The 45,117-nt window shown below is 64.5% G+C and carries 41 protein-coding genes and 1 pseudogene (1 of these 42 cut by a window edge); 19 read left to right on the forward strand and 23 right to left on the reverse strand.

The genetic code is table 11. The features are described 5' to 3' along the window. From ACTHQS_RS00475 to ACTHQS_RS00510, 8 genes and pseudogenes are all read left to right on the forward strand, one after another. A protein-coding gene (locus ACTHQS_RS00475) for a Z1 domain-containing protein (RefSeq protein WP_440165096.1) crosses the window boundary here: on the forward strand, positions 1–610 show its 3' end. 2,213 nt of this gene lie to the left of the window's left edge; 610 of the gene's 2,823 nt are visible here — the last part of the coding sequence; its start codon lies off the left edge, out of view; the stop codon is at positions 608–610. Further along, complete coding sequence (locus tag ACTHQS_RS00480; protein WP_440165098.1) at positions 567–1,616, forward strand: PD-(D/E)XK motif protein; 1,050 nt, start codon at positions 567–569, stop codon at positions 1,614–1,616. The genes ACTHQS_RS00475 and ACTHQS_RS00480 overlap by 44 nt, the downstream gene beginning before the upstream one ends. After that, positions 1,613–3,658, forward strand: a complete 2,046-nt coding sequence (locus ACTHQS_RS00485) for an AIPR family protein (protein WP_440165099.1) — start codon at positions 1,613–1,615, stop codon at positions 3,656–3,658. Before ACTHQS_RS00480 ends, ACTHQS_RS00485 begins: the two co-directional genes overlap by 4 nt. A gap of 480 nt (positions 3,659–4,138) precedes the next feature. After that, a complete protein-coding gene (locus ACTHQS_RS00490; RefSeq protein ID WP_440165101.1) occupies positions 4,139–5,668 on the forward strand; it encodes a hypothetical protein in 1,530 nt (509 codons plus the stop codon). Then, positions 5,668–6,444: a hypothetical protein gene (locus ACTHQS_RS00495; protein ID WP_440165103.1), complete on the forward strand. Its 777-nt coding sequence runs from the start codon at positions 5,668–5,670 to the stop codon at positions 6,442–6,444. Before ACTHQS_RS00490 ends, ACTHQS_RS00495 begins: the two co-directional genes overlap by 1 nt. Beyond that, positions 6,437–7,171, forward strand: coding sequence for a hypothetical protein (locus ACTHQS_RS00500; RefSeq protein WP_440165105.1), 735 nt, complete (start codon positions 6,437–6,439; stop codon positions 7,169–7,171). The genes ACTHQS_RS00495 and ACTHQS_RS00500 overlap by 8 nt, the downstream gene beginning before the upstream one ends. A 19-nt stretch (positions 7,172–7,190) precedes the next feature. Next, positions 7,191–7,598, forward strand: a pseudogene (locus ACTHQS_RS00505) (nucleoside hydrolase); the annotation flags it as partial. Between the two features lie 101 nt (positions 7,599–7,699). Continuing rightward, positions 7,700–8,044, forward strand: coding sequence for a hypothetical protein (locus ACTHQS_RS00510; RefSeq protein ID WP_440165107.1), 345 nt, complete (start codon positions 7,700–7,702; stop codon positions 8,042–8,044). 39 nt (positions 8,045–8,083) lie between these two features. Here the strand turns inward: ACTHQS_RS00510 and ACTHQS_RS00515 are convergent, their stop codons facing one another. The 7 genes from ACTHQS_RS00515 to ACTHQS_RS00545 form a co-directional block, all read right to left on the reverse strand. Next, on the reverse strand, positions 8,084–8,887 hold the full coding sequence (locus ACTHQS_RS00515) for an alpha/beta fold hydrolase (protein ID WP_440165109.1): 804 nt from the start codon (positions 8,885–8,887) through the stop codon (positions 8,084–8,086). A gap of 490 nt (positions 8,888–9,377) precedes the next feature. Next, positions 9,378–9,683, reverse strand: coding sequence for a hypothetical protein (locus ACTHQS_RS00520; RefSeq protein ID WP_440165111.1), 306 nt, complete (start codon positions 9,681–9,683; stop codon positions 9,378–9,380). A gap of 277 nt (positions 9,684–9,960) precedes the next feature. Continuing rightward, on the reverse strand, positions 9,961–11,172 hold the full coding sequence (locus tag ACTHQS_RS00525; protein ID WP_440165113.1) for an MFS transporter: 1,212 nt from the start codon (positions 11,170–11,172) through the stop codon (positions 9,961–9,963). Beyond that, positions 11,169–13,202 carry an aconitate hydratase gene (locus ACTHQS_RS00530; protein ID WP_440165115.1) on the reverse strand — a complete coding sequence of 678 codons (2,034 nt, stop codon included), beginning with the start codon at positions 13,200–13,202 and terminating at the stop codon, positions 11,169–11,171. The genes ACTHQS_RS00525 and ACTHQS_RS00530 overlap by 4 nt, the downstream gene beginning before the upstream one ends. Before the next feature lie 78 nt (positions 13,203–13,280). After that, complete coding sequence (locus ACTHQS_RS00535) at positions 13,281–14,360, reverse strand: ABC transporter substrate-binding protein (RefSeq protein WP_440165117.1); 1,080 nt, start codon at positions 14,358–14,360, stop codon at positions 13,281–13,283. Positions 14,361–14,392: 32 nt separating this feature from the next. Then, positions 14,393–15,256, reverse strand: a complete 864-nt coding sequence (locus ACTHQS_RS00540; RefSeq protein ID WP_440165119.1) for an ABC transporter permease — start codon at positions 15,254–15,256, stop codon at positions 14,393–14,395. Then, positions 15,253–16,098 (reverse strand): ABC transporter ATP-binding protein, encoded by an 846-nt coding sequence (locus ACTHQS_RS00545; protein ID WP_440165121.1) that lies wholly within the window; start codon positions 16,096–16,098, stop codon positions 15,253–15,255. Before ACTHQS_RS00545 ends, ACTHQS_RS00540 begins: the two co-directional genes overlap by 4 nt. Positions 16,099–16,237: 139 nt before the next feature. Here ACTHQS_RS00545 and ACTHQS_RS00550 point away from each other — a divergent pair, with 139 nt between their 5' ends. The 3 genes from ACTHQS_RS00550 to ACTHQS_RS00560 all read left to right on the forward strand — a co-directional run bounded on the left by ACTHQS_RS00550 (position 16,238) and on the right by ACTHQS_RS00560 (position 19,371). After that, complete coding sequence (locus tag ACTHQS_RS00550; RefSeq protein WP_440165123.1) at positions 16,238–17,026, forward strand: IclR family transcriptional regulator; 789 nt, start codon at positions 16,238–16,240, stop codon at positions 17,024–17,026. 120 nt (positions 17,027–17,146) lie between these two features. Beyond that, entirely contained in the window at positions 17,147–18,454 is a 1,308-nt protein-coding gene (locus tag ACTHQS_RS00555; RefSeq protein WP_440165124.1) for a CaiB/BaiF CoA transferase family protein, read from the forward strand. Next, positions 18,454–19,371 carry a hydroxymethylglutaryl-CoA lyase gene (locus ACTHQS_RS00560; RefSeq protein WP_440165126.1) on the forward strand — a complete coding sequence of 306 codons (918 nt, stop codon included), beginning with the start codon at positions 18,454–18,456 and terminating at the stop codon, positions 19,369–19,371. The genes ACTHQS_RS00555 and ACTHQS_RS00560 overlap by 1 nt, the downstream gene beginning before the upstream one ends. A gap of 72 nt (positions 19,372–19,443) precedes the next feature. Here the strand turns inward: ACTHQS_RS00560 and ACTHQS_RS00565 are convergent, their stop codons facing one another. Beyond that, positions 19,444–20,190: a haloacid dehalogenase type II gene (locus ACTHQS_RS00565; RefSeq protein WP_440165128.1), complete on the reverse strand. Its 747-nt coding sequence runs from the start codon at positions 20,188–20,190 to the stop codon at positions 19,444–19,446. A gap of 41 nt (positions 20,191–20,231) precedes the next feature. Here ACTHQS_RS00565 and ACTHQS_RS00570 point away from each other — a divergent pair, with 41 nt between their 5' ends. Both ACTHQS_RS00570 and ACTHQS_RS00575 read left to right on the forward strand, forming a co-directional pair. Then, positions 20,232–20,852, forward strand: coding sequence for a flavin reductase family protein (locus ACTHQS_RS00570; RefSeq protein WP_440165130.1), 621 nt, complete (start codon positions 20,232–20,234; stop codon positions 20,850–20,852). Positions 20,853–20,901: 49 nt separating this feature from the next. Next, on the forward strand, positions 20,902–21,045 hold the full coding sequence (locus tag ACTHQS_RS00575) for a hypothetical protein (protein WP_440165132.1): 144 nt from the start codon (positions 20,902–20,904) through the stop codon (positions 21,043–21,045). Here ACTHQS_RS00575 and ACTHQS_RS00580 read toward each other — a convergent pair. Beyond that, the gene (locus ACTHQS_RS00580) at positions 21,042–21,824 is read right to left on the reverse strand and encodes a GntR family transcriptional regulator (RefSeq protein ID WP_440165827.1); all 783 of its coding nucleotides are present in this window, start codon (positions 21,822–21,824) and stop codon (positions 21,042–21,044) included. The two genes, ACTHQS_RS00575 and ACTHQS_RS00580, sit on opposite strands and share 4 nt — an antisense overlap. Positions 21,825–21,963: 139 nt before the next feature. Between ACTHQS_RS00580 and ACTHQS_RS00585 the strand changes: the two genes are divergently transcribed. Next, the gene (locus ACTHQS_RS00585; RefSeq protein WP_440165134.1) at positions 21,964–22,800 is read left to right on the forward strand and encodes a class I SAM-dependent methyltransferase; all 837 of its coding nucleotides are present in this window, start codon (positions 21,964–21,966) and stop codon (positions 22,798–22,800) included. 51 nt (positions 22,801–22,851) lie between these two features. Here the strand turns inward: ACTHQS_RS00585 and ACTHQS_RS00590 are convergent, their stop codons facing one another. From ACTHQS_RS00590 to ACTHQS_RS00620, 7 genes are all read right to left on the reverse strand, one after another. Beyond that, the gene (locus tag ACTHQS_RS00590; protein WP_440165829.1) at positions 22,852–23,154 is read right to left on the reverse strand and encodes a YciI-like protein; all 303 of its coding nucleotides are present in this window, start codon (positions 23,152–23,154) and stop codon (positions 22,852–22,854) included. Between the two features lie 56 nt (positions 23,155–23,210). Beyond that, on the reverse strand, positions 23,211–23,603 hold the full coding sequence (locus ACTHQS_RS00595; protein ID WP_440165136.1) for a type II toxin-antitoxin system VapC family toxin: 393 nt from the start codon (positions 23,601–23,603) through the stop codon (positions 23,211–23,213). Further along, the gene (locus ACTHQS_RS00600; protein ID WP_440165138.1) at positions 23,600–23,866 is read right to left on the reverse strand and encodes a type II toxin-antitoxin system Phd/YefM family antitoxin; all 267 of its coding nucleotides are present in this window, start codon (positions 23,864–23,866) and stop codon (positions 23,600–23,602) included. The genes ACTHQS_RS00595 and ACTHQS_RS00600 overlap by 4 nt, the downstream gene beginning before the upstream one ends. Positions 23,867–23,959: 93 nt before the next feature. Continuing rightward, positions 23,960–24,733: a DeoR/GlpR family DNA-binding transcription regulator gene (locus ACTHQS_RS00605; RefSeq protein ID WP_440165140.1), complete on the reverse strand. Its 774-nt coding sequence runs from the start codon at positions 24,731–24,733 to the stop codon at positions 23,960–23,962. A 120-nt stretch (positions 24,734–24,853) separates the two neighbouring features. Continuing rightward, positions 24,854–25,858 (reverse strand): 4-hydroxythreonine-4-phosphate dehydrogenase PdxA, encoded by a 1,005-nt coding sequence (gene pdxA, locus ACTHQS_RS00610; RefSeq protein ID WP_440165142.1) that lies wholly within the window; start codon positions 25,856–25,858, stop codon positions 24,854–24,856. Then, on the reverse strand, positions 25,858–27,063 hold the full coding sequence (locus ACTHQS_RS00615; RefSeq protein ID WP_440165144.1) for a four-carbon acid sugar kinase family protein: 1,206 nt from the start codon (positions 27,061–27,063) through the stop codon (positions 25,858–25,860). Before ACTHQS_RS00615 ends, pdxA begins: the two co-directional genes overlap by 1 nt. Then, positions 27,060–28,049 (reverse strand): 2-keto-3-deoxygluconate permease, encoded by a 990-nt coding sequence (locus ACTHQS_RS00620; RefSeq protein WP_440165146.1) that lies wholly within the window; start codon positions 28,047–28,049, stop codon positions 27,060–27,062. Before ACTHQS_RS00620 ends, ACTHQS_RS00615 begins: the two co-directional genes overlap by 4 nt. A gap of 185 nt (positions 28,050–28,234) precedes the next feature. Here ACTHQS_RS00620 and ACTHQS_RS00625 point away from each other — a divergent pair, with 185 nt between their 5' ends. Next, positions 28,235–28,900, forward strand: coding sequence for a DUF3841 domain-containing protein (locus ACTHQS_RS00625; RefSeq protein ID WP_440165148.1), 666 nt, complete (start codon positions 28,235–28,237; stop codon positions 28,898–28,900). Between the two features lie 238 nt (positions 28,901–29,138). Here the strand turns inward: ACTHQS_RS00625 and ACTHQS_RS00630 are convergent, their stop codons facing one another. The 5 genes from ACTHQS_RS00630 to ACTHQS_RS00650 form a co-directional block, all read right to left on the reverse strand. Continuing rightward, a complete protein-coding gene (locus ACTHQS_RS00630) occupies positions 29,139–30,425 on the reverse strand; it encodes a Wadjet anti-phage system protein JetD domain-containing protein (RefSeq protein ID WP_440165150.1) in 1,287 nt (428 codons plus the stop codon). Continuing rightward, a complete protein-coding gene (locus tag ACTHQS_RS00635) occupies positions 30,415–33,822 on the reverse strand; it encodes an ATP-binding protein (RefSeq protein ID WP_440165152.1) in 3,408 nt (1,135 codons plus the stop codon). The genes ACTHQS_RS00630 and ACTHQS_RS00635 overlap by 11 nt, the downstream gene beginning before the upstream one ends. Continuing rightward, complete coding sequence (locus ACTHQS_RS00640) at positions 33,819–34,445, reverse strand: DUF4194 domain-containing protein (RefSeq protein ID WP_440165154.1); 627 nt, start codon at positions 34,443–34,445, stop codon at positions 33,819–33,821. Before ACTHQS_RS00640 ends, ACTHQS_RS00635 begins: the two co-directional genes overlap by 4 nt. Continuing rightward, positions 34,442–35,884 carry a DUF3375 domain-containing protein gene (locus ACTHQS_RS00645; protein WP_440165156.1) on the reverse strand — a complete coding sequence of 481 codons (1,443 nt, stop codon included), beginning with the start codon at positions 35,882–35,884 and terminating at the stop codon, positions 34,442–34,444. The genes ACTHQS_RS00640 and ACTHQS_RS00645 overlap by 4 nt, the downstream gene beginning before the upstream one ends. 109 nt (positions 35,885–35,993) lie before the next feature. Beyond that, positions 35,994–36,719, reverse strand: coding sequence for a hemerythrin domain-containing protein (locus tag ACTHQS_RS00650; protein ID WP_440165158.1), 726 nt, complete (start codon positions 36,717–36,719; stop codon positions 35,994–35,996). A 442-nt stretch (positions 36,720–37,161) separates the two neighbouring features. Here ACTHQS_RS00650 and ACTHQS_RS00655 point away from each other — a divergent pair, with 442 nt between their 5' ends. After that, positions 37,162–38,004: an esterase/lipase family protein gene (locus ACTHQS_RS00655; protein ID WP_440165159.1), complete on the forward strand. Its 843-nt coding sequence runs from the start codon at positions 37,162–37,164 to the stop codon at positions 38,002–38,004. 94 nt (positions 38,005–38,098) lie between these two features. On the opposite strand, the gene ACTHQS_RS00660 is transcribed toward ACTHQS_RS00655, so the two are convergent. Beyond that, positions 38,099–39,319: an MFS transporter gene (locus tag ACTHQS_RS00660; protein WP_440165161.1), complete on the reverse strand. Its 1,221-nt coding sequence runs from the start codon at positions 39,317–39,319 to the stop codon at positions 38,099–38,101. 218 nt (positions 39,320–39,537) lie between these two features. Here ACTHQS_RS00660 and ACTHQS_RS00665 point away from each other — a divergent pair, with 218 nt between their 5' ends. The 3 genes from ACTHQS_RS00665 (at position 39,538) to ACTHQS_RS00675 (ending at position 43,261) form a co-directional block, all read left to right on the forward strand. Further along, positions 39,538–40,803, forward strand: coding sequence for a S8 family serine peptidase (locus tag ACTHQS_RS00665; RefSeq protein ID WP_440165163.1), 1,266 nt, complete (start codon positions 39,538–39,540; stop codon positions 40,801–40,803). A 269-nt stretch (positions 40,804–41,072) separates the two neighbouring features. Next, complete coding sequence (locus tag ACTHQS_RS00670) at positions 41,073–41,918, forward strand: metallophosphoesterase family protein (RefSeq protein WP_440165165.1); 846 nt, start codon at positions 41,073–41,075, stop codon at positions 41,916–41,918. Between the two features lie 83 nt (positions 41,919–42,001). Continuing rightward, positions 42,002–43,261 (forward strand): S8 family serine peptidase, encoded by a 1,260-nt coding sequence (locus ACTHQS_RS00675; protein WP_440165166.1) that lies wholly within the window; start codon positions 42,002–42,004, stop codon positions 43,259–43,261. A gap of 2 nt (positions 43,262–43,263) precedes the next feature. Here the strand turns inward: ACTHQS_RS00675 and ACTHQS_RS00680 are convergent, their stop codons facing one another. Next, the gene (locus ACTHQS_RS00680; protein ID WP_440165168.1) at positions 43,264–44,853 is read right to left on the reverse strand and encodes an alkaline phosphatase D family protein; all 1,590 of its coding nucleotides are present in this window, start codon (positions 44,851–44,853) and stop codon (positions 43,264–43,266) included. Between the last annotated feature and the right edge of the window lie 264 nt (positions 44,854–45,117).

Genomic DNA, 45,117 nt, shown 5'->3' on the forward strand with positions numbered 1-45,117 from the left:
GGCTGATCGCGTTCTTAATTTTCTCCGAAGCTATTCCGGTCACCGTGATTCAGGCCGAGGGTTGCCGCAACCCTTGATCGAATACATCGAGAAGTGCCTCGAACCGAGGACTTCCGAGCTTACCAATTGGACAGTCATGCTAGGCGATAAGGACGCGTCAAAGGCAGTTCCACTGGGGGAAGGTGAAATCGGCCTCTTCTCACGTACTCCGTTCCCGCAGGAACAGGCAGACGGAAAACGGTCAATCAAGCGTCTGGTAAGCCCGGGGGACGTTCTTCTCCCGCTGGATGCTGATTCTCCCGCTTGGGAAGAAGCGCTGCAGTGGGCCGTGGATCGATACATGTCTGGGGCAGCAAAACCTGGAACTAAGAAGCCGGAAAGACCGACTGCGGCTGCTGAACGGCAGGTAAGAGACAAGAGTCACGGTTTTCTTATGGTTTATCCCATCGATCCAGAATCTTTTGGCTATGAGCAGGATTCCACCCCGTTTGTAGGTTTTGCTGTATCATTTCCAGCCAGTAACAATGGGCTTTCTGTGGATTATCAAGTGAATTCAGTGTTTTGGGATGAGCTCTTTGACGACGAGGTGTCCAGTGCCGCGGCAAAGTGATCACGAAGACTTCAAGCTTGACTTCCTGTGGTCGTCCCTTGAGGCCGAAGCGGAGTATCCAGGGCTTCTAACAAGACGCCTGCCCTCTGCTCCAGACCATGATGTGTTTCTGTTTTGGGAAGGGGGCAAACAGGGCAGGAAGGGGCTCAGTGTCAGTGCCGCCGGGGTTCTGAACGATGTTGCTGCGAGACTTCCGGATGTCCTTGGGCTGGATACAGCAGTTTCAATCACCCGTTCCGGGTGGGTTGAACTGCGGATAGCAGAATCGCGCGGCGGAGCCGCGTCAGTCTTCGAGACGCTGATCGAGGACGTGCTGAGGACAGTTGGCAAAATCGAGGGACACCATTTGCTGGCGGCCGTCTGCCGACGCCTCGACTTATGGAAAGACTTTTTTGCTGTCAGTCGGGACGGCCTTAGCCTCAATCAACAGTCTGGACTCTTTGCGGAACTCACCGTTCTAGTAGATGCCATACGCCCGGCCATTGGGGAAGAAGCTGCCGCGAATGCCTGGTTCGGGCCCGAAAAGGCATTACAGGATTTCGCTGACGACCGCATTGGCATCGAAGTCAAGTCCGTCTCGTCAACCGGCCCAGCCAATGTCACAATCGCCAATGAGCGCCAGCTCGATGAACGCTTGGTTGGGGAGCTTCTCTTAGCGGTCTACAAGATGGACATCCGTGAGGCGGGGGAGGGTTTGACGCTACCGCAGAAGGTCCAATTAGTGCGTGATCAGTTCGCCGACTGGGAGTCGGCTTCGGCAGTGTTCGAAGCCAAGCTAATTCGATCCGGATACTCGGATGCCCACACGGCTAAATATCAGCATCGGCTGACAGTCAGGGGTTCATCTTGGTATCGAGTAACTGGATCCTTTCCGAGACTTACAGAGCAACATCTCCCTACTGGGGTTAGCCATGTTTCATACAAAGTGAATACCGAAGCGTGTCAGGAGTGGGCTCTAACTGCGGAAGAGGCAGTGGAAACGATAAAGAGGACTCACGAAGTATGAATCAACTTGCTGCGTTCCATGAAGATCTTCTTCAGTCGGTGAGATTGGCGGCAGAGGAAGAGGGCAATGCCGAGACTCTCGCGCACGGCTTCACGCAATACGTGACGGATTTGCTGAACGAGGCGGGAGAAGCCACAGATCCCGTAGTGGCGATGTATGGCCTCCCGAAGATGCACACCTCGGGATATGACTGGGAAGAAGAGCGGGGGCTTCTTAGTGTGTTTGGAACCCACTTTTCCGCCCTCCCGGAGGTCACGTCACTGACTAAGGCCGAGCTCACTCCGCTGATCAAGCGGCTCGTCGAATTCACCACCCGCGCAAGTATGGATCTCGCCTCCAAGGTCGACGAGTCGACCGTGCTCCATGATGTTGTTACAGAAATCAAGACAGTATGGCCGAAAGTCCGACGGCTCCGACTAATCATCTTGAGTAACTCCCGGCTGAGAACGACCCTGCCCTCGGTAGACCCAGTACGCGACAAAGAGACGATCGTCGAAATTTGGGACGTCGAGCGAATCCAAAAGTTGGCAACTTCAGGCAACACCCAAGAGCCCGTGTCGGTGAACCTTCCGGATTTCGGCATGGAAGGACTTCCATTCCTCGGTCCCAACGGATCCCGCGAATACCAGTCCTACTTGGCCATAGTTCCAGGCCGGGTATTGGCTGATATCTACAGCGAGTACGGACCGAGGCTCTTGGAACTTAATGTGCGATCTTTCCTTCAGACCAGAGGAAAGATCAATAAAGGAATTCAGGCGACGATCAGCCAAGAGCCCAGTCGATTTCTGGCCTACAACAACGGTTTGTCCATGACCGCCTCCAGCGTTGACATGAAGACAGTCAGCGGTCAACGAGTCATCACGCGACTTCATGACATTCAGATCGTCAATGGTGGACAGACAACTGCGTCGTTGTACCACGCCTTGGCCGGGGGTAATACTGACCTAGACAAAATCGAGGTCCAAGTGAAACTTACTGTGGTGGACCACGCGGTTCGTGAAGACTTGGCTCCAAAAATCTCGGAATACTCCAACTCCCAAAACCCGGTGAGAATGGCTGACTTCACAGCCAATGACGTTTTCCACGTTGAGCTGGAGAAGCACTCACGGGTTACGTGGGCGCCGAGCGCTGAGGGCACAAACATCATGACGCGCTGGTTCTTTGAGCGGGCCCGGGGACAATATGCCGACGCGGTCGCCCGGGAGCGAACACCTGCAGCACAGAGGAAGTTCAAGAGTGAACATCCGGTAAGCCAGAAGCTGCTTAAAACAGATATCGCCAAGTATGAGAACACCTGGTCACAGTTGCCGTACTTGGTGAGTCTGGGAGCCGAAAAGAACTTCAATGAGTTCCTGCAGCGCCGAAGGGAAACCAACGCCAACCTGATACCGGACGAGGAGTATTTCCGTCGAGTAGTCGGTAAGGCAATCCTTTGGAGGAGGACTGAGGCGGCCGTGACCAAGCTTCAGTTGGGCGGGTATCGTGCTGCCACAGTTGCCTACACCTTGGCTCTCCTTTCCAATAAGACGGCCCAAAGGATCGACCTGGCCAAGCTCTGGCAACGGCAGGACCTTCCAGAGGACCTGTTGCAGGCTGTTCTCGACTTAGCTCCTTTGGTTTACGAGCGAATCCTGGGCACCGCAGGAACGCGTAACGTCACAGAGTGGGCGAAGAAAAAGGAATGCTGGGAGGCGGTCCAAAGCATCGACTGGACAGCCCCCGCAACACTCGTCACACTCCCCATTAGACAAACAGGATCCAAAGCGACGGCGGAAACTCCTGATGATGTTGGTCCCAAATCGGTGGAAGAGAATGAAGCGATGAAGGTTGTATGCGCGGTAAGGGGCGAGGCATGGAAGAGCCTTTCTACTTGGGCCAAGCAAACTGACAATCTAGCCTCGTGGCAGCGAAGCATCGCATTCAGCATCGGTCGAGTCTTGGACTCGGATCGAAAACCCTCAGTCAAACAAGCCGTGCAAGGACAAAAAATCTTGATCGAGGCAACCCGCCTCGGCTTCGACCTTGAAACCGCGGGTGGATGATGCAACAGTGCGGAACCGCTGTAGTTCTAAGTCGAAAACTAAATAGTGATTCACCGCTCGCGGGCTTCACGTCGCGTATGGGAAAAGAAATCAAGGATGTATAGCGCAGGTACCTTTCCTCAGTGGAGATTCGTCGAGCATCACCCCGAAGCCAAGTCACGGGACCCGCTGCAATCTGAACTGCTCAACCAAGAGTCGTTTCGGCCAGCCGACGCACTAGTACGGGAGAGCATTCAGAATTCGCTTGATGCGAGCGTCCCTGGCGTGGAAAAGGTCCGGGTACGGATTTACGTGTCGGGAGCCACCGGAGCGCTCAGCAAAGATGAGGCCGCCCCCTACTTTCAAGGATTCTGGCCTCACGTCCAAGAATGCGAAAATGGCGGCCAAGTTGCTTCGGATCTCGCTGAAGGACCTTGCCGGTTTGTCGTCATCGAAGATTTTGGGACCATTGGCCTAACTGGGGACCCCGCGGCGACGCGGGTGCCTGAAGGAGCATCCAATAACTACTATTACTTTCTCCGTGCGGAGGGAATCTCACAAAAGCAGTCAGCCAGTCTTGGCAGGTGGGGAGTCGGCAAGTACGTCTTCCCCAAGTCAAGTGGAGTAAACGCATTCCTTGCCTACACCAAGCGTTTCGACGACGACGGACCTGGGCTGCTGGTGGGGCAGGCAGTGCTGATGAACCACAGCTTGGGCGACAAGGACTACGATCCGGATGGTTGGTGGGCGAAGCCTGGCCCTGGCGTGCAAATGCCGATTACAGATGCAAACGTTGTCGAGGCTGCGACACGGAGATGGAACGTGTCTAGGGGCAACGAGTCTGGCGTAAGCATCGTCATCCCTTATGTTGACGCGAAGCTCACAGCCAAGGATTTTGTGACCTCGGTCATCCGTGCCTATTTCGGTGCCATACTCGCGGACCGGCTTGAAGTTGAGGTGGAAGCACCTGACGACACAGCCTCCATCCTGCTTACTGCTGCGAATGTTCTCCAATTGGCAGAGACCTTCTTTGACGGCGACGAACGCGAAAAGGTTGTCAGTGAGATTCAGCTTATGGCGGCTAGGGCGAGCATCCCGGAAGGGCGCCGGTTTACGGTAAAAAGAGTTGCCGCCCGAGCAGGTGAAGGCTGGTCGGGCGCGACCATCGATGGCGAAACTGCCGCGGTCATGCACAAGGAGCTCGAAGCAGGACATGCCGTGCAGGTGACAGTTCCTGTCGAGCTGCGAATCAAGGGCGCTAACGGAGAAACTCTGGCGGATTCCTACCTACAGGTGCTTTTGCAACAGAACGAATCGTTGAGGCAGAAGCCGCTCTTCATGCGCGGAGGCATCATTGTGTCCGAGGCCTCGCGTTTTCCAATTGCTGGTGTGCGGGCCATCTGCATTGTTGAAGAAAGCGCTCTCACAAAGATGTTAGGTGACGCGGAGAATCCCGCCCACACGACGTGGACGGCGAATGACAAGATCCGTTCACGGTACGTTCGCGGCGGTGATCTGCTGGCCATAGTGAAAACCGCGCCACACAAGATATATGAACTTGTGATGGATTTCGCTGCGGAAGAGCAGCGTATTGTTTTTGCTGATATTTTCGCCGTGCCCTTGGCAGACGCCGGACGCAAAAAGAAAAAGACCGTGGCATCTGGAGGTAGGAAGCCAGGTGGCAGGCAGGGGCCTGGTGGCCCCAGAACCCAACCGCTAACACATGTGGAACGCGAAGAACAGGGAGGGTTCTCAATCGTCCCGACTGCGATCGCCGCGGCTGGAGGCCTGAAACGAGTCGAGGTCGCGCTGGGTTACGAAACTAGACGTGGCGACGCATTGGCCAAATGGAGGAAGGAAGACTTTGATTTGGCCACATTCACTCCCACAATCGTAGGTGGGAAAATTGAGAAGCAGCTTGGGAATTTGCTGACAGCAGTCGTTGAAGATCCCGTGGAATTCAAACTTACAGTCTTGGGGTTCGATATGAATAGGGATCTTAACATCAGGGCAAGGGGGCTCTCCAAGTAATGACGACACTGAATTTTACTGGCAGGCGTGAGCTGGACAGGTCTCGGATTCAGCTGCGAGTCCGTCAGGATGAAGGCAAAGTCCTCCTCGACGTCATATCGCTAGGACTCGAAGGCCTAGACCTCCCGGGGGCAGCTGAAGTTACTGTCGAGGCTTATCGGCAAACAACGAAAGAACGCATACGTTGCGGTACCGTTGACCTCATCCAGCCTCGACAAGACGTGCTTCTCGAATCCTTTGATCTAGTGGATAACATCCAACTAAGGGTCCGAATAGTTGGAACCGAGGGAGATACTCGGGGCAAGATTCTCGCCGTTGCTGATCGTCTTCGCGGCGCAACGGAGGACGACCAAGACTCCGCCCCTCTTTTGAAATTGCAGCGCATGGAACTCGGCAATCTTGTGTGGAAATTCGACATAGACAACGGCCCGATCCTGTATGTCAACAAACGCCTGACGGACCACGACTCAGTGGTTAACTCGCTCCACTTCAAGGCATTGGTGCTCCCTGAATTTGTCCGCCGAGTTGCAATTTGGGTCGCTAGGAATATAGATGACTCTGACGATCCCAACTCCACCCTGAGCCATTGGATCAGCTACTTCGACAGCATCGGAGTGGACCTTAGCGCCCTGGATGAATTCGAGGTAGATGACCAGAGCTACAACGACATGGTAGAAACTTGGGCGGCCGAATGCGCATCAACATTTGCAACCTTGGTTGCGTCCTTGGACATGCTGAATGCGGCCGTTCCCGGTGAGGACGACTTTCATGAGTGAGATCCGCCGGTTTACCGAAGCTGGACTTATCGAAGTACGGGAGTTCCTGAACCAGCTGCGTCAAGGAGCGGAGCCAGACATCGAGGAGCTGCTTTTGAGCGAAGCATACAGCGTCCAGATGGTGGCAGACATCGACTACGCGGTAACGGCGTTCGAGGATCGACAGGAAGCAGCGGAGTACTTCCAAACACTTCTCGATCCGCTGACTGCCAGTTACCCGGACCTGGAATTGGATGCAGGATTGTGGACGTGGCTGTCCATCAAATGGCTAAGCTTCCTTGCTCCCGTTGACCCCTCCACAGGCGAACGTGTTGTGCGCCAAACAGAACGCTATGTGCTTACTCCCCATAGTTACCAGACCTATTATCGGCACTATCTATCGGGCCCGTACCGGATCTTGAAGGCGCACCGGGACGATGTTTCGCGGGTGCGGGCTGTTCTTGCAACGCCTGTAACGAGTCCGGGCGAGGTTGTCGAGCAGATTGCGTCCAAGCAAGACATCATCAGTAACCCATCGCTGATGGCAGCCGTCACCGCCCTATATGTTGATCCGGTCACCAACCGTTTGAAGCGGGGGTCAGGCGGCAGCGGCGGAGGCTCTCCCCGCCGGTTGTCAGAAGTCTTGTACCAGTTCGACCAGACATGGGACACCTCGGCTATGGATCCGATCGAAATACTCGCCCTACTGCCTACAGAATTCGATCGGTTTAAGCCAGGCGCTAGCTAGGAATCTGGCTGCTTATCTACATTTGCTGGAGGAGCCGCACCGGCAGGAGCTGCTGGCCTCTGCTGCGCCGGTGCCGCGGGCGCTGGGGGAGATGCTGGGCTACTACTTCCGGTTCTACGAGGGCATCTATGGCCGACCCTGCTCGGCGATGCACGATCCCCTGGCGGCGGCGCTCGCCGTCGATGCTGTTACGCCGGCGCTTGCACCCGTGGTGCGTGCCGCCGTCGACACCTCCGACGGGTCGGGCCGCGGGCAGACTGTGTGCGAAATGCGCGGGCTGTACGCGGGCTACCCGGAGGTGAAGGGGGCGCGGTGCCGCGTGGTCCTCTCGCTGGAGGGAGACTTCGCCCCGCACCTGGTCGACACGCTGCTGGACCACTTCGAAGGCACGACGGCGGCACTCGCAGAGGCAGCTTCGGCCGCCTGAGGCTTGTGGCGCGGGCATGGCGGGACCATGGCCTCTACCCTCCCGGACTCCGCTTCGCGAGACTGGCGGCAGGACCACGGGAAGCAGGGAGGTGGCGGGCGGTGGATCGCTGGGACTTGGGAATCGCCGGACTGGGACTGCTCGCGGCCATGTCATTGGCCTTCGGCCTGGTGGCCCGTTTAATCGTGGGCAGGGGGATGTCACGCTGGCTGTGGCTCTATGCGGCGGCCGGGTACTTCGTGGCGGGCATTCTGGTCAGTGAAGTCTGGTTTGGCTGGGCGACGGGGGAGGAGCTCCAGCCGAATATCGATGGCCTGTCCTTCGACGAGGTGCAGCTGGTAACCCTCGCCGGCCTCATCGCAGCCGTGGCTGCCAGGATCGTGCTGCGGAAGAGGGCACGCGCCAAGGGCGTTCGGCAGGCCGCACCACCGGGCGCCGCACACTGAACCAGCAGCAGCAAACAAGGAGCTTGCGGCGTGCCGGGCCTATAGGCTCTGGGACCCGGAGTGCAGCCGCTGCCCCTCGGGCCGTCCCTCGGCGGATGCCCAGTGCCGGCGCAGCGCCTCCGCCAGCCGTCCGGGTTCCGTCCGGTGCGGCGGGTCGAAGTGGTGGCGCCCGGGGAAGACCTCCAGGTGGAAGTCGGGAAAGAAGACCCGCGCCAGCCGGGCCGCCACCTCGCCAAAATCATCCGGATGGCTGAGGCCGCCGAGGGCGAAGAACACCGGCTTGCTGAAGGCGGCAAGCTTCGACCTGTCCAGGTCGTAGTCCTTGAAGGTCTGCATGAAGGCCCTGATCCCGGCCGGCCGCTTGGCCATCCACGGCGGTGGGGGACCCGCCTCCGGCGGCGGCAGGACGACGTCGGGCCTGACCTGCAGCCTCATGAACGCCGGCATGTACTGCTCCGGCGGGAGGGCGTCCAGCTCCCCGAACTTCTTCCAATGCTCCGCGTAGGCGGGGCTCCAATCCCAGTTCCCTGCCCACGCCGGCTCCAGCAAGGCCAGGCTCTGCAGCCGGTCCGGGTGCTTGGCAGCCAACGCCAAGGCCGCCGCGCCGCCGCCGGAATAGCCCAGGAGATGGAAGGTCTCCCAGCCCAGGGCGTCGGCTTCCCTGAGGACTCCGTCCACCTCGGTGTCCAGGCTCCACCCCGGGGGCACGTTATCGCCCTTGTACAGTTCCAGCTCCTTGGCAACGGCATGCACGCCCGGGCCCAGCGCCTCAATCAGGCGCCCATAGGCAAGCTCCGCGGGGAGCACTGAACCAGGAAGCAGGATGACCCGAATCGGTTCCATGCAAGAACCATACGCCGGTGCGGGCGGGGAAGCTGCTGGCCGTTCGAAGGCACGACGGCGGCGCTCGCCTCAGCAGGTTCCGCCGCCTGATGCCAGGCAACGCTGGCCGGGGACGTGCTGGCGCACGGCGGGGTGAACGCGTGTAAGGCGGTGGGGAGACGTCCCAGTTGATTGTTGAGCGTGGCAAGCAAGGTGGTGCCGCCGTCGTCCTTTATCTCCAGGGGCGCGGAGGCGTCGTCTTGCCGAAGTCGATATGGCTCACTCTTTTGCCGGTGCTGTAGGTTGGCCCACCCCCTAAAGTGCCTACTGGCGGCGGTTGGCCAGCTGGACGAAGGTCCAGGCGAACTTGAAGATCACAGAGGCGACGGCGAACTGGACCAGGGCCGACGCGCGAGGAAGAGCCCCGGCCGGTGGCCAGGGCTCTTCCTATGATCGGAAAGAGGAAAGACAGCTACGTGTGCTGTGGCTCGATCCTTATCGCTCGCGCGTACTAGTTGTTGACGATGCGAACTGGACCGGTGGCGGCGTCGCAGACGGTTACCGCGTTGCCGGTGGCATCCACTGCTTCGCCGAGAACGGCGATCGAGCCAATGTCGGCGACATCGCAGAGATTTGCTGCGACACTGGCGGCGACATTTACGTCAACAGCATCCTCGACGGTGATATCGCCGACAGTGACGTTCACGAGGCCATCATTCAATGTGTTGTTGTTTGCTGCCTGGGAAGGTCCGGCAACGGCGCCCATCAGGAACAGGCTTCCAGCGGCTGCGACGGTGGCTTTCTTCAGAACTGACATAGTTTCGCTCCCTTGATATCGGCCCTTGTACCCCTATCCGGCAGCCCATTGTTAACTCTTGGGCTGCTGAAGGCCGCGCTGATGCATGGCGCAGGGGATCGGGCGTCTCTGTGGTTGCTTCTTTTGGCATCCGCCGCTTCGGCGGGGGAAGGCGGTTCAACCGGCTAGGCGCCCAAATGTCGCTTTGGTTGCGATGGGCTTAGGCCTTGGGAAGGCCCGGGTCAAACATCTGTGTTGCGCTTCCATTAACCACGCTAAAGCTAAGTATGCTTAGCAGTCAAGGGGAGCGCAGCCCCTTTTCCAAACGAAAAGCGACCAGCGACGCGGCCGCCCCGGCTGCCGCGGCCGCCGCGGCGAGGGTCCAGCCAACGGCCGGCGGAAACTGGGAGAACACCACCCCGAACAGCAACGGCCCCAGCGTCCCGCCGATGTACGTTCCGCTCTGCGTGATCCCCGTCGCCTGGACCGTAAACCGATGCGCCGTACGCGAAACCACGTAGTGGGCCAGGCCGTTCCACCCCCAGCCCAGCCCGAACGCCACCACGGCCCCGGCCGCATACGCAACCGTGGACCCGGACGCCATGCCCAGCAACCCCAGGCTCCCGGCCCCCATCATCAGCGCCACCGTGGCCATCGAACCGCCGATCCCACGGTCCGCCGCGATCCCCACCAGCGGGCGGGCCAGGATCCCGGCCACACTCGCCGCGCCCAGCAGCAGGCCCGCGCCGACGGCATCGAACCCCGCCTGCACAGCCATGGTGACAGTAAACGCCCCCACCACATTGGCCTGCCCGGCCCCCAGCGCGCTGGCCACCGCCGTCGCGAACAGGAACTGCTTCAGCCGCCGGGGGAGCGGCTCCCTGCCAGCCCTGCCGGAGCGGCGGGCGACAGGGGCGCCGCGCGGGAGGGTGCGCAGGAGCACCGGCACCAGAGCCGCCGCCAGCAGCGCCGCCAGCGCAAACGTCCAGGCCCACCCCACGGTGAGCGCGAACACCGGAACCGACAGTCCGGCGGTGAGCGTCGCCGTCGGAATGGCCGCCTGCTTGAGGCCGAACGAAAAGGCGCGGTTGCGCACCGCCACCTGGTCCACGATCAGGCCGTTGGACAGCGGATGGATCAGCGCGTTCGCCGCGCCGGCGACACCCAACCAGACGATCAGCCACGCCCAGTGCGGCGTGACAAACGCGATCCCGCCCAGCGCCACAAACCCCAGCCCGACGGCGAGCGGCACCCCGCGGCGGAGTCCCAGCCCGCCCGCCACAAACCCCGCCGGGGCGGACAGCAGTGCCGACACCGCCCAGAACGCGGCCACCGCGGCACCCAGCGCGGACGGCGTCATGCCCAGGTCCTGCTCGAGCTGGACCGCCAGCCCGCCCACCAGGAAGACCGGCAGCACCGCCACCACAGTGGTCAACGCAGCGATGGCCGTGGCCCGGTGCCCCGGCCGGCGCACAGGGTTCCGGACAGGTTCGACGGCGGCCCGACTCACCGGGCGGAGCGGCCCGGCGAGATGCCAGCCGCGTCGTCCTGGACGACGTCGTCACCCGCCAACATCGACCGGCCGCCGGCCCGCACCTGGGCCAGCAGGCCGCCGGCGGTGAGCACGGCACGTTCGGCAGGCGAGAAATCGAGGCCCAGCACCAGCCCCGTGTCACCGTCCACCCGGGCGGTGACGGAACCGGCGCCACTGGCCACTGCGTCGGCAAGCCCCTCGATCACCCACCGCTGCCCGGTTGAACTGTGTACCCCGGTAGAGCTCGGCTGCCCGGTCGAGCTGTCCGAATCGGCAGGCAGGACCAGCGGCACAATCCCGGCCGCGATCAGGTTGCGGCGGTGGATCCGGGCATAGCTGCGGGCGGCGACCACCCGGACGCCCAGGTGCAGCGGGATCAACGCGGCATGCTCCCGCGACGAGCCCTGCCCGTAGTTCTCCCCGCCCACGATGATCCCGCCGCCCCATTTGAGCGCACGGTCGTGGAAGCCGGGGTCCAGGCGGCGGAACATGAACCGGGCGCAGACGGCGATGTTGGACCACACCGACATGGCAATCGCGCCGTCCGGGGCCATGTCACCGGTGGAGATGTCATCCCCGACGGCGGTCAGCACCCGGGCGTCCAGGTCAGCCGGCAGCGGGGTGGGCTGCGGCGGCGGGACCAGGTTGCTGCCCCGCTCAATCTCGATAGCGCGGCGCGTCTCCAGCGGCAGGACGCCGGCGATGTGCAGGTCGTGGACTTCCGGATGCGGAGCAGTGGCAGGGCGAAGCACGCCGCGGCTGACCGTGGAGGCGTCCACGATGGCGCCTTCCAGCGCGCTGGCGGCGGCGGTCGACGGCGAACACAGGTACACAGCGTCCTCCGCCGTGCCGCTGCGGCCGGGGAAGTTGCGGTTGAAGGTGCGCAGCGACGGCGCACCCTCCGTGGGTGCCTGGCCGATGCCCACGCAGGGGCCGCACACCGGCTCGAGCATCCGAGCCCCGGCCTGCATCAAGTCCTCATAAACCCCGGAGGCGATGATGGTCTGCAGGATCTGCCGTGATCCGGGTGTCACCGTGAGCTGGACGGAGGGATGGACAGTGTGTCCCTTAAGGATGGCCGCCACGGTGGCCAGGTCCTCGTAGGAGCTGTTCACGGAGGAACCGACGCAGACCTGCACCACCTCGGTGCGCGGCAGCTCGGACACCGGACGAACGTTGCCCGGGGAATGCGGAAGCGCCACCAGCGGAACCAGGGCCGAGAGATCAAGCCGCTCGTCGTCGTCGTACGTGGCTCCCGCGTCCGCCGCCAGGGGGACGAACTGGTCCCCGCGGCGCTGGGCCCGCAGCCAGGCGCGGGTCTGCTCATCGGAGGGGAAGATGGCCGTGGCGGCACCGGTTTCGATGATCATGTTGCAGATGGTGGCGCGCGCGGAGACGGACAGCGACGCCACGCCCTCGCCGTAGAACTCGAACACCTTCCCGCGGCCGCCGCGCACGCCGTGGCGGCGCAGCAGCTCCAGCACCACGTCCTTGGCTTCGGCATTGGATCCCAGCGTGCCCGTCAGTTCAACGCCCACGACGGCGGGGCACACAAAGTCGAAGCCGTAGCCGGCCATCGCCACGGCCACCTCCAGCCCGCCGGCGCCGAGCGCGAACATGCCCAGGGCACCCGCCGTCGAGGTGTGGGAATCCGCGCCCACCAGCACCTGGCCCGGTTGGGAGAAATGCTCCAGGTGGATGTAGTGGGATATGCCGTGCCCGGCGGGGGAGTAGCGCAGCCCGTGGCGGGCGGAGAAGGTGCGCAGGTAGTGGTGGTCCTGCATGTTCTTGTCGTCGATCTGCAGGACGTTGTGGTCCACATACATGACCGCCAGCGGCACCGCGATGGAATCCACGCCGAGCATCTCGAACTGCATGGCCGTCATGGTTCCGGTGGCGTCCTCGATGAGGATCTGGTCCACGGCGATGGTGATGTCGGCGCCGGGGGTCAACTCGCCGGCGGCGAGGTGGCTGGCCAGGATCTTGTGAGTCAGTGTCTCGGGCATTGCGCGTGGTCTCCTCAATGCGCTGTAACGGACGCAGGCACGCCATCCCGTGCGGATGGCGTGCCTGGCAGTTTGGGGCTACTTTACGAAGTCGTTGGTGTAGGTGTCCCCAAGCTTGATGTCCTTGTCCCCGACCTCCGGGTTGGCCACCCGCTGGGTTTTCAGGACGGCCTCGACGCCGTCCTGGGTAAAGGATCCGTCCTTGCTCAGCGTTTTCTTCAGGTCCTCAATGACCTTGGCGTAGAGCTCTTTGTCCCCGCCGGCGAACTTCTCCGGCATTTCGGCGGCGATCTCTTGGCCGGAATGGCTGTTGATGAACTCCAGCGTGCGCTTGATCGCCTTGGCGAGCTTGCCCGCGGTGTCCTTGTTCTGGTCCAGCCAGTCGGTCTTGGCGTAGAGGGAGGCGGACGGCCATGCGTCGGTGTCGAAGACTTCCTTCAGACCTTCCTCGGTCCGGACGTCCTCCAGGATGACCGGGGCGTGGCCGATCCGCTTGGCGAGCACCGAGATGTCCGGCTCAAGCATCACCGCGGCGTCCACCTGGTTCTGCTCCATGGCCGCCACTGCAGAGGATCCGGCGCCGATGGCCGATACTGCGGCATCGGTCTGCTGCATGCCGTTCTTCGCCAGGAGGAACTTGATGAACATGTCAGTGGACGACCCCGGTGAGGTCACGCCGACGTTCTTGCCCTTGAGGTCCGCGATGGACTTGATCTGGCCCTCGTTCTTGGGCGCCACCAGGAGGGCGAGCCCCGATGACCGGCCCATGTCCACGAACGCCTTGATGGGCTGGTTCTTGGCCTGCATCTGGATGGTGTGTTCGTAGTAGCCGCTGGTGACCTGCGTGCTGCCGCCAATCATGGCCGTCAGCGCCTTGGAGCCGCCCTGCAGGTCCTGCAGTTCGACGTTCACGCCCTCCTCCTCGTAGTAGCCCAGTTCCTGGGCCAGCGTGGTGGGAAGGTAGGTCAGCAGTGTCTGGCCGCCGACGCCGATAATCACCTTGGAGCCGTCCCCGCCGCCGGCGGCACCGGTGCCGCCCTGGCCGGGCGGTGCCGACGCGGGCGCGCCGCAGGCGGAGAGGGCGAGGGTGAGGGAGGCGAGGACGGTCAGCGGGCGGAAGAGGCCCCGGCGCCGGTGCCGGGTTTCGTTCGAAGTCATGGGGATTCCCTTTCAGGCGGTGATGTGTTGGGTTACGAGGAGCGGACCGGGCGCCACCTGAGGAGGTGCCGTTCGAGGCGGTTGACGAGGAGGTCGATGATGAGGACCACGAACATCAGGATGAACATGCCGGCGAAGACCCCCTTGGTATCGAAGACACCCTGGGCCTGGGCGATGGCGTAGCCCACGCCGGCGGACGCCCCGAGGTATTCACCCACCACCGCGCCGGTGATGGCGAAACCCACGCTGATGTGCAGGCTGGAGAAGATCCAGGTCAGGGCGCTGGGGATGAAGACGTGGCGGAGCAGCTGCTTCTCGTTGGCTCCGAGCATTTTGGCGTTGTCCACGAGGACCCGGTCCACGCTTTTGACGCCTTCGAGGGTGTTGAAGAAGACGATGAAGAACACCAGGGTGAAGCCGAAGGCCACCTTGGACCAGATGCCCAGGCCGAACCACAGCAGGAAGATCGGTGCCAGCACCACGCGGGGAAGGGCGTTGAACATCTGCAGGAACGGGTCCAGGAGCCGCTCCAGGAAACGGACCCTGGCCAGCAGGAAGCCCAGGACCAGGCCGGCCGCCGCGCCCGTGAGGAAGGCGAGGATCGATTCCTGCAGGGTGATCCACAGGTGCGGGAAGACGAAGCCGCTGGAGATCCACAGCCATACCGTCATCAGGATGTCGGAGGGGAGGGGGAAGAAGAACGGGTCGATGACGCCGACGCGTCCCAGCAGCTCCCATGCGCCAAGGACGACGGCGGCGAGGGCCAACTGCCCCATCCGGATGGAGACGTTCGAGGCTTCGGGCCGCTTGCGCTTGGGCCGCTGGGCCACCGCCGGATCCCGGTCCTTCCGGAGGGGAAAGCGTTGTGTGTTCTTGGAAGCTGGTGCCACTGTCATGCTGCGTCGCTCTCTTCCTCTTCCCGAGCTGATTCATAGGTTTTGGATACCTCGACCTTGAGGCGACCCCAGATTTCCCTGTGGAGCTCGACGAACTTGGGATCGTCCCGGATGTCCAGGAGGTCGCGGGGGCGGGGGATGTCGATCTCGTAGCTGCCGACGACGGTGCTGCCCGGGCCGGCACCGAGGATGACCACCTCGTCGGACAGGGCAATGGCCTCGTCCAGGTCGTGGGTAATGAAGACGACGGCCTTGTCCGACTCCTGCCAGAGCTGGAGGAGTTCGTTCTCCATGATCTGCCGGGTTTGGACGTCCAGCGCGGAGAACGGCTCGTCCATCAGCAGGATGTCCGGATTCACGATCCAGGCCTGGGCGACGGCGGTGCGCTTGCGCATGCCGCCGGAGAGCTGGTGCGGGTAGCGGTCAGCGAAGTTCTTCAACCCCACCTTCTCCAGCCAGCGGCGTGACTCGTCGTAGGCCTCGGCCTTGGAAACCCCGGCCATGGTGAGCCCGAGGCTGACGTTGTCGATCACCGACTTCCAGGGCAGCAGGGCGTCCTGCTGGAACATGTAGGAGGCGCGGCGGTTCACCCCGTCGACGGGTTCGCCGAAGCTGTGGACGGTTCCTTCGGACGGATTCAGGAGTCCGGCTGCCATGTTGAGGATGGTGGACTTGCCCGATCCCGTCGGCCCGACGATGGAGACAAAGCGCCCGGGCTCCACTTTGAGGTCGATGTCCCGCACAGCGAAGTACGAGCCACCGCCGGGCGTTGCAAACTCCTTGGTGCATCCGTTGAGCTCGACCGCGTAATTCGAAGACTTAGGCTGAAAGGGGTGCGTCATTGCTGTTCTCCCGCTAACCACATTGTGAGTCGTTGGTCATATAGTGGGCACAAGGCTAACAGTAACGTCTGTCACACTACAAGGGGCGGCCATTAGGGGCCCTCCCGTAATGCGAGAAGAAGGAATCCGGAATCCCTCCATGAGCGCAACTGAAAATGCCGCCCCGCTGCTGGTGCTGAAGAAGATCACGGCCATCCTGGACGCCTTCTCGCTGGCGCGGCCTGAGATGAGCCTCGCCGAAATCCGGGCCGAGACGGGGTTGCCGCACTCCACGGTGCAGCGGCTTGTCACCAACCTGGTGCACGAGGGGTTGCTGGACCGGCGCGGTGACCACTTCCGGATCGGCCTGCGGATGACACATTGGGCGGCCCCGGCCCGGCAGGGCCTCGACTTCCTCGAACTGCTCACGCCCGTCATCCGGCGGCTGCGCGATGAACTGGGAGAAACGGTCTGCATCTTCCGGGAGTCCCGGGGCAGCAGGGTCTGCATCGCGGTGGCGGAGACCCGGCGGGTCCTTCGCCGCGCGGTGGAGGTGGGCGACATTATGCCGCTCCACGCCGGCTCCGCGGGCCGGGTACTGCTCGCCTGGAATACCGACCTGGCGGAGAAGGTCTACGGCTCGGGCCTGCAGTCCATGACGGACCGCACCATCACCGACGCGGCAAACCTCGATGCCGCGGTGGCAAAGACCCGCGCGGACGGTTTCGCCATCACTACCGGAGAGCGGGTATCCGGGGCCAGTGGCCTGTCCGCTCCGATCTTCGGACCCCAGGCTGAGCTCTACGGTGCCCTGACTGTCATGGGACCCACCATGCGGATGCCCTATGACGTGTGCGCTTCCTGGATCGAGCCTGTCATCGCCGCAGCCGCCGAAGGCACCCGGCTGATCGGGGGAAGCCTTCCCTCCGAAGAAGTGCCCATATCGTGATTTTCTGTTCACAATATGACGAGGTGCGTGCATACTGGTTCGTGTAGGACGGTGCTCGACCGACCCTCCGGCGTGTACGGCGCCCACGGGTCCGCATCAGGAACCAGGAGTTGAGATTTGATGAAGGTTTTCGAAACCGGCACAGCTGAACGGAATAAGGGCGCCGCCGACGGGGACCGCCCCGGGGCCGTTGCCGACCCGTCGTCGGCCCCTGCAGGCGCGACCCAGACTGCCGGACCCCTCTCCGGGGTACGCGTCCTCGAACTTGGATCCCTGATCGCAGGGCCGTTCGCAGGACGGCAGATGGCGGACTTCGGAGCCGAAGTCATCAAGGTCGAATCCCCGAACCGGCCGGACCCCATGCGCGAGTGGGGCCGGGCACGGGTCAACGACCACACCTTGTGGTGGTCAGTGCAGTCCCGTGGCAAGAAGTGCGTCACCTTGGACCTCAAGGCCCCCCGCGGCCGGGAGCTTTTTTTGGAGCTCTGCAAGGAAACCGACGTCATCCTGGAGAACTTCCGCCCGGGCACCATGGAAAAGCTTGGCCTCGGCCCGGAAGAGCTGTGGAAGGTCAACCCCGGCCTCATCATCGCCCGGGTCTCCGGCTACGGACAGACCGGCCCGGAAGCGTCAAAGCCCGGCTATGCCTCCGTCGCGGAGGCACGGAGCGGGCTGCGGCACCTCAACGGCTACCCCGACCAGCCGCCGCCCCGGACCGGCATTTCCCTGGGGGACAGCCTCGGCTCGCTGTATGCCCTGCAGGGGATCCTGCTGGCGCTGTACTGGCGGGATGCTCGCGGGGGCACCGGCCAGGTGGTCGATGTCTCGCTCGTCGAGGCGTGTTTTTCGCTGCTGGAGAGCGCCGTGCCTGACTACGCCGCTACCGGTATTGTCCCGGGACCCAGCGGTTCGGGACTGAAGGGGATCGCGCCGTCGAACATCTTCCAGTCCAGCGACGGCAAGTGGGTTGTCATCGCGGCCAACCAGGACTCCGTCTTCGTGCGCCTGGCCACCGCGATGGGCATGCCCGGCCTGGCGACTGACCCGAAATACCGCGACCATGCGCAGCGGGGCCACAACCAGGAGGAACTCGAAGGCCTCATCGCCGACTGGGCGGGGCAGTACACCGCCGGGGAGTTGGTCAGCCTGCTCGACGGACACGGTGTTCCAAACAGCACCGTGAGCACTGTGGAAGACATCTTCGAGGACCCGCAGCTCAAGGCCCGGGACATGCTCGTGGAAGTGCCGGACGACGAGTTGGGAGCCGTGGTCCAGCCCGGAATCGTCCCCAAACTCACGCGCTCCGCTGGCCGGATCAGCTGGAACGGGCCCCTGGTGCACGGCTCCCACAACGCCGATGTGTACCAGGGCCTCCTGAACCTCACCGATGAAGACGTGCAGAAAGCGCACAGCGAAGGAGCAATCTGATGGCGTTTGCCCAGGACACCAGGCCGGTCTCGATCGTGGACGTCAGCCCGCGCGACGGCCTGCAGAACGAGAAGACCCCCGTCAGCACCGGGGACAAGGTCCGGCTGATCGAAGAGCTGATCAGGATGGGTGCCAAGCGGATCGAGGCCGTCAGCTTCGTGAATCCCAAGGCAGTTCCCCAGATGGCCGATGCCGACGCGGTGATGGCGGCCGTCCCGCGCACCGACGCCGTCAGTTACATCGGACTGGTGCTCAACACCAGGGGCGCCCACCGCGCTGTCGACGCCGGGGTGGACGAGATGAACTATGTGCTCCCGGTGACCGATGCATTCGCTACGGCCAACCAGAACACCACGGTTGCCGCGGCGCTCGCGGCCTTGGAGGAGGTGTCGGCGATCGCTGCTTCGGCCTCCATCCCGCTCAGCGTCACCGCCGCCGTCGCTTTCGGCTGCCCCTACCAGGGCGACGTCCCGCTCGAACAGACCCTCGACGTCGTCCGCGATGCAATGGGCCGCGCGAACCTGGCGGAGGTGGCGTTGGCGGATACGATCGGCTGCGCGGTGCCGTGGCAGGTGGGCGAGGCTTTCGCCAGGTTGCGCGGAGAGACCGGCCTGCAGTTGAGGGCCCACCTTCACGAGACCCGGCACACCGCGCTGGCCAATACCTATGCGGCGATGGCAGCGGGTGTCGATGTGTTCGACAGCAGCGTCGGGGGCCTCGGCGGCTGCCCCTTTGCTCCGGGGGCGGCGGGAAACAGCTCCACGGAGGACCTTGCGTGGATGCTCGGGCGGGCCGGATTCGATACCGGCATCGACGTGCAGCAGGCAACGGAACTGGGCCGCTGGATCTGCGGCAAGGTCGGCACCGCCCCGCGGTCCGGGCTGGCAGGGGCAGGGGCGTTTCCCGCGGCAGCGTAGCGCGGAGTCCGGCCTCCATGGGGATCATCGGGCACAGGGTGCAATGTCGGCGCGTTCGTCGGACAAACGGTGTCAGGCCCCGAGCAAGTCCGCCAATTCAGTGATGCTGGACGCTACGAGATCCCAGTCGCCTTCAGGGGCCAGGTCCGCCACTTGGCCGGGGCCGTGTTCAGTGGGGCGGGCCACGAACGCTGTGGCCAGCCCGGCCGCCCGGGCAGCCTGCAAATCGCTGTTGTGGGCCGCCGCGAGCATCACCTCTCCGGGCTCGAGGTCCAGGAATTCAGCCGTCCGGAGATACGCCTGGGGCAACGGCTTGTAGGTGCACGTCATGTCCGAACCGATGATCACATCCCACGGCAGCCCGGCGTTCCTGGCCATGTCGAGCAAGAGTGCGGTGTTGCCATTGGAAAGCGGGCCCACGATGTAGTGGCGGCGGATGGTTGCCAGCCCCTCCACGCTGTCCGGCCACGGCGGCAACCGGTGCCAGGATTTGTTCAGCTCCTGCAGGCTCTCCCCGGGCAGCCGGTCCGGATTGATGCCGTAGTGGCGGAGCGCCTGGTCAAGGTTTTCACGGTGGAGCGTATCCAGCTTCGTGAAGCTGCGCCGTCCGGAGCGGATGGCGTTCATGGCCGGCTGGTAGAGGGCCCGCCAGTGGTCAGCGAAGGCCTCCGCGTCGAGCGTGTGCCCGTGCGCCGTGGTGAAAGCTGCCACCTCCCGTGCAACGCCGCTCCGCCAGTCCACCACCGTACCGAAAGTGTCGAAAAGGATGGCGCGCACGGGCCGCCCGGTTGATGGTGATCGGTAGGGCTGGAACGCCATGGCTGTCTCCTTCCTCGCTGCCTGATGGTTAGTCTGGCAGCATGCGAACTGATTTCAGTCCCTCAGCGACGTCCGCCCGTGATTTCTACCGGCTGCTCACCGCCGTGGTGGTTCCCCGGCCCATCGCCTGGGTTTCGAGCGTTTCCCCGGAGGGCGTTGACAACGTGGCTCCGCATTCCTTCTTCACCGTAGCTTCAACCTATCCACCCATCGTGCAGTTCACCTCGGTGGGCGAGAAGGATTCGCTCCGCAACATCACCACGTCCGGGGAATTCGTGGTCAACCTGGCCCCGGCTGCACTCCTCGAAGAGGTCAACGCCACCGGCACCAACTTCCCGCCTGAGATCAGCGAGTTCGACGCCGCCGGCCTGACCCGGGAGCCGGGGCTCACCGTGGCCGCGCCCCGCGTCAAGGAATCGCCGGCGGTGTTGGAATGCCGCCTCCAGTCCATGCTGCCGATGGGGGACTCCACGTTGGTTTTCGGCGAAGTGACCCATGCCGCCGTGAGCGAAGCCGTCCTCGATGGCAGCCACCCGCGCATCGATCTCCTGGAGCCGCTGGCTCGGCTGGGCCTGGACGAGTGGGGCACACTCGGCGAAATCCAGGACCTCGGCCGGATCCGGCTGAAGGACTGGCCGGGCCATTTCCGGCCCAAGGACTAGGGCCACCCGGCCAGCGTTGCCCGGGGAATTCCCTCCGGACGGCATAGCCATGTTTGAGGAAAAGTTCGGTGACAAGGCACCCGAGCAGAGCGCGGACCGCACCCAGCAGGCGCTCCAAGGAATCCCGGTAACGCTCGCCGGGATCAGGCAGATCGCCGAGTCCATCGCTGCGCATCAGGACGGGCGATCCTAGGACTGGAACTGCTGCATCACGGACAGGTGGCCGGCCCGGGCGGACACCAGGCATTTGGCCAGGTAGAAGGGCTGGTTGCCGTGCCGGATGTACTGGGTGAGCACGAGGACCGGGTCCGTCGGACGCAGGTCCAGCAGCTTGGCGCGGCTGGGGCCCACCTGGCTGAGGCTGATCTGGCACTCGCCCGGGCCGGCCAGTCGGCCCAGCTGGTTGTTGAGCGTGGCAAGCAAGGTGGCGCCGCCGTCGTCCTTTATCTCCAGGGGTGCAGCGGCGCCCTTGGAGATACTGACCGGCTGGGCCGTGACGTTTTCCTGCAGCTGGGCGATGGCCTCGCCGTCGCGGATGAGGACGGATTCCCAAAGCCAGCAGTCAGTGCCGGGCTCGACGCCGATGCCGGGGGCGACGAATTCTGAAGCCGCCTGCCGCACCACCTGGGTGCGTTTGACCTCGAGCGTCTGGCCGGGGCCAGCGAGGACTTCCTCAAACGGGCGGATGCATTCGATGCCGATGCGGGGGAGGGTGTCCGAGACGAAACGTCCGACGCCGCACCGCGCCCTGATCAGCCCGTCCTCCTCGAGGAGCATGAGGGCTTCGCGGACCACGGTACGGCTGACTTTCATGTCGGCGCCGAGTTCGGTTTCGGTTGGGATCATGGAGCCGGGGGTGAGGAGGCTGTTGCGGATGGCCTCGGCGATGCGCGAGTACACGGCGACGCGCAGGGGTGAGCCGGGCTGGGCGGCCACCGGCTGGGACAGGAACCGGGCGGCGTCCTGGTGCACATTTGCCTCGCTCTTCGGTGGATTGGTCCGGGAGTTCCAGCGTAGAACAAGTAGCACTTGTTTGTTGGACAAGCGGCAAGGGTTGCTGCCGCCGTCGTTCCTCTTCCCTCGTACTGGAGCGCCGCTGTAGGGTCATCGCGTGATTGTGCCCGATATTTCCCAGGACGCCGTGGCGGTGGCGGATCACTATGACGAGCTTGATCCCATTTATCGCCGGGTATGGGGAGACCATGTCCACCACGGGCTCTGGGCCACAGATCGGGAGACTCCCAGCGCTGCGGTCGAGGCGCTGGTCGACACCGTCGGGGACCGGCTGGGTCTCATGCCCGGCCAGGAGTGCGTGGACATCGGCTGCGGCTACGGCTCCACGGCAGGGCGGCTCGCCGTAACACACGGGGTTCGCGTCACAGGGTTCACGCTTTCCGTTGAGCAGGCAGGCTATGCCGCTGCACATTCGGTACCCGGCGTGGACATCCAGGTCCAGGACTGGCTCGCCAACACCCTGCCCGATGCCTCGGCGGATGCGGCATGGTCAATTGAGTCGAGCGAGCACATGGTGGACAAGCCCAGGTTCTTCGCCGAGGCGCATCGCGTGCTGGCGCCCGGCGGCCACTTCGTCATCTGCGCGTGGCTCGCTGAGACCGGTGCCAGCCCTTGGAAGGTCCGCCACCTGCTCGAGCCAATCTGCCGCGAAGGGCGCCTGCCCTCGATGGGCACGCGCCAGGAGTATGAGGCGATGGCGACGGCAGCCGGCTTTACGGTCACCGGCTATGAGGATGTCAGCCGCCGGGTGGCCCGCACCTGGCGGATCTGCGCCCGGAGGCTCATCAAGGCCATGCTCGTCGATCCGGAGACCCGCAGCCTCGCCCTTGGCGCACGCAACCGCGGCGCCATTCTGAGCATTCCCCGCCTGATCCTGGCCTACCGCACCGGTGCCATGCGCTATGGGATCTTCACGCTGTCGAAGGCAGAGTAGGACAGAGGCGTGAAGCCGTCGTCAAGCCAGCAGAATCCAGGCTGACTGGACCTAGGGGCGCACAGGAGTGGCCGCCTCGTTTCCGAGGACTGTTGTCCACGGGCTGGCGGTCCACGAGGTCACTACGCCGTTGAGGACGTAGGGGTCGGCCGCTGCGAAAGCTTTGGCGGCCTCGAGCGGGTTCTCGCCGGTGAAGATCAGCAACCCTTTGAAGGGCCCGTGGCCAATTGCCCCGCCGAGCAGGAGTTCGCCGCGTTCGACCGCCTCCCACCCCGCCCGGAGGTGGTCTGCGCGGTATTGTCCGCGGGACTCGAGGTAGTTGTCCGAGTAGGTGTATTCGAGCACGGCGTGCATGGAAGTCTCCATTCCGGTTAGGGTTTCAATCGTTGTAGCAGCAGCGTACCCAGCCATCAGCTGGCCGGTGCGACTGTCTTGAGTCCTGCTTGAATTGCTGCCCTCACAAGCTCTTTGTCGAAGGCGACCATAGTTTGGGTTTCAAGTCGGATGGCAGCAGCGAGGTGGATCGCATCGGCGCTGCGCAACCCACCTGGGAGTGCGGCCGCGTACAAGAGGTCTGAACGCGTCAGGTCCACCAGGTTGATTGCGTCCAGCACAGAGTTGACCAACTCCGGCGGCAGGCCACGGCGGTTGGCGGCACAGTGCAGTTCCGTATGAAGGAGCATCGAAGCAACAAGCCGGTCACCCCGCTGTTGGGCCAAAGAGAGGAAGTCCGCGGTGGGACCGGACTCCGGTTCCTCTACCACCAGCTTCAAGGCAGCCGAGGTGTCCACGTAAATGATCACCGGTCACCACGAAGGTCATTGATCATCTCTGCTGTGCCGGCATCAGAAGTCACGCGCTGCAGGAGCCGGAAGTCGACCGGGCCTTCCGATGCCTGCCGCACGCTGCCCGATAGGAGTAGACGTTCGAAGGGGGAGGCAGCAGGCGGGATGAGCGTGGCGGCAACTTCACCGTTGTTCGTCACATCAATCGTCTCGCCGTTCTTGACCCGCTCCAGGATCTTGCTGCTCTGGTTGCGCAGCTCGCGGTGGGGAATGGTTGTCATGGCGCACCTCCGTAGCAATTGTAGCAATCCAGTTCCAATGGGGCTACGAAGTCTTGCAACCGTTTGGTCCCGGCAATGGAGGAGGAAAACGCCTCAGCTGATTACCGCCGCCACCTCAACCTGTACTCCCGCGTCCCGGAACTTCTGCACCTGGGCGGGATCGGCGCCGTCGTCCGTCACCAGTGTCCAGGGCAGCGCCAGCCGGGCCCATGCATGGAAGGGCCGGAGTCCTAGCTTGGACGAGTCCGCCAAAACGTAAACCGCACGGCCGCGCCGGGCCATGAGCTCCTTGAGCCGGGTCTGGGCGTGGTCGGCCTCGCAGATGCCGTCCTCGGCGGTGACGGCGTCAGCGCCCAGGAACACCCGGTCAAAGCTCATCCGCTCCAGCGCCGCCTCGGCCAGCGGCCCCACGAAACTCTGGGAAACGCCCCGGAGCCGGCCGCCCAGGCAGTCCACCTCGATGCCCTCGGAATCGGCCAGCTCCTGCAAGGTGTTGATGCCCGGCGTCGTCACGGACAACGGAGCGAATCCGCGCAGTTGGTGCGCCAGGGCACCTGCGGTGGAGCCGGCGTCGAGCAGGATGTTCTCCCCGGGCTGGATCACCGCCGCCGCCCAGCGGGCGATCGCATGCTTCTGCTCGAACGCTTCACCCGTGCGCTGCCGCAGCGACGCCTCCGGGTGCGCTCCCACGGCCATCGCCCCTCCGTAGGTGCGCGCCAGCCGGCCTTGGGAATTCAGCAAAGCCAGGTCCCGACGGATGGTGGACGCCGTCACCTCGAACCGGGCCGAGAGTTCCTCCACGGAGGCCAGGCCGGTGGTCACGGCAAGGTGGTAGATCTCCTCGCGCCGCGCGTTTGCGCTGAGCATTCCCGGTCTCCTTCCCGTGGGCATGGCGGTGGCAGTGCTACCCATGCTAGTTCCGGCCCCCTGTATAAACGGCAACGGCCGGCCAGCAGTGCTGACCGGCCGCATCAAAGAGGGCTCCAGTTACGCAGCTTCCTCGCGTGACGGGGCCAGGTCCACCGCCTGCCGCAGCGCCTCGAGCAGCGATTCGTGGTCCGCGATGTTCTTGCCCGCGATGTCGAACGCGGTGCCGTGGTCCACAGACGTCCGCACCACAGGCAGGCCAACGGTGATGTTCACGCCGTTCTCCAGGCCCAGGACCTTGACGGGGCCGTGGCCCTGGTCGTGGTACTGGGCCACCACCAGGTCGAAGTCGCCGCGGCCGGCGAGGAAGAACAAGGTGTCCGCCGGGAGCGGGCCGAAGGCGTTGATGCCGTCAGCCTGGGCCTTCTCGATGCCGGGCTGGATCTTCTCCGCCTCCTCGCCGTACCCGAACAGGCCGTTCTCGCCGGCGTGCGGGTTGATGGCGCAGACGGCGATCCGAGGGTTTTCGATCCCGGAAGTGCGCAGCAGCTCGTAGCCGCGCTTGATGGTCCGGTAGACCAGGTCACCGTTGATCTTGGCGATCGCGTCGATGAGGCCGATGTGCGTGGTCACGTGGATGACGCGCATCTTCGGGGCGGTCAGCATCATGGACACTTCCTCGGTGCCCGTCAGCTCGGCGAGGAGTTCGGTGTGGCCGGGGAACTTGTGGCCCGCGGCGTGCAGGGCTGCCTTGTTCAGCGGCCCGGTGCAGATGGCATCCACCTGGCGGTCCATCGCCAGCTCAACGGCCTTCTCGATGAAGAGGTACGAGCCGTGGCCGGCAGCGGCAGACAGTTCGCCCCAGGCGAGGTCCTCGGGGATGCAGTCAATGTCCAGCACGTCGATGGTGCCCTCTTCGAACAGTGCCTCCGAGGGTGCCGCCACCTTTCGCAGGGTCAGCGGGCTGGAAACGATGTCCGCCGCCAGCTGCAGCCTGCGAAGATCGCCGATCACAAGCATCCGGGCCTTAGACCGGAGCTCGCCGTCGGCCAGGGCCTTGACAATGATTTCCGGACCGATGCCGGCGGCATCGCCCATGGTGATCGCAACAATCGGGCGTCCCATTATTTGCTACTCATTTCAGTCGTTGTGCCAGTGAGAAATTGTGTGGTCCGGGCCAGGGTGCCCGCGTCCCCGAACGCGCCGGCCTTGGTGACCAGCAGGGGGAGGGGTACGGGCAGCAGGCTCATGACGACGCCGGGTTCAACCTCGCCGAGGACCGTGAAGCTCCCCACGCCCAGGGCTTTCAGGACGGCCGTTGCGGTCTCCCCGCCGGTCATGACCAGCGCATCGCAGTGGCCGACGCCCGCAGCGGTGGCGCGGGCCAGGGCCTCTGCCACGACAAGCGCCTGCGACTTGTCCACGGCACCCATCGGGTCCGGCGTCAGCACCACATTGGCCCGGGCCATCGCCTCGGCAACCTTGCGCGGAACCTCAGCGCAGTCCAGGCTGGCGTGGTCCAGCGTGATGTGTTCCGCGCCGGCCGCAACCAGCGCCTCGCTCTGCTGCCGGGCGAGGCCCGAGTAGCTGCCGATCACGGTCAGCGTCCGGCTGATCTGCCGCGCCTGGGCGTCACGGGCCTGCTGCGTTTCAGGGTCCCCGGCGATGTGCCCGGCCAGTCCGCCCGAGCCCACCAGGAGCGTCGGGAAATCCAGCAGTTCCGCTGCGGCCGCGATGTCCTGCAGGTCTTGGTCGGTCCCGGCGTCGAGTACGACGGCGGCAGTCCCGCGTTCCTGCACGTCGCGCAGGTGCGCCGCCAGTTCCTCCGGCGAGCGTTCCGTCAGCCCGCTCACCGCTTCCGCGGTCAGGCCGCCGTCGGCAAGTGCGCGGGCGACGTCACCACCGAAGGCGCCCCCACTGTGTTGGACGCCGTTGACGTGCACGATGCCGCCGTGGGTGGTCCTGCCCGTTCGCGGAAACGCGGGCGCCACGATGGCGAGTGCCGGACCACTGCCCTGCGCAATCTGCGCAAGGCTTGCTGCAACTTCCACGCCCACGTTGCCCCGGAGCAGCGAGTCGATCTTCTTGAAGACCCGGCGGTGCTGCCCCAGCGCACGCTGGGTGGCGGAGCTGACAGCCGAGGCTGCCTCCGCCGCCGGAAGGTAGCGGCTCTCGGTGTTGATCGACAGGATCTGGGCCTCCGGCCAGGCACATCCAAGGTCCAGGATCACTGAACTGGTGTGGGTTGGGCCGTAGGCTGCGGCTGCGTCGGCGGCACCGGTGAGGTCATCGGCGATGATCGCCCAGCGCGTGGTGGCTTGGGTGTTCATACTGCTGGGGACACCTCGGGGGTTTCCACGGGCTGCTTGGCTTTCAGGCGCTTAGCGTACCAAGCCACCATGAGCGGGCAGCCGATGGCGGTGACCACCACGGATGCTGCAACCAGGACGGTGGCGGGTCCGGCTGCGGGAGCGTAGGCAGGGTTCGCCGCGGCCACCAGCATGGGAACGGTGGCGGCGTTGCCCGCGGTGGTGGCTGCTGCCAGGCCTGCGATGCCGGAGCCTCCTGTGAGCTTGTCTGCGAAGAACAGGACCGCTCCGCCGGCGATCAGCACGAACAGGCCCAGCGCGACGCCCAACAATCCGGCGTTGAGGACCTGTCCCAGGTTCAGGCCGAAGCCGAGGGCGAGGGCGAAAAACGGGATCAGGACGGGGGCCGCGGAGGAGAGGAACTTCCGCATGGCCGGGTCCAGGGCGCCCAGGATGGCTCCGAGGAGCAAGGGGATGATGGCGCCCACGAGCGCCTGCCACGGGAAGGCGGACAGGCCGGCGACGCCGAGTGTCACCATGGTCAGGAAGGGACCGGATTCCAGCGTCATGACCGAGTAGGCGGCCACGTCCTTGGGCTTGCCGTACTGGCCCATGAGGGCCATGTACATTCCGCCGTTGGTGTCATTCAGGGCCGCCAGGATGGCCAGTACGGACAGGCCGGACAGTATGCCGCCGTCGATGGGAAGTTCACCCAGGAACCTGCCGGCCACGACGCCGATGATGATGGCAAACAGGACCTTGCTGCCGAACAGGACACCGCCCTTTTTCAGGATGTACGGCGTGGCCTTAATGTCGATGCTGGCGCCCATGCACACGTAGAACACGGCCAGGATGGTGGTGCCGCCGGTGAAGAGCGCACCGGTGAAGGACCCGAAGAACTTGGCGGAATCGGGAGCGAAGGTGCCCAGGATGGCGCCGATGAGCAGGGGGATCAGCATCATGCCGCCAGGAACTTTTTCCATGGTGGCCTTGATTGGGACAGACATGAAGCAACCTCATTGTTGTTGGGGGGAGGGGGCCGAGCTGCACGCGCTCGAAGCATGATGTAGATCATAGACCGGCTTGCGCGATTAGCGCAAGACGGGTTGCGCAAAACGCGCAAGAGGGTGATTTTCGCGCAGCCCAGCCGGCGGCCGTCGATATTGTCAGGGGTGGGCCTTAGGCTCAGCCTGTGCCGCACTTTTCCGTTACCCGTGCCCGCGCTGACCGTGCAGTTCCAGCGGGCCGCGTGGGCTATGACCTGAATGCCGACCGTGTCCTGCTGCACACCTTCCAAACCGAGGATGCCTTGGGTGAACTCCTTTCGACCGGACAACTCCTTCCCGACCCCAAGCGGGCGGAGCCGCCGTTCGCTGATGCCTATGGCTGGATGCTCCGGGAGATGGGCCGGCGTCTGCCTACCAGTGGCGACAGCGCCTTGTGGTTCTGGGCACGCACTACCCGCGACTGCCTGGTGGACAGCTGCAGGAACCAACGCGGCGGCGTCCTGCTGACATGCCGGATCCCGCGGGAGCGGGTGTTGCTTTCCCACTTCTGGGACTGGCATCGCGCCCTGAATGGCACTCCCCACGTGCTTGAACTGCCGTGTGAAAGCGACGAAGACTTTGAAGCGAGGCGGGACAGGATCTGGGACGAGCTGGACGACCGCAAGCGTGCAGCCGGCGTCTTCGATAAGGGATTCCTGGAGTGGCCTGAGGATGTGCGCCTGGATCTTGAGCGGGGCTGGGAGCAATTCCTTGACCCGGCAACCTATGGCAGGTGGGACACCGTGCAGGCAACGGCGCACTCGCTGCATGCCGAGGACGTTATTGAGGCTGTTCGGCTGGATCCGCTTTAGGCGTTGCCATCTGGTGCTATTGATCTCAGCCTTGTCTGAGTTGCCGCGCTGAAAAGCTTCTTATCAAACCCAACCAGCATCCCCGCGATGCTTAACGCACACTTCCAGACAGGAGCAGTCGCTCGAAGAGAGAAGCCGAAGGCGGTCCAAGCGTTGCGGCAACCTCGCCATTGTGGTGACGTCGATGAATTCGCCGTTTCCAACCCGCTCCAGGATCTTGCTGCTTTGATTCCGCAGTTCACGATTGGGGATAGTTGTCACAGCCAACCTCCGTAGCAGCCTGCTGGAGGTGCACCAGAGCCCAGTCCCAGCGGATCAGCTCCTGCTCGAGACGGACCTTGGTTCCGTGCGTGTCATTCCCGAGGGTTTGATATACCGCTGCCTCTGGTCGCGTTAGTCGGGTTAGTTCTGCCTGTGACGGCGATGGCTCCGTTCCCCAAAAGTCCTTATGCGCGAGCAGCGTCTCCTCGTCCATCAGGACGCTCTCGACGTGCGGGTGCACCGCGCGGAGCTGGTCCAGGATCCGGAAGCCATGGGTATCGATGTCGCCCCAGTAGTGGATGCGGCAGTTCCGGAGCCAAAAGGCGTCCCGCAGCGAAGAGAAACCATAACCTCCGCCGTACAGGGCCAGCGTCCTGGGCCGGTCAGGGAGAGCGAGGAAGTTCACCTGGTTTTCGGTGGCGATCACTGTGTCCACCGGCAGCTTCAGGGCCGTGAACGCCTCGGCGGTCACGGTGATATCCCGGGCGCCGCCGAACAGACCCAGGGCCGGATCAAGCAGGCGGAACCGGACCAGCTCCGGGGGATGCAGGAATCCGTGCCGCCGGGCGAACCGGGCCGCGGGTGTGCGGCCGGTGCCGTCGTCCAGCGCGCCATCGTCCGCGGCCGGCTCAGGCTCGAGCGCTTCGAGGTCCTCCCCGCCGGCGGTCACGTCTTCGGGAACGGGCAAGACGGCGGCCAGCAACTGGTCGATGACCTGGCGGTTACGCTCGATGAACTTCGTGTGGACACCAGGCAGGCCCAGTTGCCGGACGTAGATGCCCGGCTCCGGGTTGTCCTTCAGCCACAGCGCCACCCGTGCGGCAGTCAAGGCGTCAGAGCCAAGCTCCAAGAGCTTCAGTGGCCGCCGGGCCGTCCAGGCAGCAAACCGTGGATCCAGCTTACAAAGGCCTGCAGCAAGAGACCGGAAAAGCGCCGCCTCCCGACCCTTCCCAACAAACGCGATCTCATCCTCAACGCCGGCGAAAACCGCGGTAGATGGAACCCGGTTGGAACCAACCGTCCGCCGCCCCACTTCAACGGTCTCCAGGTCATACCCACCCGCTCCGGCAGAAAGCTCAGCCGCCCACGCCCGGACCGCAGCGTAATCAGTCAACAGCTCCGCCGCCGTCGGACGCTTCAGGGTGCGCCGCCGCGGATACACGCCGGAGGGGGAGACAAGCTCCCGCAGCAGCGCACCGCTGTTCCAGGCCTTCAGCGACTGTGCCCGCAACCCCGCCAATGATGTCCAGGACTTAGCGGGCACGCCGGTCCTTCTCCTCGCGGTACTCCTGGATGGTCATGTTGCGCAGCTGGGAATCGTCACCGTTGATGTTGGCCACGAAGCCCACATGCGAGACAAACGGCTCGATCACGTGGATCTTCTGCAGCGGCGTGACGATCAGCAGCTGCAGCTTCATCCGCTGGAACAGTTCCAGCCCGTACCGCGCGGACTCGTCAGAGCCGCGGCCAAAGGCCTCGTCGATCACCACGAACCGGAAGCTCCGACCGCTGCCCGCGGCACGACTAGCGCCTTTGCCGGAGCCCAGCCCGAACTGGAACGCCAGCGCCGCCGCGAGGATGGTGTACGCCAGCTTCTCCTTCTGCCCGCCGGATTTGCCACCCGAGTCCGTGAAGTGCTCGTACTCCTCGCCGGTCTCCGTCCACTTTTCCGACGCTGAAAACGTGAACCAGTTCCGCACGTCCGTGACCTTCGCCGTCCACCGCCGGTCCAGCTCGGTGAGCCCGTCCCGGCCACGGAACCGTTCGATCAGCCGCTCCACCTGCAGGTACTTCTGTTCCGAGTACTGGTCCTCGTCGCCGATGGTCCCCTCCGAGCACGCCCGCAGGTCGCTGCCGAACTCGCGCACGTCCTGGTCCGAGGTGGCCTGGTGCTCCAGCTGGATATGCCGGCCCGTGTTGTACGGGATCCCCGCAAGCGACTGGTTGATCTCCCCGATCCGGTTCACGATGTCCTGCCGCCTGCTGTCGAGGAACGCGTTGAACGCCACTACCTCGTGGATGGTGTTCTGGTTCAGCGACTCCTTGAAGCGGGCCTCGAACCGCGGCAGGTCGTTGTCCTCCAGCTGTGCCAGCAGCCGGTTGTACTCCGCGGCAGCTTCCAGCGACGCGTCGATGTCAGTGGTTTCGTTCGGGTATTTGTTGCGGAAGTCCGCCATTTGCCGCACTGTGCCTTCGGCCGCCCGGGCAATCCGCTTGGCCAGCGCGTCGATGCTGTCGGTCAGCCCTGCCCGCACTGTGCTTTCCACGGTGCCGGTGTTCCGGTAGGTGAGCGGCTTGTCGCCGAGCGCGCCCTGGGCGAGGCGTCCGACGGCGGCCAGCACGACGGCGTCGTCCGTCACCGGCGTCCCGGCCAGGACAGCGCGGCACTCCTGGATCGCCTCCTCGATGTCTTTCGCGTCCTTCTCATTGGCGCCGAGGCGTTGCTGCAGCTTGCCCGCTTTGTCCTCCAGCCGGTCCAGCTGGGCAGCCACCTGCGCCTGCTTGGCCATCAGCTGCTGCAGGACGTCGCTGGTGGACTCCAGCTCCCGCTTCTCCGCCTTGAGGTCCTCGATCCGGCGTGCGGTGAGCTGCCAGCTGATCTCGCCGAAGTCCTGCACCGAGCCGATGATGCCGAGCTGCCGGTTCTGCCGGCCCAGCAAACCAAGCTGGTCGTTGACCTTGCCGAGTTCCGTGGCCAGCACTTTGATCCGGCCCTGGATCTCATCCTGCTCGGCACGGAAACGGGCGATCTTGTCGTGGTTGTCCCAGCCCAGCACGTAGTTGCGCCGGTCCGCCAGGTCCTTCCGGTCATCCTTCTCGTGCCGGCCGCGGCCGCCCTTGAGCTGGCCGTTGGCCGTCAGCGCCTTGGGGTAGCGGCGGAAGTCCGCCAGGTTCTCGCAGCAGAAATAATCGAACCGGCTGCTGAGCTCGTCCTGCAGGAAGTCGCGGAACGGCGTGCCCTGCTTGATGGCGATTTTGGCCGCCAGCGTCCCGGGCTCCGCCGTTTTGGGCGAATACGGGTCGCCAACCCTCAGGTACACCAGCCGCCCGCGGAGGTTATTGGAATCCACCCAGGTGCTGACGGCGGCGTAGTGTTCGGCAGGCACCAGGAGTGAGAGCGCGAACCCGTGCAAGGTGCGTTCGGCCGCGCCCTCCCACGCGGCCTCGCCGTCGCGGACCCGCAGCAACTCGCCCACATAGGGCAGCTCAGTGTCCTTGATGCCGGTTCCTTCGCAAAGCCGGCGGCGGATGTCCAGCTGGGGGAGCGGAATCAGGTTGCGACGCGCCTGGAGACTGGTGAGCTCGGTGGCAATGTCCGCGGCCTGGTTGCCCAGGACGGTCCGGGTCATGGTCAACTCGGTGCGCCGGTCCTGCAGTGCGTCCGACGCCTTGGCGAGTTCCTGCTCCACCTCGGCCAGCCGGGCCCGGTTGGCGTCAAACAGCACCCGGTCCTCAGGCGCCTGCAGTCCCAGGTCCGCGGCCGCGAGGGAGTACGTCTCAAACCGCTGGCGCTGGGCAGCCGATTCTGCGGCAAGCCGGGACAGGTCGGCGTCGATCGCTGCCAGCCGCCCGCCGCCGTTGGTCCGGATGTCCTCCTCCACTCCGGCAAGGTCGCGGCGCAGCTGCTTGATCTCGCCGTTGAGCCGGGCCGCGTCCTCCTGCAGGCGTGTGCCGGTCCGTTCCAGCTCGGCCTGGTGCTCCAGGCTCAGCTGCAGTTTCCGGTCCGTGAACCACGGATGCAGCTGGTCCCGCTGTTTCCGGGCCAGCTCGTCCTCCGCGCTTAGCTTCGCGTGCAGCGCCGCGCCGTCCTTGATGGGCGCCAGCAGGGCGATCTGGTCCTTGGCACGGAGGACTGCGTCGTGGGCTTTCTTGAGGTCGTCGAAGTGGTGGATCAGGTTGGTGATCCGGGCGGCAACGTCGTCCTCTTCCAGCATGTTGCTGCGCACGAACGAGGTGATGTTCTCCACCTGCTTCATGGACACCGTGCGGTGGAACAGCTCCATGGCCTGGTTCCCGGTGATCCCGAACTGCCGCTTGAACGCAGCCGCGTAGGGCTCGAAAGTGTCCCGGACATCAACACCTGCGGCCCGGAGCTTCTTCTTAAGCTTCAGCGGGTCCTGGCCGAAGTTGCTGAAGTCCGCGGCAATGGACTGCTCGGCCTCGGCCAGGGAGTAGAAGCGGTTGGGCTGCCCGGCCTCCTGCGTTGCCCACAGCGTGATGCCCAGCGTGACCCACTTGCCCAGTACGGCGTTGTGGAAGACGCCCAGCACCACCGTCAGCTGCCCCGTCCCGCGCAGCGCCACCGGTTTGGAGTACTCGCCGCCGGTGCTCCTGGCGCTCTTGTGGAAGCCCCGGACATAGGACATCAGGGAGCGTTCCTTTTTCTGGGCGCCTGCGGCTTTGTTGTACTCGATCTTGTTGGCTGGCAGCAGCAGCGTAGTGATTGCATCCACCACGGTGGACTTGCCGGAGCCGATGTCGCCCGTGAGCAGGCTGTTCGCCCCGTCCAGCCGGAACGTGCGCACCCCCTGGTGGAACGTGCCCCAGTTGAGCAGCTCCAGGCGGTGCAGCCGGAAGCCGGGGGGAGTACCGCCGTCGGCCGCCGTGTCGTCCAGGCTGAACAGGCTCTCCTGCAGGTCGTTGCTGAGCTGCGCCGTCACTTGCCCTCCTCCGTTTCTGCTGCCCGGGGGAGCCGCTCGCCGGCGAGAGTGGCACGGTAGTCGGCCAGCCGCGCGTCGAACTCCTCCAGCCACTGCGCGTCCACGTACGCCTTCAGGATCCGCGCTACCTCATACGTGTCCGCCTGCCCCTTGAGCTTGCGCAGGAAGCCGAGCTCCACCACCTTCTTGATATCGGTGGCCAGCCGGTCCAGGATCCGGGCCTCGTTGCTGGAATCGGGCAGGAACACGGAGACCATGTCCGCAATTTCCTGCTCAGTCAAGATGAGGCGGAGCTCGCTGCTGTTGGTATCGAACTCCAGCATCCGGCCGCGGAGCAGGGCCAGCAGCAGGCTGACGTTGAACGTGAGGCTCCGGCGGGCGATGAGCCGGGGGAGGGTGCCGTCCGGATCCTCGCGCGAGCGCAGGAAGGCATAACCTTCTGACTCATCAAGGATCAGCTCCAGGCCCAGTATGGACACGTAGTCCCGGACGTGGGAGGTCAGCCCGAGGAGGGATTGCCAGACCTTTTCGTCGTTTTCGGCGTAGAGCACGCCTTTGAAGAGCCGGGTGACGACGGCGGGCAGCTCCTCCGGCGTGTGCGTTGCGGTTTCGCTGGGGGTCATGCCGGCCTTCCAAAGATAATCTGTTCGATAGTGGCTTCGCGGATGCTGCCGTCCGGCAGCTGCCACGAGAGCTGCTGTTCCTGCTCCGGGTTGATGGTGGCCCAGTCCGATTCGGTGGCGAGCTGGCAGTACGCCACCACCTCGGCCAGGCCCTGGGACAGGGGATACGTGGCTGTCACCTCGGCAAGCGTTGCCTGGTCCGCGTCTGCCAGGACGGCCTCGATGTTGCCCCGCAGCCGTTCCTTGTCCACGAAGAACTGGCTGAACAGGGCACCTGCGTCCACGTCCAGGTCATCGGCGGTGAGGACGGCGTCGTCCACCATCACCTTCCGGGTGGGCTCATACAGGGGCCGTTCAAAGGGCAGCACCACGTCCACGGACGGGGCGTCGATCTCCATGAAGACGCCCGACGGCGGTGCCTCCCGGGTGCCGAGCGCCCCGGCTTCAACGCTGCGGATCAGCTGCATGATGCGTTTGTTTTCCAGGAAGACCTTGTCATCCAGGAGCCGGCGCATCTGCTGGGACAGCTGGCGGACGGTGGCCTGGGTCTGTTCGACGGCGGGCAGCCAGTCCTGGTGAAGGTTGGCGGCAGTGTGCAGGCTGTCAGTCTGGGCGAGCGCCTCGATCCGGGTGGCCCGATCGAGCAGATCCTGCAGTTCGGTGCGCAGCTGCGGGGACATGAGGTAGTCCCAGAAGCCCTGGAACGTGCGCCCCTGCAGGGAGCTGCTGATGTCCTGCTGGTTGCCGAAGATGGATTCCAGCAGTTCGCCCTGCGTCCCGTCCCAGGTGGCGATCTGTTCCCGCACCTGCCGGTCCAGTTTCCGGAAATTTTGTTCAACCTCCCTGAAATCGGACAGCAGGTCCTTGGCCAGGGTGGTGAGCTGCTGCAGGTGGTCCAGGGCCTCCGGGCCGGTCATGACACGGATGTTGCCGTCCCTGATCCGCTGCATCTCGGCGTCGATCCCGTCCCGCTGGCGCTGCAACTCGGCAAGCCGGACTTCCGGATCCGTTTCCGACTGTTGGACCAGCTGCTTGAGGACGGCGAAGATGCTGGTGAGGCGCGACTGGGTGGCCACGAATTCCCGCCCCCGCAGGTTTTCCACCCACCGGATGACGTCCTCCGCTGCCGCGCTGAGGTCGTAGTGCGGCTGGTCTTCGCCCGGGACATAGTACTTGCGGAGCCATTTGCGATCGTCGGAAGCCCAGTCATCCAGGTACTCGCCTGCCTGGCGCGGGAACCGTTCGTCCCCCTCCGAGTCCCGCAGGCCGAACAACACGTCATCCAAAACATCGATAAGTTCCTGGCGTCCCAGGTTTCGCTGGTTGGGTCCGGTGAATGCGGCCATGAAGAACGTCAACGCAAGCGGAGCGTTTTGGGCGCGAAGCAGTGACCAGCCCGCGTGGTTTTCACGCAGGGAATTGATGGCGTAGAAGTCCATGCGCGTCCCGTGGTTAGAGGCTCACGTTGTCGAACTCACTCTAAACGCCCGCCCTGACAATTTCGTCGCCCGGGCCAGGCTGGCGGCCACGACATCGTCAACGGCACCGCTACAGCGTCTCCGGCACCGGCCGTCCCGGGAACAGCGTCGCGTACTGCTTCCGGTACATCCGGCGTCCCACCAGCCGGTAGGCAAGCCGGACCGGGGGAGGGATTTCCTTGAACAGTTCCTTCCGGTCCGCGGGAGGGTTCGTGGCCAGCACCATGCCCAGGTAGCCCACCAGGAACTTCTTATCGAGTTGCTGGATTCCGTGCTGCCCGGCCGCCGCCATCTCTTTCTCGGTGAGCAGCCGGTCCACTACGGGCATCATCTCTGTGACCTCGCGGCGCAGGTGGGTGTTGAGGACCCTGGAGAGGTCCTCATAGCGGGCGGCGAGCTCGGCTGCCGACTCCTCATCCGCGGTCCGCATCCAGCGCAGGCGGACCGGCTCGATTGCCTCAAGTCTTTGCGTCACCTGCCGGTGCTGCTCAAGCATCTGCCCCACATGCAACGCGCAGGCAGGCGCCCGGTCCTTGACCTGCGGGTACATGAGCAGGTCCTCGCCCTCGTGGTGGATGTGGAGCGTCTTGTCGAAGTTCCCCAGCACTTCCCCCACGTAGCCGGCGCGGGTGGTGTCGCCGGCTGCGGCCGAGCGCACCAGGCCGGGCGCCTCACCATACGCCCAGAGGAAGAAGCGGTGGATGCGCCGCATCCCTGCGGTCCCTGTACACAGAACCGGCCCCGCGGGGAGGGGAGGAGCGGTCTCGCCGGGTTGCATGGTGAAGAAGTCGGTCACTGCGGGCCCCTATCCTTTGTCTCGCGAGACAAAGGAGCTCTCCCCGGCAGCATCGTATCCCCGGGCTGGACGGCGCACAACGGCCCTGTGGAAGTACGACGCCGGCAGCCGGCCCGGGTGCCGGGCGCTGCGTTGGGAAAGGGACAGGGCCTTGCGAGAGATGTGCACGTCATTTGCACGTTTGTGCGCGAGGGCTGCCTGGACCGCCGCAAGCGTGCGGGGCGGCCATTTCCTACTCACCAGTAACAATGATGGTTTCCGAGGGGATGGCCCAGGCGTCCCGGCACCCTTCCCGGGCGCGGATTTTGCCGCACATCCGTGCACTTTCGCTCCGCAGGAGCACCAACGCTGCCAGCATGGGAAACTCGGCCGGGAACTGATGGGCACCCCCAAGACCATCAGTTCCCGGCCGCCCGTTAGGCAGACGAACAAAGAGGTTTACATGTCATTCCTTAGCCGTGCCCTGTCCATATCCGCTGCAGCGGTCCTCGCCTCCTCATTGATGGCCGCTCCCGCGCAGGCCATTGATATCTCCCCGCCCGGAGCCAACGACTGGTCCTGCAAGCCGTCGGCTGAGCATCCGTACCCCGTGGTCCTGGTGCCGGGAACGTTCGAGAGCATGGAGAAGAACTGGTCGACGCTGTCGCCGTACCTCAAGAGCCAGGGGTACTGCGTCTTCGCCCTCAACTACGGCCAAACCAACGGCGTCTACGCCACGGCACCGGTCAAAGATTCCGCCCAGCAACTTGCCCCCTTCGTGGACGCGGTCCGCTCCGCCACCGGCACAAGGCAGGTGGACCTGGTGGGCCACAGCCAGGGCGGCATGATGCCCCGGTACTACATGGGCTTCCTGGGCGGGGCCAAGTACGTCCACCAGCTTGTCGGCATCGCCCCTTCCAACCATGGCACTGAGGGCGTGATCCTTCCGCCGCCGGACCTCGTGCCCACGCCCGACTACACTGCGGCGGGCTGTGCCGCCTGCGCAGACCAGCAGGCCGGCTCGCCCTTCATGCAGGAGCTCAACTCGATCGGCGATACTGTCGCCGGTCCGGCCTACACGGTCATCTCCACCACCCACGATGAGGTGGTCATCCCGTACAACAGCCAGTTCCTGAATGGATCCGCACGGCAGGTCACCAACATCACCATCCAGGACAAGTGCCCGGCCGACGTCTTCGAGCATGACCAGGCGCCGAACGATCCCGTGGTGCACCAGCTTGTGGGCAACGCCCTGGCCCAGCCGTCCGGTCCGGCAGATCCGGCCTACCAGCCCGCCTGTATCTAACGGCGGAGCCGGACCAAAGCAGAACGACGGCGGGAGGCCGGCTCACAGGCCGGCCTCCCGCCGTCGTCACTGTCCAAAGGCCCTGCAACTGGCCTTAGTTGCTCCGTTCCTGCGCGGGCTGCCCGGCGGCAATGGTGTGCGGCACGGTCACGAGCGCCACGACGGCCAGGGCTCCGGCGGCGGCGAACGCGTAGAAGCCCCACGGGTAGGCGATGCCCGCGGCAACCAGCCCGCCGGTCACTGCAGGTCCGGCGATTGCCCCCACGCGGCCCACGCCGGCGGCGAAACCGAGGGCGGTGGCGCGCAAGTGGGCCGGGAACAGCTGGCTGACCCAGGCGTAGACGAGCACCTGGGAGCTGAAGACAAACACTCCCGTGACGAAGACCAGGGCGTTGAGCAGGATGGCGTTTTCGACCTTGACGCTGAGCAGGGCAAGGCATACGGCGGACAGGCCGAACCAGAGCAGAACGATCCGCTTGGTTCCGTGCCGGTCGGCCAGGATGCCGGCAATGATGAGGCCGGCAACGGCGCCAAGGTTCAGCACCAGGAGCAGGGATATGCCTGCGCTGACGGGATATCCCGCAGAAGCCATGAGCTGCGGGAGCCACGTGTTCAGGCCGTAGACCAGCAGGAGCCCCATGAACGACGCGGCAGCGATAGCCGCGGCCACCAGGGGGTACGGCTTCTTCGCCAGGTCACGGACACCGCCCTGCTCCTGCTTCCTGGCGTTCCGTTCCGCCGGCAGGGTCTCCGGGAGCTTGAACCAGAGGAGGGGTACCAGTGCCAGCCCAGCGATGCCTCCCACCACGAACATGGTGCGCCAGTCGGGGATGACCATCAGCGCCAGGAAAGCCGTGGCCACCGCTCCCGCGTGGTAGCCCGTCATGGTCCGGGTGGTCGACTTGCCGGCCGATCCTGCCGGAGCGTAATCGTTCATATAGGCCAAGGCGACCGGAAGGCAGGCGCCCAGCCCCAGGCCGGCCAACAGCCGGAATGTGCTGAACACCGCCACGTTGGGGGCCCACACCACCGCGATAGTGAAGATGGAGAACCACAGAACGCAGGCAACCAGCAGCTTGCGGTGCCCGAAACGGTCCGACAACGGGGCAATGAAAAGCGCCCCGAGACCCACACCGACAAGGGAGATTGTGGCAGCGAGGGTTGCCCCGACCGCGTCGAAGCCAAGCTCGCCGGTCTTGATGAGCGTGGGAATCACGGTGCCAAGCACCACCAGGTCAAAGCCGTCCAGGACCATGGCCAGCCAGCAAAGCAAGACCGGCCACCGTGACGTACGGGTGGGAGGGGGAGTTGTCATTTAATCCTCATTGATCAGAGAAGCCAGGGATGCATGCCTGCTGCGGGCCCCGTCACCGGGGGGAGTGATCTACGGCATGCTTTCTGATTGCAGGCTACCGCCCGGTTCATCAAACGTACAAATGTTCGACCTGCGAACAACGGCGGGAGGTCACGATGAAGACAAGTTCCTCCGGTCTGGGCCTATCCAGCTGTGGCTGGTGTGACGCAAGATAAACCATGAAGAAGACACTCATAGCCGCTCTAGCCAGTTTGGTGATGGTTTTCACCGGCCTCACGGTCGCCGCTCCGGGCAACGCCGCCGCGCCGTCCTCGCCGGTGCCGGGACGGATCCTGGTCAAGTTCCAGGACCACAGCGCTGCTGCCGCGGTCCTCGGCCAGCACGGGCTCAGCGACGGTCCTGCGATTGGCAGCACCGGCGCCCACCTCATCAAAGTTCCTGAAGGAAAGGAACTGCAGCTCGTCGCTGCGCTGGGCCGGAACCCCGCGGTTGAGTATGCCGAACCGGACGAACTGGTGACTGCCGCCACTGCCGACCCGTACTTCGACCGTCAGTACGCACTGCAGAACGTGGGGCAATCCTTCACGAACACGGAGGGAACGGTCACGGTCGCGGGAGGCACCAAGGACGCCGATGTGGACGCCGTCGAAGCATGGAATGTCACCAAGGGAACCGATGTCAGGGTCGCCATCGTCGATTCCGGTGTTGCCATCAACCACCAGGACATCTCATCCAAGGTGGTAGACCGGGCAAACTTCAGTGACACGCAAATCCTCGCTCCCGAGGATTATGACCAGTACGGCCATGGCACCCACGTGGCAGGCATAGTGGCGGCCACAATGGACAATTCCCTGGGCGTGGCGGGTGTGTGCCCGGGCTGCTCCATCCTGGATGCCAAGGTCCTCAACAGCAGCGGATCGGGCTCCTCCTCGGGCATTGCCAAGGGTATCGACTGGGCTGTCGGCAAGGGTGCCAAGGTCATCAACATGAGCCTGGGACAGCGGGTGTCATCACGGACCCTCGAGGCTGCGGTCAACAACGCCTGGAACCAGGGAGTGGTGATCGTAGCCGCGGCCGGCAACGCCGGTACCCAGGCCCAGGTCTACCCCGGCGCGTATCCCAACGTCATCGCCGTAGCGGCAACCGATAACAACGATGCGAAGGCGTCTTTTTCAACGTATGGCAAGTGGGTGGACGTCGCCGCGCCGGGGGTCAGGGTCTACTCGACCCTTCCGAACTACACGTCCGTCCTGGCTATGCAGAACAAGCTTTCGCCGGGCTACGACATCCTCAGCGGCACTTCGATGGCCTCACCCATTGTCGCTGCCACTGCCGCCCTGGTATGGAGTACCCCCGCGGGCACTTCAAACGCATCGGTCCGCAAGAAGGTGGAATCATCGGCTGATCCTGTTTTCGGCACGGGTTCGTACTGGGCCCATGGCCGGGTGAACGCCTGCAGGGCAGTCGGCGCCCCGGGGTGCTGAGCGGGCCGGCCCTTGACAGCCAGTCCTGCCTCTTAGGAGTATCAAGGTGCCGGCGCGGCGCGTCGTCTCCTGCAAACCGATCTCCGGTTCTGCTTCTCGAAGGGGGATATGGGATGCAGTCAGAACACCCTCGTCCCGGGCCCTTCCGGCGGGTGGCAGCAACTTTTGCCCTCCTGCTGGTCCTCGTTGCCACTGGCTGCACAGAATCTCCGAAGCCCCCTGACAAACGGTCAGCGGCCCCGGACGTGCACATTGCCGCAGTGGGCGACATGAACCCTGAGGAGAATACCGACCCGGAGAGCCCGTCCGGCCGGAACGGCGCAGCCATCACCCGGCTGGTGGAGAACAACGAGATCGACGCGTTCCTGGGCCTCGGAGACTTCCAGTACAGCACTGCGCACTGCGACGACTACGTGCACTATTGGACGCCGCTGTGGGGTGGCACCAAGCCCAAGCTGTACTGGGTGTCCGCCCCCAATCACGACTGGGAACCCGGCCGCAACGAAGACCTGGCCAAGTACATGAACGGCCAATGCGAGGGAGATGCGCAGAAGGCCGCGATCAACCAGGAACGCGGGTTCGTCCCGAACGGTGAACCATACTCGAAGGACTTCGGGAACTGGCACTTCGCGTTCCTGTCTTCCGCGCTGTGGAGGTATGACACCACGGATGCCAAGGCTGCGACGGACTGGCTGGACAAGGATCTCTCCGCCGCCCAGGCGGCGGGTAAGAACCTGGCAGTGGTCTACCACGAGCCGTACTTCACCTCGGACACGGAGGAACACGGTCGCGCCGGGGACCAGAAGCCGTGGATCGACGTGATGTGGAAGCATCGGGTCCGGCTGACCCTGTCCGCCTCCCAGCACAACTACGAGCGGTCGTGCCCCGTGAACAACTCGGACAAGTGCGTAGATGACGGGATGACGGCCTTCCAGGTATCCACCGGAGGCATCGATACGCGCCCGTTCACCAGCAAACCGAAGTACATTGCCAAGCGGTTCAGCGATACCCGCGGCTTCCTCCGGCTGACGCTGCACGACGACGGCTCCTTCGACTGGAACTTCGTGGCAACCACCGGCTCGGGCCAGGATTCCGGGAGCCGTTCCGCGCCGTGATCCAGCCCGGGAAATGCGCAGGACATCATGTTTGGGACTTTTACCCCTATGCGGACAGTCGGCGCGCGGCAAAAATAGCCCGCATGAGTAAATTCCTCGCTGCCGGCCTCACGGCGGCAGCCATGCTGCTTGGCTCTGCCTCGGTTGCCCTTCCCGCCAATGCTTCGGCAGGGACGCCGGGCGGCCCAGGGCACATCATGGTCAAGTTCCGCGACGACGGTGCTGCCGCCAACGTACTCCAACGGCACGGCATTGTCGGCGGGCCCGCCGTCGGCAGCACGGGTGCCAGGCTGATCAGCGTGGCCGCGGGCGGGGAGCAGCAACTCATCGACGCACTGGGCCGGGATCCCGCCGTCGAATACGCCGAACCGGACCAGCCCGTGGGTGCCGCCACCTCGGATCAGTATTTCCCCCGCCAGTACGCCCTGCAGAATGACGGACAGTCGTTCACCAACACCAAGGGCGACATCACCGTCCCTGCCGGGACGCTGGACGCAGACGTGGACGCCGTCGAGGCATGGAACACCACCACCGGCAAAGGCATCAAAGTCGCGGTGCTGGATTCCGGGGTCGCCAGCGACAACCCCGACATCGCACCCAAGGTGGCGGCCCGCGCCAACTTCAGCAGCTCGGCCACCAAGGCCGGCGACCCCGTCGCGGAGGACTACTACGGCCACGGCACCCATGTGGCCGGCAACGTTGCCGCCACCGTGAACAACACCATCGGAGTGGCCGGCGTCTGCCCCGGCTGCACCATCCTGGCCGGCAAGGTCCTCAATGACAGTGGAGTTGGTTCCAGCTCCAGCCTGGCAAGCGGCATCGACTGGGCCGTCAGCAACGGAGCCAAGGTGATCAACATGAGCCTGGGCGTGCGGGCATCGCGCACGCTGGAAACCGCCGTCAACAACGCGTGGAACAAGGGCGTGGTGCTGGTTGCCGCCGCGGGCAACGGCGGCAACCAGACCAAGATCTATCCGGGCGCCTACCCGCACGTGATCGCCGTCGGCGCCACCGATAACAACGACGCCAAGGCCTCATTTTCCACCTACGGCGCCAGCTGGGTGGACCTTGCGGCGCCCGGCGTGAACGTCTACTCCACCTTCCCCAACCACCCATTCGTCCTGGCCAGCCAGAACAACCGCTCCCAGGGCTATGACGTGGGCAACGGCAGCTCGATGTCCTCGGCCATCGTGGCAGGAGCGGCGGCGCTCGCCTGGAGCTCGCATCCCGGCGCGACGAACACGTCAATCCGCGAGGATGTGGAATCCACGGCGGACGAGGTTCCCGGCACCGGCACCGACTGGGCCTACGGCCGGGTCAACGCCGCCAGCGCCGTCAAGTAAGGTCAGGCCTGCGGCTGGAGCCCCGGGACGCCGTCGCGGATCTCGAAGGAGGCCTTGGTGGACACCGGGGCGCCCGGCGTCGTCACGTGGTCCAGCACCCGGAAGTCGGCGGTCATCGCGTCCCTGGTGATGCGGGTGTTCACGTAGCCGCGGTTGTCGTTGTAGAACTTCAGGTGCGGGTTCCAGGCCATGGTGGCATCCGTGGTGGAGCCGGTGCCGTTGCCGGTGGAGGTGATGGAGGTGCACACCAGCTCGGAGCCGACCACGGGGGAGGCGGGGTCCTTGTAATCCACCTTCACGTCGTTGGCCCAGTGCCGGTGCACGTCTCCAGTGAGCACGACGGCGTTGCGCACCTTCGCGTCGATCCAGCCTTGCGTGATGCGCCGGCGGGAGGCCGCGTACCCGTCCCAGCCGTCCATGGAGACGTCATCGACGTCCAGGGCCTGGGCCCGGTCCCGCTCGGCGAAGAAGACCTGCTGGCCCAGGATGTCCCACCGCTGGGTGGAGCTGCGGAAGCCGTCCAGCAGCCAGTTCTCCTGCTCGGCGCCGGTGATGGTCCGGTCCTCCGCCAGGCGTTCGGCCACGTTCTTCTTCCAGCCGTCGCCGGCCAGTTGGTCGTCCCGGTACTGCCGGGTATCCATCATGTGGAAGTTGGCCAACTGTCCCCACTGGATCTTCCGGTAGATCTTCATGTCCGGGCCTGCCGGCAGCGACGACGGACGCAGCGGCACTTTCTCGTAGTACGCCTGGAACGCGGCCGCGCGGCGCTGCCGGAAGTGCTCCACGCTGTCGTTCAGCTGGCCGGCATCACTGTTCTCCGGGACGTCGTCCGCCCAGTTGTTGTCCACCTCGTGGTCATCCCACACCACGGCCCAGGGTGCGATGGCGTGCGCAGCCTGCAGGTCGGCGTCGGCCTTGTACTGGGCGTGCCGCTGCCGGTAGCTCTCCAGCGTAACGGTCTCCGGGCCCTCGTGGTCTCGCGGGTTGCCGCCGCCGATCACGTAGCTGTCCTTCTTGTATTCATAGAGGTAGTCGCCCAGGTGCAGCACCAGGTCCGGGTGGTCCTCGGCCAGGCGCCGGTATGCGGTGAAGTAGCCATGCTCGTACTGGGCGCAGCTGGCGAACGCCATGGCCAGCGCCGCCGGTGTTTCGTGCAGCGCCGGACTGGTGAGCGTGCGGCCCACCGGGCTGACATGCCTGCCGGCGCGGAACCGGTAGAAGTACTCCCGGCCGGCCTTGAGTCCGCGCAGCTCCACGTGCACTGAATGCGCGGCCTCAGGACGGGCCTGCTCCACGCCGCGCGCCACCACATTGCGCATGCCCTCGTCCTCGGCCACCTCCCACTGCACCGCAACGTTGCGGGAGGGCATGCCGCCCAGTCCGTCCTCCGCCACGGGGTTAAGCGCCAGACGGGTCCAGAGTACGAAGCCGTCCGGCCAGGGCTCGCCGGACGCGATGCCGAGCATGAAGGGATCGGCGCGGAGGCCGGCGTCGTCTGCGGTGGATACGGCGACGGCGGCACTCGGCAGGGCGGCGACCAGGCCGACCCCGAGGCCGGCGGAGATGATGGTTCTGCGGGAAATGTTGTCCATGGCCCCGACACTATTTCCGGCGGTTGGCCAGGTTTTGTTGCGGGTATGAATGGCTGGTTAACGGCGTGACAAGGATGTGAAATCGCTGCTTCAGGCCGCCCTGCTGGGGAGGGGCGACGCACCTGCGCGGCGATTCCGTCTGGTGAGGGAGGGGAACGTCCCTAGCTGATGGCGGTCATGACGTTCCAGCCGTCGCCGACCTTGATGCGCCACCCAAACAGTCCGTTGCCTTGGCCGGGGTAGGTCCAGAGGGTGCCGTTGGTG

Source organism: Arthrobacter sp. SAFR-044 (genome assembly GCF_051965175.1).
Taxonomy (GTDB): domain Bacteria; phylum Actinomycetota; class Actinomycetes; order Actinomycetales; family Micrococcaceae; genus Arthrobacter.

Bases quoted from the DNA above. Each gene is read 5' to 3' on its own strand.
- ACTHQS_RS00605 (WP_440165140.1), bottom strand. From the start codon at position 24,733: ATGCTCAGCGCAAACGCGCGGCGCGAGGAGATCTACCACCTTGCCGTG.
- ACTHQS_RS00545 (WP_440165121.1), bottom strand. From the start codon at position 16,098: ATGACGCACCCCTTTCAGCCTAAGTCTTCGAATTACGCGGTCGAGCTC.
- ACTHQS_RS00550 (WP_440165123.1), top strand. From the start codon at position 16,238: ATGAGCGCAACTGAAAATGCCGCCCCGCTGCTGGTGCTGAAGAAGATC.
- ACTHQS_RS00495 (WP_440165103.1), top strand. From the start codon at position 5,668: ATGACGACACTGAATTTTACTGGCAGGCGTGAGCTGGACAGGTCTCGG.
- ACTHQS_RS00620 (WP_440165146.1), bottom strand. From the start codon at position 28,049: ATGTCTGTCCCAATCAAGGCCACCATGGAAAAAGTTCCTGGCGGCATG.
- ACTHQS_RS00555 (WP_440165124.1), top strand. From the start codon at position 17,147: ATGAAGGTTTTCGAAACCGGCACAGCTGAACGGAATAAGGGCGCCGCC.
- ACTHQS_RS00530 (WP_440165115.1), bottom strand. From the start codon at position 13,202: ATGCCCGAGACACTGACTCACAAGATCCTGGCCAGCCACCTCGCCGCC.
- ACTHQS_RS00515 (WP_440165109.1), bottom strand. From the start codon at position 8,887: ATGGAACCGATTCGGGTCATCCTGCTTCCTGGTTCAGTGCTCCCCGCG.
- ACTHQS_RS00570 (WP_440165130.1), top strand. From the start codon at position 20,232: ATGCGAACTGATTTCAGTCCCTCAGCGACGTCCGCCCGTGATTTCTAC.
- ACTHQS_RS00560 (WP_440165126.1), top strand. From the start codon at position 18,454: ATGGCGTTTGCCCAGGACACCAGGCCGGTCTCGATCGTGGACGTCAGC.
- ACTHQS_RS00680 (WP_440165168.1), bottom strand. From the start codon at position 44,853: ATGGACAACATTTCCCGCAGAACCATCATCTCCGCCGGCCTCGGGGTC.
- ACTHQS_RS00645 (WP_440165156.1), bottom strand. From the start codon at position 35,884: ATGGACTTCTACGCCATCAATTCCCTGCGTGAAAACCACGCGGGCTGG.
- ACTHQS_RS00485 (WP_440165099.1), top strand. From the start codon at position 1,613: ATGAATCAACTTGCTGCGTTCCATGAAGATCTTCTTCAGTCGGTGAGA.
- ACTHQS_RS00600 (WP_440165138.1), bottom strand. From the start codon at position 23,866: ATGACAACCATTCCCCACCGCGAGCTGCGCAACCAGAGCAGCAAGATC.
- ACTHQS_RS00535 (WP_440165117.1), bottom strand. From the start codon at position 14,360: ATGACTTCGAACGAAACCCGGCACCGGCGCCGGGGCCTCTTCCGCCCG.
- ACTHQS_RS00540 (WP_440165119.1), bottom strand. From the start codon at position 15,256: ATGACAGTGGCACCAGCTTCCAAGAACACACAACGCTTTCCCCTCCGG.
- ACTHQS_RS00590 (WP_440165829.1), bottom strand. From the start codon at position 23,154: ATGCACGCCGTGCTCGAATACACCTACTCGGACAACTACCTCGAGTCC.
- ACTHQS_RS00615 (WP_440165144.1), bottom strand. From the start codon at position 27,063: ATGAACACCCAAGCCACCACGCGCTGGGCGATCATCGCCGATGACCTC.
- ACTHQS_RS00520 (WP_440165111.1), bottom strand. From the start codon at position 9,683: ATGTCAGTTCTGAAGAAAGCCACCGTCGCAGCCGCTGGAAGCCTGTTC.
- ACTHQS_RS00670 (WP_440165165.1), top strand. From the start codon at position 41,073: ATGAACCCTGAGGAGAATACCGACCCGGAGAGCCCGTCCGGCCGGAAC.
- ACTHQS_RS00480 (WP_440165098.1), top strand. From the start codon at position 567: ATGAGCTCTTTGACGACGAGGTGTCCAGTGCCGCGGCAAAGTGATCAC.
- ACTHQS_RS00675 (WP_440165166.1), top strand. From the start codon at position 42,002: ATGAGTAAATTCCTCGCTGCCGGCCTCACGGCGGCAGCCATGCTGCTT.
- ACTHQS_RS00500 (WP_440165105.1), top strand. From the start codon at position 6,437: ATGAGTGAGATCCGCCGGTTTACCGAAGCTGGACTTATCGAAGTACGG.
- ACTHQS_RS00575 (WP_440165132.1), top strand. From the start codon at position 20,902: ATGTTTGAGGAAAAGTTCGGTGACAAGGCACCCGAGCAGAGCGCGGAC.
- ACTHQS_RS00565 (WP_440165128.1), bottom strand. From the start codon at position 20,190: ATGGCGTTCCAGCCCTACCGATCACCATCAACCGGGCGGCCCGTGCGC.
- ACTHQS_RS00665 (WP_440165163.1), top strand. From the start codon at position 39,538: ATGAAGAAGACACTCATAGCCGCTCTAGCCAGTTTGGTGATGGTTTTC.
- ACTHQS_RS00640 (WP_440165154.1), bottom strand. From the start codon at position 34,445: ATGACCCCCAGCGAAACCGCAACGCACACGCCGGAGGAGCTGCCCGCC.
- pdxA (WP_440165142.1), bottom strand. From the start codon at position 25,858: ATGGGACGCCCGATTGTTGCGATCACCATGGGCGATGCCGCCGGCATC.
- ACTHQS_RS00655 (WP_440165159.1), top strand. From the start codon at position 37,162: ATGTCATTCCTTAGCCGTGCCCTGTCCATATCCGCTGCAGCGGTCCTC.
- ACTHQS_RS00660 (WP_440165161.1), bottom strand. From the start codon at position 39,319: ATGACAACTCCCCCTCCCACCCGTACGTCACGGTGGCCGGTCTTGCTT.